Annotated in this window: 26 protein-coding genes (1 of these 26 cut by a window edge); 15 read left to right on the top strand and 11 right to left on the bottom strand. The window is 60.9% G+C overall.

Going from position 1 to position 45,363, the window contains the following annotated elements; all coding sequences use genetic code 11:
* On the top strand, nt 1-826 hold the end of the coding sequence (locus JO015_04285) for an alpha-amylase (protein ID MBV9998315.1). Its footprint begins 1,298 nt before the window's first position; 826 of the gene's 2,124 nt are visible here — the last part of the coding sequence; its start codon lies beyond the left edge, outside the window; the stop codon is at nt 824-826.
* Nucleotides 827-884: 58 nt separating this feature from the next.
* Here the strand turns inward: JO015_04285 and JO015_04290 are convergent, their stop codons facing one another.
* A complete protein-coding gene (locus JO015_04290; protein MBV9998316.1) occupies nt 885-1,724 on the bottom strand; it encodes an aquaporin in 840 nt (279 codons plus the stop codon).
* A gap of 202 nt (nt 1,725-1,926) precedes the next feature.
* Nucleotides 1,927-2,202 carry a hypothetical protein gene (locus JO015_04295; protein MBV9998317.1) on the bottom strand — a complete coding sequence of 92 codons (276 nt, stop codon included), beginning with the start codon at nt 2,200-2,202 and terminating at the stop codon, nt 1,927-1,929.
* 300 nt (nt 2,203-2,502) lie between these two features.
* Between JO015_04295 and JO015_04300 the strand changes: the two genes are divergently transcribed.
* On the top strand, nt 2,503-6,150 hold the full coding sequence (locus tag JO015_04300; protein MBV9998318.1) for a protein kinase: 3,648 nt from the start codon (nt 2,503-2,505) through the stop codon (nt 6,148-6,150).
* A 247-nt stretch (nt 6,151-6,397) separates the two neighbouring features.
* Here JO015_04300 and JO015_04305 read toward each other — a convergent pair whose 3' ends face one another.
* A complete protein-coding gene (locus JO015_04305) occupies nt 6,398-7,891 on the bottom strand; it encodes a hypothetical protein (GenBank protein ID MBV9998319.1) in 1,494 nt (497 codons plus the stop codon).
* A gap of 271 nt (nt 7,892-8,162) precedes the next feature.
* On the opposite strand from JO015_04305, the gene JO015_04310 reads away from it, so the two are divergent.
* The 4 genes from JO015_04310 to JO015_04325 all read left to right on the top strand — a co-directional run bounded on the left by JO015_04310 (nt 8,163) and on the right by JO015_04325 (nt 14,725).
* The gene (locus JO015_04310; protein ID MBV9998320.1) at nt 8,163-10,127 is read left to right on the top strand and encodes a peroxidase; all 1,965 of its coding nucleotides are present in this window, start codon (nt 8,163-8,165) and stop codon (nt 10,125-10,127) included.
* Between the two features lie 99 nt (nt 10,128-10,226).
* A complete protein-coding gene (locus JO015_04315; protein ID MBV9998321.1) occupies nt 10,227-11,546 on the top strand; it encodes a cytochrome P450 in 1,320 nt (439 codons plus the stop codon).
* Nucleotides 11,547-11,668: 122 nt separating this feature from the next.
* Nucleotides 11,669-13,162, top strand: coding sequence for an NADH:flavin oxidoreductase (locus tag JO015_04320; protein ID MBV9998322.1), 1,494 nt, complete (start codon nt 11,669-11,671; stop codon nt 13,160-13,162).
* Nucleotides 13,163-13,294: 132 nt separating this feature from the next.
* The gene (locus JO015_04325; GenBank protein ID MBV9998323.1) at nt 13,295-14,725 is read left to right on the top strand and encodes a cytochrome c; all 1,431 of its coding nucleotides are present in this window, start codon (nt 13,295-13,297) and stop codon (nt 14,723-14,725) included.
* A 244-nt stretch (nt 14,726-14,969) separates the two neighbouring features.
* Here JO015_04325 and JO015_04330 read toward each other — a convergent pair whose 3' ends face one another.
* Nucleotides 14,970-15,380 (bottom strand): hypothetical protein, encoded by a 411-nt coding sequence (locus tag JO015_04330; GenBank protein MBV9998324.1) that lies wholly within the window; start codon nt 15,378-15,380, stop codon nt 14,970-14,972.
* A gap of 434 nt (nt 15,381-15,814) precedes the next feature.
* Between JO015_04330 and JO015_04335 the strand changes: the two genes are divergently transcribed.
* The 4 genes from JO015_04335 to JO015_04350 all read left to right on the top strand — a co-directional run bounded on the left by JO015_04335 (nt 15,815) and on the right by JO015_04350 (nt 28,335).
* On the top strand, nt 15,815-19,300 hold the full coding sequence (locus JO015_04335) for a protein kinase (GenBank protein ID MBV9998325.1): 3,486 nt from the start codon (nt 15,815-15,817) through the stop codon (nt 19,298-19,300).
* Entirely contained in the window at nt 19,293-20,081 is a 789-nt protein-coding gene (locus JO015_04340; protein ID MBV9998326.1) for an SDR family oxidoreductase, read from the top strand. Before JO015_04335 ends, JO015_04340 begins: the two co-directional genes overlap by 8 nt.
* 211 nt (nt 20,082-20,292) lie before the next feature.
* Entirely contained in the window at nt 20,293-23,517 is a 3,225-nt protein-coding gene (locus JO015_04345) for a hypothetical protein (GenBank protein MBV9998327.1), read from the top strand.
* Between the two features lie 30 nt (nt 23,518-23,547).
* On the top strand, nt 23,548-28,335 hold the full coding sequence (locus JO015_04350) for a GMC family oxidoreductase N-terminal domain-containing protein (protein ID MBV9998328.1): 4,788 nt from the start codon (nt 23,548-23,550) through the stop codon (nt 28,333-28,335).
* Nucleotides 28,336-28,360: 25 nt separating this feature from the next.
* Here JO015_04350 and JO015_04355 read toward each other — a convergent pair whose 3' ends face one another.
* Nucleotides 28,361-29,650 (bottom strand): MFS transporter, encoded by a 1,290-nt coding sequence (locus tag JO015_04355; protein ID MBV9998329.1) that lies wholly within the window; start codon nt 29,648-29,650, stop codon nt 28,361-28,363.
* The gene (locus JO015_04360; protein ID MBV9998330.1) at nt 29,647-31,326 is read right to left on the bottom strand and encodes an AMP-binding protein; all 1,680 of its coding nucleotides are present in this window, start codon (nt 31,324-31,326) and stop codon (nt 29,647-29,649) included. The genes JO015_04355 and JO015_04360 overlap by 4 nt, the downstream gene beginning before the upstream one ends.
* Before the next feature lie 197 nt (nt 31,327-31,523).
* Here JO015_04360 and JO015_04365 point away from each other — a divergent pair, with 197 nt between their 5' ends.
* Nucleotides 31,524-32,822, top strand: coding sequence for an MFS transporter (locus JO015_04365; GenBank protein ID MBV9998331.1), 1,299 nt, complete (start codon nt 31,524-31,526; stop codon nt 32,820-32,822).
* A gap of 2 nt (nt 32,823-32,824) precedes the next feature.
* Here JO015_04365 and JO015_04370 read toward each other — a convergent pair whose 3' ends face one another.
* Nucleotides 32,825-33,583 (bottom strand): carbonic anhydrase, encoded by a 759-nt coding sequence (locus JO015_04370; protein MBV9998332.1) that lies wholly within the window; start codon nt 33,581-33,583, stop codon nt 32,825-32,827.
* A 365-nt stretch (nt 33,584-33,948) separates the two neighbouring features.
* Here JO015_04370 and tkt point away from each other — a divergent pair, with 365 nt between their 5' ends.
* Complete coding sequence (gene tkt, locus JO015_04375; protein ID MBV9998333.1) at nt 33,949-36,000, top strand: transketolase; 2,052 nt, start codon at nt 33,949-33,951, stop codon at nt 35,998-36,000.
* 102 nt (nt 36,001-36,102) lie between these two features.
* On the opposite strand, the gene JO015_04380 is transcribed toward tkt, so the two are convergent.
* The 3 genes from JO015_04380 to JO015_04390 all read right to left on the bottom strand — a co-directional run bounded on the left by JO015_04380 (nt 36,103) and on the right by JO015_04390 (nt 41,619).
* Nucleotides 36,103-37,086, bottom strand: a complete 984-nt coding sequence (locus JO015_04380; protein ID MBV9998334.1) for a replication initiation protein — start codon at nt 37,084-37,086, stop codon at nt 36,103-36,105.
* 1,089 nt (nt 37,087-38,175) lie between these two features.
* Entirely contained in the window at nt 38,176-39,255 is a 1,080-nt protein-coding gene (locus tag JO015_04385) for a beta-propeller fold lactonase family protein (protein MBV9998335.1), read from the bottom strand.
* Nucleotides 39,256-39,363: 108 nt separating this feature from the next.
* Entirely contained in the window at nt 39,364-41,619 is a 2,256-nt protein-coding gene (locus tag JO015_04390; GenBank protein MBV9998336.1) for a hypothetical protein, read from the bottom strand.
* 201 nt (nt 41,620-41,820) lie between these two features.
* On the opposite strand from JO015_04390, the gene JO015_04395 reads away from it, so the two are divergent.
* The 3 genes from JO015_04395 (at nt 41,821) to JO015_04405 (ending at nt 44,483) form a co-directional block, all read left to right on the top strand.
* Nucleotides 41,821-42,279 carry a hypothetical protein gene (locus tag JO015_04395; GenBank protein MBV9998337.1) on the top strand — a complete coding sequence of 153 codons (459 nt, stop codon included), beginning with the start codon at nt 41,821-41,823 and terminating at the stop codon, nt 42,277-42,279.
* Between the two features lie 212 nt (nt 42,280-42,491).
* On the top strand, nt 42,492-44,270 hold the full coding sequence (locus JO015_04400; GenBank protein ID MBV9998338.1) for an ABC transporter ATP-binding protein/permease: 1,779 nt from the start codon (nt 42,492-42,494) through the stop codon (nt 44,268-44,270).
* Nucleotides 44,271-44,273: 3 nt separating this feature from the next.
* Nucleotides 44,274-44,483, top strand: coding sequence for a hypothetical protein (locus JO015_04405; GenBank protein MBV9998339.1), 210 nt, complete (start codon nt 44,274-44,276; stop codon nt 44,481-44,483).
* A gap of 57 nt (nt 44,484-44,540) precedes the next feature.
* Here JO015_04405 and JO015_04410 read toward each other — a convergent pair whose 3' ends face one another.
* Nucleotides 44,541-44,978, bottom strand: a complete 438-nt coding sequence (locus tag JO015_04410) for a DUF5069 domain-containing protein (GenBank protein ID MBV9998340.1) — start codon at nt 44,976-44,978, stop codon at nt 44,541-44,543.
* Nucleotides 44,979-45,363 lie beyond the last annotated feature (385 nt).

Consider the following 45,363-nt stretch of genomic DNA (forward strand, 5'->3'; position numbering starts at 1 on the left):
TACCCGGGGCATCCCCTGCCTTTACTACGGTGACGAGCAGGGATTTACCGGCCGCGGGGGTGATGCGCTCGCTCGAGAGGATATGTTCGGGTCAAAAGTGCCGGACTTTGCGGGAGAAAAGAGGATCGGGGGCGGTGACGGGGCCGCACCGGCGTTCAACGAGGATCACCCGCTCTTTCGCGCCATCCGGGAAATGATTTCCGTCCGGCGAAAGCATCCGGCCTTGGAAAGCGGCATCCAGATCGTGCGGTGCGCGGACGATCGTCCGGGCATCTTCGCCGTTTCCCGGATTGACCGGGGTCAGCGCAAGGAGGTGGTAGCAGCTTTCAACAACTCAGGGGAGACGCACAAAACGGTTATCAAAACATCCTCTCCATCCGGAGGCTGGGAACGCGTTTACGCCGGTGCGCCGGCAGGAACCAACTTCGCCGCTCGTCCCGACAACCAACTTTACATCGAACTGGGGCCGTGGTCAGTCCTGGTGTTAGGAAACGCCGAAACGATTGACACCGGGCCGAAACAACCCGGCGAATTGCATTTGGAAGCAACTCGAAACGGCGACCTCGAAGACCATTGGGAGATCAAAGCTGAATTCGTTCCGGACCAGATCGCCTCGGTTGCATTTGGCGTCCGGGCAAAAGGCGAAGCGGATTACAAGTTCCTTGGCACGGCCGATACGGCCCCGTACCGGGTGTTTCCGGCGTGGGACGTCATTCCCAATACGCCTGAACTCGAGTTCAAGGCCATTGCGCACGACCTGTCCGGGAACGAGTTAACGGCAGAGTTTGAATGGCGTCGCCGTGTCCCCCGGGGTTCCGGCCGGTGATGCCATTGCTCGGGCAAGGAGGCAGGTTCCTTGGGTCCGGGCCCGGCCTGAAGCGGAATCATCTGCTCGGTCCGGTCGCGCCGTGATGGCCGAAATGGCATAACCGCGCCTCATTCGGGCGATGGCCGTCGAGCGCGCCTAACCGTAAAAACAAGACTGCAAAGGCGGCACCCAGGCCAGGGCCGATCCAGTATACCCACCAGCCCTGCCACAGCCAGGCGGCCAGTTCCGGCCCGAAAGATCGTGCGGGGTTGGCACTGGCGCCGGACAGGGGCGCCTCAAGCCAGGTGAGTACGGCGAAGAGCGGGGGATTGACCAACGGCGTGAAAGGCTGGGTCGCCTTGTGCGCCGCGCAGATAAAAATCAGGAACACCAGCAGGAACGTGCAGACGGCCTCGCCGCCAACGGGGAGCCACTCCGGTACACCGTTCGCCGGCAGGGAGGCGCCCCAGTTGGCGCTGGCCCCCGAGGCCTTCCAGACAACGACGAGTGCCGCCGCGCCAATCGCCCCGCCGAACAACTGCGCCAGCACGTAGCAGACCGCATCCCGCCATTGGATTTTGCCTTCGAGCCAGAAAGCAAAGGTCATGGCCGGGTTGATGTGTGCGCCGCTCATTCTTCCGATCTTCGAAAAGGCAATGGCTGCACCGACGCTGCCGAACAGGAGTCCATTGAGAAAACGGCGCGGGCCGGGTTGGATCGGCAACCCGGCCAGGGGCGCGCCATGTCCCCAAAGCGCGATGACGAGAGAGAGCCCCACAAACACCAACAACGCAGTGCCAACCAGTTCCGCCGCGTACATTCGGGGATGCAGTTTGTCGTGCGGAAATGGCTTACCACGGAGCGGCCGATCCTGTCTGACCTCGCCCGGCTGGGAAGCCGTACTGACCTTATCCATATGAATCGGAATCGCTTGACCTTACCTAATGGGTTTACCTGATTCCGATGCCGATGCCTGCCGGACTTCACGGCGTTGTTCGCCGCCGGCACCCACGCATCCTCCCGGCGCAAAAACCACCCGGAAGGGCACGGGCTAAAAACCACGCCGTCCCTCGGCCGCAGCTGCCAGGCACGAGCGGGGCGTCTGCCGCCGGCTTTCCTCAACTCAAAACCAGCATTGTCGAGGGGTTATGGGGATGGCCGTCGATGATGGCCACCGGCGTCGGACGGTCGTCGGCCGGCCTGCTGACTTTAGCCGAAACGCCGTTGCCTTCGCTTTGTGAGAAGCAACTGCGGATCCCGCAACCAGAAAAGACCCCGTCCGCGTCGCCTGCCTCACGATGGGCCTTCACCACCGCAAGGTAAGACCTAGATGACTGGGTGTAGAAAGAGCGGCTCGCCGATGCTTGCGCTTCGATCGGATCCCTTACGCTCACGGACGCTGCACTTAAGAGGAGCGCAACTGCGGCAAGGAAACGGGCGTTCTGTGAGTGGTGGATGGGTCGCATCAAGGATTACAAAGCGATCCGGCCGCCAAAGTTTCGAAGTTGCTGGTGCGTTTTGCTTTCTTTTACTTTTCGTTAGCCTTATTGAAAGTCCTTGGGTAGTCGTTGCGTTTCGGCCGCTTCAAGCGCGCTACGCAAGAGTGTCGTACCGCAGAAGCGGCCCGGAGCTGCGCTAGAGGCAGAAGTTTGCAGCGTAGCCGACTTGCAGCGAAGCAAACCTGGAGGCATCCCATGCAATCCGACGCACCCGCTAAAATCACTATGGGCGAAGGACCGCGCGATTGTCCGACTTGCGGTACGCCTTATCCCGAGGGAAGCGCTGATACCGGCTGTCCCGTGTGCCTGTTTCGGCGAACCCTTGATCTCGAGTCCGAAACGAAGATCAACGCACCAGGGGATGGATTGTCGCCGGACGATGGTGACGGTTTCGACCATTACGAACTCGCGCGACGCGAGGACGGCAGCCTGGATGAACTGGGCCGGGGCGCCATGGGCATCACTTACAGGGCCTTCGATACCGTTTTAGGCCACGCCGTCGCCCTGAAGGTCCTGGATGCCCACATCGCTGCCGACCCTGCCGCCCAGGCCCGTTTCCTCCGGGAAGCCCGTGCCGCTGCGCGCCTGCGGCACCCAAACATCGCCTCCGTCTTTTACTACGGGGTACGCCCGAGCGATGGCCAATGTTTCTATGCCATGGAACTTATCGAGGGCGAAACGCTGCAGGCCCGCCTCCGCCGCGAAGGGCCGTTACCGCTGCCCGTTGCCCTGGAAATCACTCGCCAGGTCACGCGGGCGCTGGCCGCGGCCGATGCTCAGGGCCTGGTACACCGCGACCTGAAGCCCTCAAATCTGATGCTGGCCAAAGGGCCGGAGTTTAGCGTCAGGATTATCGATTTTGGTTTGGCCAAAGCGGTGGCCGCTGCTGAGGAGTCCGACCTGACTCATGGGGGTTTCGTGGGGACGCCTGTCTTCGCCAGCCCGGAGCAATTCACGAGCGGCGGCGTAGACGTCCGTGCGGACCTTTATTCGTTGGGCGTTACCCTTTGGGAGATGCTGACCGGCGAGGCACCGTTCCAGGGATCCCGGGCGGCTTTGATGCAACAGCATTTGCGCGCGCCCTTACCCCTCGACCAACTCAAAGGCGTCCCGCAGCCGGTGTGTCTTTTGCTGCAAACGCTCCTGGAGAAAGACCCGGCGCGGCGGCTCCAGACTCCGGACGACCTCCTGCAGGCATTGCCGAAGATCACGGGCGCGATTGAAGCCGGGCGCAGCCTGGCGCGCCACGATTTGCACAGGGCGCCCTCGGCCGATCGCGCAGCCGTCGCAGCCGTTACCCGCCGGCCGCCGCCACGGCGCGGTCCAAAAAAGATTTCGATCGCCCGGTTGCCGGTTACGGGAAGGGAGATGTTTGGCCGCGAAGAAGATCTCGCGTTCCTGGAGGCGGCCTGGGCGGACCCTCATGTAAATGCCGTGACGGTCGTGGCCTGGGCGGGCGTCGGCAAATCCACGCTGGTTAACCATTGGCTCCGGCGAATGGCGGCCGAACGCTACCGTTCTGCCGAAGTTGTCTTCGGCTGGTCCTTTTACCGCCAGGGGACCAGCGGAGACGCTTCGTCTGCGGATGAATTTGTGGACGCGGCCCTGGCGTGGTTTGGTGACCGCGACCCCCGGCTCGGCTCCGCGTGGGAAAAAGGTGAACGCCTCGCCGGCCTGATTGCGCAACGCCGCACTTTACTGGTGCTGGACGGTCTCGAACCGCTCCAGAATCCGCCCGGTTCGCAGGAAGGGCGCCTGCGTGATCCCGCGCTCCAGGCGCTTCTGCGCGACCTTGCTGCGTTCAACCGGGGCCTGTGCGTGATTACCACGCGGCTGCCGGTTGCTGATATCGCCGATCACGAGGGCATCTCCGCTTTACGCCGTAACCTGGACTACCTTTCCGACGAGGCCGGGGCGCAGCTGCTGCGGGCGGTGGGCGTCAAAGGGCCAGAGGCCGAGCTGCGACAGGCCAGTGACGAATTCCGCGGCCATTGCCTGGCGCTCACCCTTCTGGGCAGCTACCTGACCGACGCTTATAATGGAGAGATTCGTTGCCGCGACGAGGTCTCCAACCGCCTGGCGCACGATGTGCGCCAGGGCGCCCATGCCCGGAAGGTGATGGCCTCCTATCAAGGCTGGTTCGGCGAGGGTGCGGAGCTGTCGGTGCTGCGTCTGCTCGGCCTGTTCGACCGGCCCGCAGACGCAAAAGCGCTCGAGGCCGTGCAGAAACCGCCGGCCATGCCGGGACTGACCGAAGGCTTGAGCGACCTGAGTCCGACCGAGTGGCGAACGATCCTGGCCAAGTTAAGAAGGGCACGGTTGCTGGCTGAGGAAGACCCGCACCGGCCCGGGCACCTGGACACCCATCCCCTGGTTCGTGAGTACTTTGGTGACCAGCTGCGGACCCAGCACATCGAGGCCTGGCGGGAAGGCAATCGGCGGCTCTATCTCCACTATCAGACGCTGGCGCCGCCACTGCCGGACACTTTCCGGGATATGGAGCCATTGTTCCTGGCCGTCACCTGCGGTTGCCAGGCCGGGTTGATGCGCGACGCCCTGCACCAGATCTACCTGCCGCGGATCCAACGGGGAGCCACCGCCTTCGCGGCAAATGTCCTCGGAGCCAGGGGCGCATCGCTCTCGGTTTTAGCCCAATTTTTTGAACAGGGCCATTGGGGTTCACCGGTGGCGACGGGCGTCGAAGGGCAAAGCCTAACCGCAGAAGACGAACTTTTCATCCTCATGCAGGCAGGCCTCCTTCTGACGGCCACACGCGGGTTGCAAGCACCGGAGGCACGCATCTGCTACGAGCGCGCGGAGTCCTTGTGTCATTCGCTCCATCGTCCCATGCAGCTCAATTCCGCGCTGCTGGGTCAGTGGCTATCTTCGCTTATCACCGACAAGCTGACGGAGACGATGCAGATCGCCAAACGCGTTTACGCCCTCGCGCAGAAGCAGAATGACCCTGTGTTAATGCTTGGAGCCCAACGCGCCTTGGCCGGCACATTTTACTACATGGGCGACTTTGAGGCCGCACGAGAACATGCGATGCATGCCATCCAGATCTGGCGCTCCGGAGCCGTGGCCTCTCCGGTCGAGGAGCTTCACTCACCCGCGGTTGTCAGTATGGTGTATAAGGCCCTCTGCGACTGGTGCTTTGGAGAGACCGCTTCTTGCCGGGCAACCATGGCCCAAGCGATCGACCTGGCGAGAGAATTGAAGAACACGACCGCGCTCGCCGCAGGCCTCTATTTCGCCGCGGCTCTGGGCCATCTTGAGCGCGATCCGGCTGAAGTGGAGCGCTTTGCATCGGATTTGATGGAACTGACCGCACATAACCGTCTTGGATTCTGGCCGGCTGGAGGGATGATTCTACGTGGTTGGGCGCGCAGCGCTTCCGGTGACATCGCGGAAGGCATCGCCTGGATCGAGGAGGGCATACGGGCCTACCGGGCAACCGGTGTGAAGCTGACCATGCCCTACCTGCTAACATTAAAGGCGGAAGCGTTGCACCTCGCCGGTCATAGCGCCGGAGCGCTCGAGGCAATAGAGGAGGCCGACGTAGCGGTCGATGCGTTTGAGGAGCGCTGGTGGTGCGCTGAATTGCATCGGCTTCGCGGGCTTTTTCTTGCCACCCTGGGTGCAGACGAGGCCCGGATTACGGCTTCGTTCTGCAATGCCGTGCAGATCGCAAAACGGCAAAGGTCGATCCCGCTGATGAATCGTGCCGAAGCGACTTACGCTGAATACCGTAGCCGAAAAGGGAGGAAGCATCCGGTTTTCACCCCGTCTGACGTCTTAACCTGCCATTTGCCGCGGCGTTCTCCGGGCGGGGAATGGTGAATCATCAAGCCGGACTGCGTCCGCGCTATCCGGAGAGGGCCGGCAGTCTGGACTCGAGGCCCTGGGCCTGATGGTTGACGTGATCGTCCTGTGGAAGCCCATCTACGTGGAGGCGGCCGGCCCTGAGGACCGGTCTACGTTCCGGCCGCCCCTCCGGGGCAAAGGCGCTCAACCATCCTGAGAAGAGGTGTAGGCTGTGCAGGACGTCAGCCACGCCCGCGTTCCAACTCCGAGGCAAACGGTCCCGTCAAGGCGTGCGCTGCCTTCCAAGGTTGGGACGAGCCGGCAGCACGTACGGCTTGGCAGCCGACGGAACGGTTTCCTTCAGCACTCTATGGCCGGATACGGTCACCGGCGTCATCACGAGCGGGCGATGGAGACGAAAAATTGTCGCCATCAGGGCCATGTTGTTATCGCTCCAGATGCCGCCGTGGTCATTGATGATATGGGAGGGCACCCGCACGATCCAAAACGGAACCCGGACGTTCCCGCCGTAACGATCGGGATTAACATCCCCGGCGTACCTGATCTGCCAGGACCTCCAGTCAGCAGCCGGGACGGCCGACTCGGGACCTCCTCGCCTCATGGCCTGAGCGCCGGCTTCCGAATCTCGTGGGGCACTCGTATAAAACACGCGATCCTTGGGATTATGGAGTAAATCATAATCGAACGCGTCACGGCCCTCCCCGGGTTTTGGGGCGTCAATAGGGGTGATGGCGTAATTTACCAAGTAGCGGTTATTCCCGGGCGTCGTCAGGGAGAACTGACGCTCAGAGATGACGGCTCGTGGGGTTCCGTCCGCGTTCCGGCCGGGAATCGGCACTTGGTCCCACGCCCAATGGCCGCCAATCATACTGCCCAGCTTACTGCCCAGGGGAAACGTAAGCCCGGTTGCCCGATCATTGTCCGCCTGCAGTTCGACAACCGTAGGCTGGTTTTCGTTCAGAGGGGTGCCTCGGCCGTCCCTGGGTACATATTTGCGCGAGTGCGCATCGTACCAGTAGAGTGAGTCCAGGCTCGCGACCAGTTGCCGGGCCAGCACCGCGTCCGAGGCAGGGTTGAGAATCAGCGCCAGGTCCCACGGCGGCTTGACGTTTTGGCCCTGGAGCGTGCGCACCGTATGCGCGACGGTCCGCTCAACGATCAGCCCTCCGAAAGAGTGACCGATCAAGACGGTATAGCTTTGAGGACGCAACCGGGCCGCGCGGGAAAGTTGAAGGATGGCGTCCAGGCAGTCGCCATTGCTGGCGATACGCTCGGCGGTGCGCTTACGACCCCAGAAAGTGAAGGTATTGATAATCGGGACGCGAAGGCTTTCCCCCGGCCATCCGAAGTAGATGCCGACCACGTTGAGACGATTATGAATCACTTGGCGCGTTTTGGCCAACCGGGTCAGGAAGCCGTCGAATCGACCGACGTCGGCTGAGGTCACGTCATTATGCCAGCCGTGAATATAGATCACCAGGAGGGGTCGCTCGGTGCGCTTGACCAAGTTAATGGCGTTCGACACCTCGTCGAGGGTAGGATCAGTGTACGAGCCGAATTCACCGAATTCGAGCACCGCGAGTTTGTGGTTAGCGTCATCGCGGAGGATGCTCCTCAAACCAGGGCCACCATAGCGTGCGGGGGGACGCGTTGCACACCCGGAGAGAACCAGGGCGACCATCACCGCTGCGATCGTGAAGACGCCACCGTTCGGGGACCGCCACCGGGTTACCCATTGCGTTATCGGCGTGCTCATGGGCGGATGTATACCAGGTTTTTGGGGGTAGGGGAATGGTTTCGACACCCGCTTGCCCCCGGTTTTTACCCGTCTCCCGCCAAACCGGGGATGCAATACGCATATCTACGTATTCTCAAGGTGTGGGGCATCCGGTATACCTCCGCTTCGAAGTTAGAGATCGCCCTGCGCGTTTGCACGGAGAAATACCGGTTTGCGCAAAACGGGCGTGCCTGCCATTCTGGAGCTTGATCGGAACGGAGCGACGGCTTGGTCAACAGGAACCGACAAAATGACATGCAACAATAAAAGAAGAAGAGGAAGCAGTTGGATCGTGATCCCGGGCGTCTTGTTTGCGGGAGCAGTCGTGGCCACTTCGATTTGTCGGCGCCTTGCGGGTCAGTCCGGAAAAGCAGGGCAGCGGTCGGCCATATCGCGCCTGCTGGAACCACTATTCGCGGTCATTAATCGATCCTGCCCCTGGCACAAACTACCGCCGTGGTTGGGCGCATTAAACCTCATCTCGTTTCGCGAGGTTCTGCAACACGAGAATCTGTACGATACTTCTGCGCCGGGTGCGTCGGACGCACGGGTGACCTGTGATCCGCGGTCGGTGTACGCACGCCGCTCTGAAGGGACCTGTAACAATTTGCAACATCCCGAGATGGGTGCCGCTTGCCAGCGGTTTGGCCGAAACGTTCCGCGGCAATTCACGTATCCCGAGGCCGCGCCGGCGATCATGTCGCCAAGCCCGCGCGTGGTCAGCCAGCGCCTGCTGGCGCGCGAAAGTTTCCGGCCGGCAGAATCATTGAACCTGTTGGCCGCGGCCTGGATTCAATTCCAGACGCACGACTGGTTTTCCCATGAGCGCGGAAAACCGTCGTCGAATGACTTCGAAATTCCAGTCGACGGTAATGATCAGTGGAAGGGAGGCTCGCCGATGCGCATACCGCGGACGCCCCCTGATCCGACGCGCAAACCCGAAGAGTCCGAACTGCCGCCGACTTACCGCAATCGCGAGTCCCACTGGTGGGACGCCTCGCAAATCTACGGCAACAGCGAGGAAGAAACCGACAAGCTTAAGAACACGCAAGATCCCGGCAAGTTAGAAGTCGATGAAAAGTCACACCTGTTGCCGCTTGATCCAACCACCGGCGAGCTCCGAACAGGTTTCAGCGATAACTGGTGGGTGGGACTGGCGCTCTTGCACACCCTTTTTGCCAGAGAACACAACGCCATCTTCGACCATTTACGCCGGCAGTACCCGTACTGGAACGAAGATCAGCTTTTCGACACCGCCCGATTGATCAACGCCACGCTGATGGCGAAGATTCATACGGTCGAGTGGACGCCTGCCATTCTTGCGCATCCCACGTTGAAGATCGCGATGAACGCCAATTGGTGGGGACTGGCAGGCGAAGGACTTCGCAAGCTGGTCGGCAGAATCAGCAACAGCGTGCTTATCAGCGGCATTCCGGGGTCGGCCACCGAACTGCATGGGGTCCCGTTCGCGCTCACCGAGGAGTTTGTGTCGGTGTACCGCCTGCACGCGCTCATCCCCGACCAGCTGAGATTCTACCACGTCTCGGACGGCAGACACCTCAAGGATCTGGAGTTTCGCAACGTCGCTTTCGAGAACGCGGCGAGCCTGCTGGATGACGGCACGACGATGGGAGACATCTTCTACTCGTTCGGGATTTCACATCCCGGGGCCATTACCCTGCATAACTACCCGCGATTCCTTCGGGAACTCGAAATGAGGGATGATAAGCAAAATAAGCTGATCAAGGACGCGCAGGGCAAGCCGGTCTACCTTGATCTGGCTGCGGTGGACATTATGCGGGACCGTGAACGCGGCGTGCCGCGCTACAACGAATTTCGCCGGCTGCTGCACAAGCCGCCAGTGACAACGTTCGAGGAAATCACCTCGAACCGGACCTGGGCGCAGGAGCTGAAAGAGGTTTACGGTGACGTGAACCGGGTGGATCTGATGGTGGGCATGTTCGCCGAGGATCTGCCGGAGGGGTTCGGATTCAGCGATACGGCCTTTCGTATTTTCATCCTGATGGCATCGCGGCGGCTCGAGTCTGATCGCTTCTTTACCGACGATTTCCGTCCCGAAATTTATACGCCGGAGGGCATAGAGTGGATTGACAACAATGACATGAAAAGTGTCCTGTTGCGGCATTACCCCGAGCTGCGCCCGGCGTTGCGGGAAGTCAATAACGCCTTTGCACCCTGGCGCGTCGTTGCGTAGCCTGTAACCCGGCGCGCCGTGATGCCTGCGCCCACCGGCGGCGCTCACCTCAAATTCAACACGCGCGAAACGTGCGATCCCGGCAGGAGGACGTCACCCATGCAACCAATTCCCAATGCCTCTCTGTTAGATAACGTGGCGTTCAATCTGCTCCACACCGTTCCGTATTTCCTGCGGGGTATTTTTACGAAAAGCCATTTCTGGAGCTGGTGCTTCAATGCCTTGCACACGGATGCTCTGGTGGTCCGGCTCTGCCAGCGCCTTCGCGCCAAATACGGAAGCGACTTCATCTACCTTTACCTGCTTCAGAACAAGGCCCTATGCGTATTTGACTATGACGGCATCAAACATGTCCTGGACAATTCACCGTTCATCTACGCTGACCCGGACCTGAAGCGCCGGGGCATGTCGCACTTTCAGCCGAACGCTTTGACCATTTCAAGAGGGGAAGAATGGAAGGATCGCCGGCGTTTCAATGAGGCAGTCCTGAATTCCGACCGCGCCGTGCACGAGCACGGCGATCTGTTCCTCGAGATTATCCGGTCCGAAGTCAACGCTCTGCTGGAAGACACAGCTGGCTACCTTGGCTGGAAGGATTTCGACCAGCTTTTCAAACGCATCACGCTGCAGCTGATTTTCGGTACGTCGGCGCGCGAGGAATCGGAACTGACCGATCGGCTGGAAAGGATGATGCAGGAAAGCAACCGGGTTTTTCTGTTGAAGAAGTCGAAGGACTTCGACCCGTTTTACGAGCGGATCCGGGCGCACCTGGCTGAGCCGGCGCCGGGCAGCCTAAGCGCGCTCTGCCCGCACGCGCCGTCCGGTCCGCTGACGCGCCAGGAAAACCAGGTGCCGCACTGGATGTTTGCCGCGATGGAAACGCTGGCCACAAATGCGCTTCGGACGCTGGCAACGATCGTCGCCCACCCTAAGGTCGAAGAGCGCATCCGGCTGCAACTCGCCGGAAAGCCTTTCAGTTCCGCAGCCGAGGTTGTCTCGCTGAAGTACCTTCGGGGCTGCCTGCAGGAGGCCATGCGTCTCTGGCCGACCACGCCGATGCTCGGTCGCCTCACGGTATCGGACGACCAGTTGGGCGGACGTCCGGTTCCGGCAAACACCCAGGTGATCATCCTGAACACCTTCCTTCATCGCGATTCCGAGAGGCACTACTTCGCCAACCGTTTTTCACCGGATCTCTGGCTGGAGAGCGAAGAAAATTACTATTTTAATCACTTGAGCAATGGGCGCCAGGCCTGTGCCGGAAAGAACCTGGTGCTGTTCGTCGGAACGGCCGTTCTGATTGAATTCCTTCGCGGCGGCCGGTACAGGCTGCGCCGCCCGGCCCTGCGTCCCGCCAAACCGCTTCCCCACACCTTCAATGAATTTCGAATCAAGCTTGAGCGTATTCCCCTCTACTAACAAGGGGCGGCCGAACCGGCGCGCGCTCGAGGCTCCGCGGCAATGTACCTCCCGCATGCAAAGGCAACACCCCCCCACCATCCTCATCTGCATACCACGTAAGTTAAACCGCGATTGAGTTTATGGCCGGAGATATCATTTTCGAACCGTTAAAAATCGGGAAAAACTTTGAAACGAAGAACCGGATTTTTCGTTCCAGCATTTCCGGTCGCTTCGACAACTACGACGGGTCGGGTACGGAGGCCCGGATCAACTGGGAAGAGAAATTCGCCCGCGGCGGCGTCGGCTCGATCATCACCTCCTTCGTGCCTGTCAGCATCCGGGGACGAATCCTACCGAACTACGCCACAATTGATACCGATGACCGGATCGATTTCTGGAGGGCCGTCGTGGAGCGGGTGCATCAGCACGATTGCCGCTTCATCATTCAAATAAGCCATTCCGGCCGCCAACGCGATAACGGTGGGGTTGAAAATGTCCATAACAAAGCCCTGAGCTCGACGAGCCAGTACGAGCCGCTCCATGGATTTCCCTGCCAGGCCATGACCCTGGAAGAGGTTCAGGAAACCGTTGAGCTCTTCGGTAAGGCGGCGCACCGGGTCCAGGCTGCCGGGGCGGACGGGGTTGAGACCCACAGCGCAAACGGTTACCTATTCACCCAGTTTCTCAGTTCAGGAGTCAACGATCGGCATGACAAATACGGCGGTTCGCTGCCGAACCGGGCCAGGTTCCTCATGGAAGTGATCAGGGAAGTCCGTCGGCAGGTTGGAGACGATTTCCATTTTCAGATCAAGATCAGCGCCGTCGAACGGAACAACGCCGTTCTTCCCTGGGAAAAACCGGGCAACGGCCTGTCGGAATCAATTCAGATCTGTCGCTGGGCGCATCACCCCGTCGAATGGGCCCGGGCCGCCGGCGAGGACGAGGCGGTCTGGAGTAAAGTGAAGGGTCCGGTCGCGTTTCATGTGTCGACGGGAAGCAGCTTCCCGCATCCGCTGAATCCTCCGGGCGATTTTCCGACCGAAGTGCTGGCACGGACGTACGAAACGGTTATCTCCAGCGGCACGCATACGTTCCGCAACTTCATCCTGTTCCGCCATGCATTGGGCGCCTGGCTGTTTCGAACCCTTTGGTTGCGGGTGCAGAAAGGGGTCAAAGGCCACCGGCTCAACGTTCCCAAGGTGAAGCAGCCCTTGATCACGCGCGGCTTGACGCCTGCCGGCATGCAGCGACTGCTCGACGCCTACCAGGGCGTGAGCCTCGGTGATGCGCAGCGGATCAGGCAGGCCCTGGCCAACCAGGCCAGGGCGCTCGGGATGAATCCACCGCCGGTCATCTGCACCGGGGGATTTCAGCAGGCGTCGTACATCCGGAGAGCAATTCAGGATGGCTACTGTGACGCAGTTTCAATGGCCCGGCCGCTCATCGCAAACAACGATCTGCCCAAAATCTTTCAGAGCGGTGCGGATTTTCCCAAAAATCCGTGCACGTACTGCAACAAATGCCTGGTCCATGACATCGAAGATCCGTTGGGATGCTACAACGAAGACCGGTATGCGAATTACGACGACTTGCTGCAGTCCGTGATGTCCGTGTTTGAACCGGCCGCGCGGTAACCGGCGGAAAATCTGCCAGCGTTCCTGCAACCTAATGAAAATCGAGCGATGCCGGCTTTCAGGCTCGGCGCCGGGTGCACGGGTCGATTTTGAACTGAGCCGGTTAAATTCAGTGATGAAGCTGCCTTGACCATGAGAAAACTGATTATAGCGGGTGTCATCGTGCTGGTCGTTGTCGTAATCGGCTACTTTTGGGTTCAGCGTGAGATCAATGGCGTGCCCGTGGATTATTCTACCGACCCCGGGAGCCGGGAGTTCAACGAGGAGTTCAAGTACGGTTCAATCGGGAGCGATGCGAAGGGTATTCCTTACAAGCTGTGGAAAATTCTCCCGGCGGTCTTCAAGGACCACCTCCCTGCACCGGCGAACGGGTACGAAGCGTTAGGGTTTATTCAGGAAGAGGGAAAATCCACGCCGATCGGCATTTCGGTAAGGAAGGGGTTTATCGATACGGTAGGGCTTAACTGCGCCTCCTGCCACACCGGGGAGGTTCGCGAACGCCCGGGAGCGCCGCGAAAAATTTACACGGCGATGCCGGCCCAACAGCTCGATCTGGGTAAATACTTTAACTTCCTGTTTGCGTGCGCGCAGGATCCCAAATTCAACCGAGACGACCTGATGAAGGCGCTCGAGGAACATGAAGGGCTCGGGTCCCTGGAAAAGCTGTTTTACCCATCCGCAATCGACCAGACAAAGCAAGCGTTGCTGGAGCAGGCCAAGGCACTCAGCTACATGGCGAGCCGGCCGGAAATGGGTCCCGGACGCGTAGATACCTTCAACCCCTACAAGGTCTTGTTTTTTCATGTGGACATGGCGAACGATCATACGATCGGCACCGTCGACTTCCCTGCGATCTGGGACCAGGATATCAAACGGAATCTGTGGATGCATTGGGACGGGAACAACAATTCCATCGATGAACGCAACATCAGCGCGGCTTTAGGCGCCGGGGCAAATCCCAAGACCGTGGATCTGACCCGGATAAATCGGATCCGTGACTGGCTGATGCCGCTTCCGAAGCCGGACTACCCATTCGGTACAGATCAAAAGCTGGTCAGCGCTGGCGAACCGATTTATCGACAGCAATGCGCGCGGTGCCACGAACCCGGCGAGAGCCTTTTCGGCGCCGTGACCCCGGTCAAAGAGTTGGGGACTGATCCTCACCGGGTGGATGCTTTCGACGAGCAGATGGCCAAACGCATGAACACGTTGGGTGAGGACTACCCATGGCAGTTCAGACACTTCCGCACAACAGACGGGTATGCCAACCGGCCGCTCGACGGAGCATGGGCGCGGGGGCCTTTTCTCCACAACGGGTCTATCCCGACTTTGAACGATCTTTTAGAGGTGCCCGCAAATCGTCCGGCAAAGTTCTACCGTGGCAATGACGTCTACGATACAGATCATCTCGGTTTCGTCTCATCGGTCGCGGAGCAGGATGGACGCGCCTTGTTTCTTTACGACACCACATTGCCAGGCAATTCTAACGCGGGACACCTTTACGGGACTAATCTCAGCGCCGCCGATAAGCGTGCCCTGCTTGAATACCTGAAAACCAAGTGACCGGATAAATGAACAGGTCGGCGGTTCGGTTCCGCCGAGCCGCCTCGTTCGGTATCCTCGGGAATTGGATTTTCGCCATTGTCGCTTTGATTGCGCCTCCCCGACTTCGTTCGTCACTACCCGCGCGCCAGGCAAGTTGAAACGACGGTATGGCCCATCAACCACTCCGTGCGGCTGGCACACTGAGTTGTGAGTTGTTTCCATATTCCATACCCCGGCGCTACAACAGTCGCTACCGCTCTCCTCATTCCAAAGACCTCGGAGCCTCGTCCTTGAGCGCCAGCCAAAGCAGAATCCCGTTAAAGACCGCATAGGTGCAGTCGAGGATTCCGAACGTCAGGAATGCGCGGGTTCGCCCCTCGATGAAGACCAGCCATAACCAATAAAGGCCGATCGCCATTCGGACCAGCACCCCAAATATCGCGTTCCACCGGTAGCGCTGCGGATCGTTGCCTCCCGGGATATACAAGATCGAGATGAAGAACAGGAGAAGGCCCGCTTGACGCATCCAGACCACCGAACCCCCGCCGCCGGGCAATCCAAACCAATCGAGATACCACTGCGGCGCGAAAACGAACGGCAGCGCCATCCCCAAAATGTTGATCAGGACGCCAACGAAGACAACGCGGCTGAGCCACTTGATGTGTTTATTCATGAAGGAGCGACTTGAATTCCTGGACTAACAGGATATTCCAACAAAGATACGTAAAACGCCACGAGATTATCGCCGCTGGCACAGTCCCGTTCACACGAGCAGGGTGAAGCGTTAGACACTTAACATCGTCCATGGCATTCACGACGCCGGAGCAAGAGGGGAGCCGCGGGGCGCGCACTCGGTGCCGCCCTGGACCGCACCTCCCAAACGGTGCGCAATACCATCCATGCCTTCGAGCAGCAGGGGCGACACTACACGCCTTTCACGGACCCAGCCAGTCGACGAAGGGCCGATGCGAGTATAGCTTAAACAGCATAGAGCAGATCTGAAGGCATCGCATGGCACCCAACTCATTCATCACGGAGGAAAGGCCGCAACGTTGCCCGGCATGTGGCACGCCTTACCCAGGGCGCGATGCCGCACCAGGCTGCCCCGTGTGCCTGATTCGGCACGCCCTTGATGCCGAGCCTGGAGAGGAGCTCGGCGCGGAGGCCGGCTCCATGCTTAAAGGCGAGGGCCGGTTTGACCACTACGAGTTGCTGCGACGCGGCAACGGTACTTTCGACGAACTGGGCCGAGGCGCTATGGGCATCACTTACCGCGCCCGCGACACCGTCCTGGGCCACGCGGTGGCCTTGAAGGTGCTTGATGCCCGCATCGCGTCCCGCCCGCAAGCTCGGGAGCGCTTCTTGCGGGAAGCTCGCGCCGCCGCGCGGCTGCGGCACCCGAACGTAGCCGCAGTCTTTTATTACGGGGTGCGCCAAAGCGATGGCCAATGCTTCTACACCATGGAGCTGGTCGAAGGCGAAAGCGTTGAAGCGCGCGTGCGCCGCACCGGGCTGCTCGAGACAGCGACGGCCTTGAAAGTTGTGGCGCAGGTGGCCCGCGCCCTGGTGGCCGCTGAACGTCAGGGGGTGGTGCACCGAGACTTAAAGCCCTCCAACCTGATGCTGGTAAATGGGCCGGAGCTGACGGTGAAAGTCATCGATTTCGGCTTGGCCAAAGCGCCGGCAGCCGATGAGACGAACCTCACCCAAGGAGGCTTCGTCGGCACGCCTGCCTTTGCCAGCCCCGAGCAATTTGCGGGAGGGTACGTGGACGTCCGGTCGGACCTCTACTCGCTGGGCGTTACGCTTTGGGAGATGCTGAGCGGCCAAGCGCCTTTCCGCGGCTCCCGGGCGGAGGTGATGGGCCAACACCTGCACGCACCCTTGCCACTCGAACAACTCAAGGGACAGCCCCAACCTGCCGTAGCATTGGTTCAGAAGCTTTTGGAGAAAGATCCGGCGCGGCGGTTCCAAAGCCCGACCCAGCTTCTCAAAATGATACCGATGGTCACCGCCGCGATTAATCCGCAGCGCACCCTTACGGGTCAGGGCTCACCCAAAAAGCTGCCTGCTGCCTCTTCCAGGGTAAGCCGTAAGCCGCCAACCCGACCGGGACCGAAGAAAATTTCCGTGGCCAGACTGCCCGTGACCGGAGGCAATCTCTTTGGCCGAGAGGAGGAGCTCACGTTTCTCGATGATGCATGGGCCAACCCGCAGACCAACGCCGTAACCATCGTGGCCTGGGCGGGGGTGGGCAAGTCCACGCTCGTCAACCATTGGCTCCGGCGGATGGCGATCAAACGTTACCGGTCTGCTGAGCTCGTGTTCGGCTGGTCGTTCTACCGGCAGGGCACCCGCGGGGACGTTTTGTCGGCTGATGAATTCCTGGATGCGGCATTAGCTTGGTTTGGCGATCCGGACCCACGGGTCGGCACGGCGTGGGAAAAGGGCGAACGGCTGGCGCGGCTCATCGCCTACCGCCGCACCTTACTGGTGTTGGACGGCCTCGAGCCGCTGCAGAATCCGCCGGGGCCGCAGGAAGGACGGCTACGCGAGCCCTCGCTTCAGGCGCTGCTGCGCGAGTTGGCTTCCTTCAACCGAGGCCTTTGCGTGATCACCACGCGGCTGCCGGTGACCGACTTCGCCGAGCACGAGGGCGGCTCCGCCGTTCACCGGGACCTCGACCACCTCTCAGCGAAAGCGGGGGCGCAGTTGCTGCGGGCCCTGGGCGTTAAGGGGTCGGAAGAGGAGCTGTGCAACGCAAGCGAGGAGTTCGGCGGCCATAGCCTTGCGCTGACTCTTTTAGGCAGCTACCTGGCCGATGCTTATGACGGGGATATTCGGCACCGTGAAGGGGTGTCACGCCGTCTGGCGGACGACGTGCGCCAAGGCGTCCACGCGCGACGGGTAATGATCTCGTACCAAAGCTGGTTTGGCGAGGGCGCAGAGTTATCGGTGCTGCGCTTGCTGGGCCTGTTTGATAGACCGGCTGATGAAAAGGCGCTTCGTGCCTTGCTGAATCCACCCGCGATCCGAGGCCTAACCGAGCCGCTGAGCGGTTTGAGCCCGACTGAGTGGCGATCGGTCCTGGCTCGGTTAAGGAGGGCGAGGCTCCTGGCGGAGGAGGATCCGCAGCAGCCGGGGCAGTCAGACGCTCACCCGCTCGTTCGCGAATACTTTGGCGAGCAGTTGCGTAGCGAACAGACCCCGGCCTGGCAGGAAGCCAACCGGCGACTCTACGAATATTACCGCGCGCTGGCGCCGCCGCGGCCCGACAGTTTCAGGGATATGGAGCCCCTCTTTTTGGCCGTCATTTTCGCCTGCCGGGCCGGTTTACTCCGCGACGCGCTGCACGAGGTGTACCTTCCCCGCATCCAGCGAGGCAATGCCTCCTTCGCTGCCAAAGCCCTTGGGGTCCGCGGGGCGCTGGTCTCGGCCTTGGCCCATTTTTTTGAAAACGGCCGCTGGGGAGCACTCAGGCAAACGGGCGTCGAAGGGCAAAGCCTCACGGCCGAAGACCAGCTCTTTATCTTTATCCAGGCGGCACTCTATCTATCGGCTACGCGAGGATTGGGAGCACCGGAGTCACGCATTTGCTACGAGCGCGCAGAGGCGTTGTCCCATGTTCTTAACCGTCCCCTGACTTCGTTCTCGGCATTGATCGGTCAGTGGCGTTATTCTCTCATGACGGACAAGCTGACCGCAACGATGCAGATCGCCCGTCGCGTTCACGCGCTCGCGCAGGAGCTGAATGACCCCGTCTTCATGATAGGGGCCTATCAATCCCTGGCCGCTACACTTTACTACATGGGCGACTTTGAGTTCGCGCGAAACCACGCGCGGCGCGGCATCGAGCTCTGGTCCCGGGGAGGCATCTCGTCCCCGGTCGAAGAAGTCGACTTACCCGCGGTTAACTGCCTGTGCCTTGAGGCGCTATCCGACTGGCACCTCGGCGAGATGGCCGCGTGCCAAACGACTATGGCGGAAGCGATCTCGTTAGCGAAGTCGCTGAAGGATACGCATGCGCTGGCTGCGGCGTTGTTTCATGCCGGGTGCCTCGGCCAGTTTGAGCATAACCCTGCTGCGGTGGAAGGTGTGGCCTCGGATTTGATTGAATTGTCCACGCATCAAAGTTTCGCGATCTGGTTAACTGGAGGGCAGGTGCTCCGCGGCTGGGCGCGGGTTGCTTCCGGCCGCATTGGAGACGGCCTCGCCTGCATTGAGCAGGCAATGCAGGACCTCCTGGCGACCGGCACGATGCTGAACAAGTCATATGCACTAGCCGTAAAGGCTGAGGCTTTGCATTTGGCGGATCGTACCCCCCAAGCCCTCGAAGCAATCAAGGAAGCACAAGCCGTGACCGAAATGTCGGAAGAGCGTTGGTGGTGTGCCGAACTGCACAGGCTCCGCGGGGTATTCCTGGCGGCAACGCGCGCTGACGAGGTCCAAATCGAAGCTGCGTTCTCCGAAGCCATCCGTACGGCCAAGCGGCAGAAGTCGACTTCATTGGTCAACCGTGCGGAGGCAGCCTACGCAGAATATTGCTGCCAACGGCCCGGAGGCAGTCCGGATAGAGAAGGTTATGATGAATGATGGACTCAAGGGGCGCACGGCACTGATTACCGGTGCGTCGAGCGGCATGGGGATCGATTACGCGCGTGAACTCGCACGGCGCGGCGCGGACCTGATCTTGGTGGCACGCCGGGCGGATGCACTGGAACGGGTAGCCAAAGAAGTGCGCCAAAATCATGGAAGCCAGGTTCGCGTCACGCCGGCTGATCTCGCCGAAGCGCCCGCTCGGGAACGCCTGTACCAGGAACTTGAGGCGGAGGGCAGGCGGATTGACCTGCTGATAAATAATGCAGGATTCGGCTTGTTTGGCAACTTTGTTGGATCCGATTGGGAGCGTGTGAACCAGATGTTACAGCTTGACGTTGTAGCGCTCAGCCACCTGACCCGACTATTCACGCCGGGCATGGTCGAGCGCCGCTGGGGTCGCATCTTGCTCATTGCTTCCACGGCGGCGTACCAGCCTGTGCCGACTTACGCCGCGTATGGAGCGGCCAAAGGTTACGTCTTATCGTTCGGCGTGGCCCTCAATTACGAACTACGGGGTACGGGCGTAAGCTGCACAGTGGCCTGCCCGGGAGTCACCTCTACGGAATTCTTCCAAGTTGCCGGTCAACGCCAAACCCTGTATCAGCGGATGACGGTCATGCCAAGCCGCACGGCAGCTGAGTTGGCTCTCAAAGCGCTCTTCGCTCAGCGTCCGTCCATTGTGATCGGCGGAGTGAACGCCTTTATGGCCCGGACCGTGCGTTTTATGCCCCGCACCTGGGCTGCAACTCTGGCTCACCTGCTCATGAAGAACTGACCCGCCTCTCTTCCCGGCCGTCCACGTGCGGTGGTTTTGCCGATCTGCGTCATACGGGTGTGTTATGCAATCCCGCTCTCACCGAGGCTTTCTCTCAACAGTACGCATTTCTGCGTATTGGCAGTGAGGGGTGGGGACTCCACCATCCGCTGAAAAGCTTGATGCCTTTCCTGCATGCAGTGCGCGATGAACGGATTTTTTGGAAGTCTCTATGCAAGCTTCAGATGCGTTTTCTCACCTCCCAAGCTCAAAGGATGTCAAACGGGCGGCAGCCGGAAGTCATTCCTTCACGACGAATTGCAAACGCATTTTGCCGCGATGGCTTTTGACGTTCGTTCTGGAGGTCGTGGGCCTGGGTTGCTGGCTTGCCGGCTTCGCGGCGGCGCAGACCCCGGATTCGCTCAAGTACCCTGGAGCGGCTCATGTCCCGGCTTCGAAACCCGGTTGGGAGCGGTTTCTGACCAAGCCCGACCCGAACGCACCGGAGGACGAGGCGCAGAGTGGGCACACCGCGCTCGGGACGCCGGTGGCCAAACGGGTCGAGGAATGCTTCCCGGCTGAACCTCGGAATCTGTTCTGGGAGGTAGACCAGGTGGCGAGCGGGCCCGGCGGGAAACTGGAACCGCTTCAGTACCATGCAGATCCGACTGGAAGCAAGGTCGACGATCCGGGGCGCAATGCGATCCGCGGCCAGAATACCTGGATGCTGTGGGGCGAAGGCAACGAGGCTTTCTGGGGTTGGCTGCAGGAGCGTGGTTATGGGCTGGTGGATTTTCTGATCCTCCTGGACTCACGCAAACGCGAGCATCGATTCCATGAAGACGGGCTGATCAACCAGCCCGGAATGAAATCGCAAACCGACCCGGCAAAACGGATTCTCGGCCTGTACCTGGATGAGGCGGACGGGGAGGCTATCCGCCTCAAGCCACCCGATGAAAAGCTGGATGCCAAAGGGGAACCGCTGATCCGCCCTCCTGAACCGCCCCCGGGGCACCGGCGCCTGGCCCTGTTCGAACCGGGTGATCCCAAGGGGTACGAGGAGGTCGTGCAGGCGCTGCCAAAGGATGGGGTGGACTACAACGTGTACGGCTACCCGAGCGGCGTCGTCGGATTACGCCTGTTTCCCAATCCCGACTTTTTCGGCAGCACGCCCGCCGCGGAAAGGGCACGCGGTTATTGGGAGCAGCGCGTCACGAAATCGAACCGACCAGACGCCTACTATACCGACCCGAACGTTTATTCCGATCCCAAGCTGGTACGCCCGTTCCGCCCGAGCATGAGCTGCGCCTTTTGCCACATCGGGCCGCATCCGCTTAACCCGCCTCAGGATCCGGAAAAGCCGGAATGGAAGAATCTATCTTCGATCATCGGCAACCAGTATTGGAGGCCCACGAAGGCATTCGCGAACCTCACGCAGGAAGACAATTTTCTCTACCATTTCATCGCGAGCCAGCAGCCGGGCACCATTGATACCTCTCTGGTCAGCACCGACCACATCAACAACGCAAATACGATCAATGCGATTTTCCAAGTCCCGGCCCGTCTGGAGCGAGCCCGGAAGAATCCTCCGGAGCAACAATCTACCACCAATTTGCTTGAACCGGGCGCTGAAGACGGGTTTCCGCTTACCGACCCGCGGCACACGCCGCGGGTGCTCCTGGACGGTGCTGACAGCATCGGCGTGTTCGGAGCGCTCTGCCGCGTCTACCTGAACATCGGTACATTCTACGAAGAATGGAGCCGGTGCCATAACCCGATCATCGGCTTTAAGCCCCAGAAGCCTTTCGGGATTGCTACCTGCCGTGCGAACTCGGTGTATTGGCGAACGTCGGAACGATACCGTATTCCATACCTGACGGCATTTTTCACGCTGAGGAACGACCGAGCCGGCGACCCGCCTGCGGTGGAAAACGCGACCACGGCCCCGATGCACCTCGCAAACGTAAATGACGACGCCCCAGGGGTCAAAGAGATCAAAGCCACGCTGGATCAGGAAAAGGCTGCTGCCGCACAAGGCCGCACGGTGTTCCTGAACAATTGTGCGATTTGTCACTCCAGCAAGCAACCGGATGGATTCCAGCTTGAATTCTCCCGCCGTTGGGCGAGTGCCGCGCCGCCGCAGGCGGGCCAACCCGCCCGCTTCACCCTTCCGATGGGTTTTGCGGAATGGGAGGCGTTCAAAAGAAGCCCGGCGTACGAGGAATACGTTCGGCGTATTTCCGCCTTGGCCGGGCAACCGGCGCTTGGAAAAGACGCGTTCCTCGAAGATAACTTCTTGTCGACTGATATCCGGGTACCGGTCACCCTCGTAGGCACCAATTCGGGGCGGGCCATGGCCACAAACGGCATGCGTGGTCAGGTCTGGGACAACTTCTCGTCCGAAGACTACAAAAATCTGCCGGCAGTGGGACCGGTACGCTTCTACAACCCCTACTCCGGCGTACAGCCGGACAGCCTGGGTTTTAACGATGTCTATTACCCGCCCGGCGGTGGCGTCGGCTATTATCGACCGGCCTCACTGGTGAGCCTCTGGGCAACGGCGCCGTACCTGCATAACAACGCGCTGGGGCTTTACAACCAAAAGCCGTCGGTCGAGGGCCGCCTCGCAGCCTTTGACGACGGCATCAGGAAACTTCTCTGGAATTCCAGACGGGTCCCGGATGCGAATCATGCACCGGGAGACCTGCGCTGGGGACAGCCGGAGCTCACTTCAGGCGATCCGGGCTTCATCTATCGCACGCCCCAGGTCACCTGGATCAACATTCCCGGGCCGTTTATCAGGGAGTTGATCGAAGGCCTCACCGGCCCGTTCTGGACGCCGTTTCTTACCCTTTACCTGTGGCTGCTGGTGGCGGTGTTGCTCGCCCTGCTGGCCTGGTGGGGGCGGCCCCGTCACGTGGCGCTGGTGCTGACCCTGGTCGCGCTGATTACCGCGGCCGGCATCGTCGTGAGCCGTCTTGACCGGGTATACTGGGTTGTGTGGCTTGTACCGGCAGTCGCGCTCGCCTTTGCATTCTGGCTCTGGTTCGGCACGCCGTCCCGGCTGGCAGGGCGCATCGTCCTCGGGGTTCTCATTCTGCTGAGTCTCGGGATCGGTTACGCCGCCGATCGCTTTGTCAACGGTGGATTCGGTGATTTGAAGTTTGGACCGATCCCGGAAGGTACGCCGGTAAATTTGCTGATGAACATTAATCCCGAGGCTCCGCCCGAGGTAACACTCAACGCCGGAACCGCGCTGGTGCGGGGCATCCTTCTGGTCCGGAAACACCATCTGAAAGGCAAACCCGCGCTGCATGCCTTTGAAAAGGAAGCCGGGTTGCCCCTGCTGAAAGCAAGCAAGTGCCCGGACTTTGTGCTCGACCGCGGCCATTGGTTCGGCGAGGCCCTGTTGGACGACGAGAAAAATCAGTTGATTGCCTTTCTGAAAACACTGTAGCGCCCGCACCTTACCTAACCCTAACAGGACATGGATGCGCAAACTGCACCTACACCATCCCGCCAGGAGCTTCTCGACCGGGCTACGACTCACGAAACAACCCCGTTCGATTATATAATCGTCGGTTCCGGCGCGGGCGGAGGGCCACTCGCTGCGCGTCTGGCGCGCGCCGGCAGGCGCGTTCTGGTTCTCGAAGCCGGCGGGGATCCCGCGCTGCCGGACGCAAGCATGGGCGACCCGCCGTACCCGACGGTGATTGACCCGAAGAATTTTCGCAAGGTTCACCAGGTGCCCGGCTGCCACGCCGCAGCCACCGAAGATCCCGAGATGAGCTGGGCCTTCTCGGTCCGGCATTATGCGAACGACAAACGGCAGGAACAAGACAGCAAGTACAACGAGAAGTACGATCCATCCAGAAACGGCGGCACCGGCAAGGGAGGGATCTGCTACCCCAGATGCGCGGCTCTGGGCGGTTGCACCGCCCACCATGCCATGATCATCATCGCTCCTAACGATCGGGACTGGGACGAGATCGCGGAGCTTACCGGCGATGATTCCTGGGGGGCGGAACAGATGCAGGGATACTTTACCCGCCTTGAAAAGTGCCTCTATCGATCGGCCTATCAGAAATATTTCCAGCGCATCCTCGTCTGGATTTACGGAGCCTTGCGCTGGCTCGTAAGATTGATTAACCCCCACGCCGTTCAGGACACCGGTGGCCACGGGTTCGACGGCTGGCAGCCGACGAGCTTTATCAATCCGGACCTGGTAGCCAAAATCGGGGAGGGAGACCGCACCTTCCGGCAGGTTCTCCTCGAAGCTGCCGCGTCTTTTCTGGGCCGAAAGCGCACCGTTCCGCTGCTGAAACGCGCCCTGGCTCAATTGCGACTGTTGGAGTTCCTCGATCCCAATGACCGGAACAATCGCCGGGAAAAACCCGAAGGTATTGCTTTCATTCCGATCGGAACCGATGGCACCAGGCGCGTCGGCGTGCGTGAACGACTGCTGGAGACGTGCGACCTGCTTCCCGACCGCCTGGTCATCAGGACCGGCGTCCACGCAACCAGAATTCTCTTCGAAAACGGGGGCGGTGAGGTTCCGCGCGCGATCGGGGTAGAGATAGCTGAAGGCCGGCACCTTTATGACGCAAGCGAGAAGGCGAGGGTAGACGCCACGAGCGTGCCTCGCCGGCGTTACTTCGCAAGTCAGGAGGTAATCGTCTGCGGCGGCGCCTTTAATACACCGCAATTATTGATGCTTAGCGGAATTGGTGAGGTTTCCCATCTGGACAAATACCAGATCACCAAGCTCCGCGGCGAGGATGGGACGACGGAGATCGCGCCCGCCATCAACCTTCCGGGCGTAGGTCTGAATCTCCAGGACCGCTATGAAGTCAGCGTGGTCAGCACGCTGGGCGAGGAGTTCTCCACGCTGAAGGGCGTGTCCTTTGACCCCGATGATGCCCAGGACCCGGCACTCCAGGAGTGGTTGAGGACGGGCACCGGCCTGTACACGACGAACGGCGGTACGCTGGCAATTATGAACCGCTCCGGAGCCGAACCGCATCCGGAACCTGATCTCTTCATCTTCGGCGCTTCTGCCGCCTTCCGCGGCTACTATTGGGGATGGTCAAAAGAGTTGCTATATCGCACGGCAGGTGCGGGAGTGACGCAGACTGACCTGTGGAGCTGGATCATCCTTAAGGCGTACACCCATAACAACGGCGGAACGGTTCGTTTGCGATCAGACTCACCGTTTGACCAGCCGGAGATTATTTTTGCCTCGTTCAGGGAAGGTCCGGCCGGATGGGAGAAGGATGTCCAAGCGCTCGCTCATGCCGTCAAGTTGGTGCGCAAAATCAACGGACATCCCAAGACACCGTTCAAGGATGAAGTCCAGCCGGGAAAAGATAAGGCGGATGACAGCAATCCTTTGAAGGACTGGATTCAGAATGAAGCCTGGGGACATCATGCCTGCGGCACGTGCCGCATGGGTTCAGACGCCTGGCAAGAGGACACGAGCCGGCTTTGCGATAAAAACGCGGTGCTCGACAGCAGGTTTAGGGTTCACGGGGTTCGAGGGCTGCGGGTGGTGGATGCCTCTGTATTCCCAAAAATTCCCGGCTACTTCATTGTCACACCCGTCTTCATGATCAGCGAAAAGGCGGCGGACGTCATCCTCGCCGATTCACAAGCGTATCCCGGCGCGTTGGCGAGCAAGGAAGCTGCCGCCATTCATGAGCGGAGAGAGAAAGCCAGGGTTGTTGCCAGCATTCCGGTCCCGAAGCGCACCGCGGCGCAAGAGCCTGGTACCGCTCCGGCAGGGGTTGCAGGGCCGGTGCCCGGTGCGCAAAGGCGCTTACCCGCCGACACGGTGGGATTGGCCTTTTCCGGCGGCGGCATCCGGAGCGCGACGTTTTGCCTCGGGGTGCTGCAGGCTCTGGCACGCAAAGACAGACTCCGTCACGTCGACCTCCTCTCCACGGTTTCGGGGGGCGGTTATACCGGCGGGTTCCTCGGCAGGCTCTACACCAGGCTCACAGGCGATATTAAAGACAAGGCCGGGCGCGTCCAGGACATCTTGAAAGACCCGAGTTCGGCGGAAATCCAATGGTTGCGGTCGTACGCCAACTACATCGCCGGGGCCGGTCTGACTGATCTGCGACAAAACCTGGCGGAATTCTGGCGGAATTTGTTTGCGGTGCATTTGGTTATCGGCACCCTTTTGCTGGTCGTCTTCGGCGGCCTGCGATGGCTTGCGAATGCCATCGGGGCTCACCCGTTTTCTTATCGCCCGATGCTTGGAAACATTCCCCTCAGCCCGTGGTGGTGGCTGCCTGTCGCGGTATTCGCCTTGGCAATTCTTCCCACCTCGCTTGGCTTCTGGCTGGCTCCTAGGCCGGGAGCAGCCGGTCCGCACCCGTTCTACCCTCTGCTCGCGTGGATGATCCTTCTTGCCGGGGCGATCGCCGCGTTGACCCTGCCCGGCGCACTTCCGTGGGCCGGCAGCGCCATCGCCGTGCTCATTTTGGCGTATCTCTGGCAGGAAGCGGCGCGGTGGAGCCCGCCGGCAGGCACAAAGGCCACCGAGCGGGGCATCGTGATCCGTAACCGGCTGACGCGCTCGATAGGTGAGGTCTTGTTAATCTTTGTCGCAACCGTCCTGTGGGTCATGCTCGATACGCTCGCCCGCAGCGCCGCCGCGAACGGCTTGGCGATGACACTGACAAGCATCGTGATGGTGCTCGGCCCCTTTTTACCCTTGCTAAGAATCATCGCCGTGAAGCTGAGCCATAAATCGAATGCTCATCCGGCGGGAAGCTCCACCAGCTTCGACTGGATGGCCGCGCTCCTGGCCTTTCCCCTGGCGGGTTTCCTTTTGTTTGTGGTCGGTGTTCTGGTGCATACCGCATTCGATGCAGGACACAGGATTGGTGTGTGGATGTTCTTCACAGCCCTCGCCTTTTCCCTTGCCATCGGACGTGCATTCAGCTTTCTAAACTTATCCACGCTTAATGCCCCCTACGCCGCGCGCCTGACGCGGACGTTCCTCGGGGCTTCAAATCCCGACCGGATCTACAGGCCCGGCACGGCGACGCCCTTGGAGGTAGACCTGGCGCATCCGGGGGATGACCTGTTCTACCACCAGTACCATCCCGAGCAACATGGCGGCCCGTTGCACCTGATTAATGTCTGCCTCAACGAAACGACCGATGTAGCGGCGCAGCGCGATATCCGCGAGCGCAAGGGACTCGCAATGTGCATCGGACCACAAGGAATCAGCGTCGGCCGCCGGTTCCATGCGTTGTGGGTTGATGCAAGCAACGCCGGCGCCGGGATTGAGCAGCGTGCGGTGCATCGACTGGAAAAGAACGAGGCTTACCACCCAGGATACAAAACGGCCCTGGAACCGCTCCCGGCCACCGCGGATCCGAGCGGCTTTCATGTATTCGGCCGGAAGGATGGAAAGCCGGCCGCAGTTGAGTCGGTACGGCTCGGGCAGTGGATTGCCATTTCGGGTGCAGCAGTCAGTACCGGGTTGGGCCGTGTCACCAGCCTGCCTATATCCCTCCTTCTAGGCCTCACTAACGTTCGCCTTGGCTATTGGTGGAATAGCGGCATCGCCACGGGCGAACGGCCTGGACGTTATCCCATGCCGCTGTGGCGGCGCATCAAAACGCTGCCGGCCACGCTTTCGCGAACCCAAAGCACGATCCTGGACGAGTGGCGAAGCTATTTTACCGGTCCTTCCCGCCGGCTCTGGTACCTGACGGACGGCGGGCACTTCGAACTTTACGGCGTTTACGAACTGGTTCGCCGCCGGGTCCCGTTTACCATTATGGTGGATGGGGGCGAGGACCCGACCTATCGATTCGACGACCTTGCCTTGCTCACCCGCTTGGTACGTTTAGACTTTTGCGCTGAAATCGTGTGGCTTGACCCTACCGCGGCCCGGCAGGCAGGGAAGGCGGGCTGGCCGGCGCTGGACATTGCCGGGGCGCCGTTCATGATCCCAACCTGGATCAAGGGATGGCTTGACCCGGACGCCCTCGGCCCGCGGCAGACCCTTGCGCGCACCAGTTCGCACCATGCCGCGCTGGCCAGGATCACCTACTCCGACGCGCCCGGCCAACCCGGTTGGCTGCTCCTGGTTAAAGCCGGCCTCACAGGCGATGAACCGGTTGATGTGCTCCAGTATTCGGCGGCAAATCCCGCCTTTCCAAACCAGTCGACAGCCAATCAATTCTTCGACGACGCCCAATGGGAGAGCTACCGGATTCTGGGCGATCACATCGGCACGGAGCTGTTTACCGGCTGAACCCCTGCCGAGCATAATCATGCCCTCAATTCGATGCGTCTTCCGGGTGGGGAATGACCAGGGCGGCGATCAGACCGAGCAGTGCCGCAAATGACATCCACACCGCCGGCATAGCCCGGTTCCCGGTGGTGTGAATAAGATAGGTACAGATCGCCGGAGTAAACCCGCCCAGAAAAGCCGTCGCGAGACTGTAAGCGAGCGAGAATCCGGTGGTGCGGACGTCTGCCGGCATGATCTCCGTCAAGGTTACCACCATGGCGCCGTTGTAGCTTGCATAGACAAACGACAGCCAGAGTTCCACCAGCAATAAGCGCCCGAAGGATGGCTGCGCGGTCAGCCACAGCACGGCCGGGTAGGCGGTTAACAACGCCAGCACCGTGAAAATGATTAAAAGGCGTTTCCTCCCGAATCGATCCGAGACGGAACCCATAACCGGCAGCCAGATGAAATTGGAGAGCCCCACGCACAACGTGACAATCAGGCTGGCCACGGACGTAAGGTGGAGTTCGCTTTGGCCGAAGGTCGGCGTGTACGCGGTAATCAGGTAGAAGGAAACGGTGGTCATGGCCACCAGCATGACGCCCGCCAGCACGATGGTCCAATTGGCGGCCAGGGTGCTGATGATCTGGGACATAGTCGGGTGACGCTTGCGCGCCTGAAAGGCTTCGGTTTCCGCCAGCGATCGCCGCAACAGGAAGAGCAGGGGAATGATCAGGCAGCCGACCAGGAACGGAACGCGCCAACCCCAGCGGTCCATCGTAGGTGGCGGGAGCAACTCGCTCAAAATGACCCCCAGCAGCGCCGTCACCATCACCGCCACCTGCTGGCTCGCTGACTGCCAACTGACGTAGAAGCCTTTGTGGCCGGGCGTCGCGATTTCCGCCAGGTAGACCGAAACACCCCCCAGCTCCACTCCTGCCGAAAACCCTTGCAGCAGCCGGCTCAAGAGAATCAGCAACGGCGCGAACAAACCTATCGTCGCGTACCCGGGCAAGCAGGCGATGGTAAGGGTCCCGATTGACATCAACGCCAGCGTCAGAAGGAGGCCCGCACGCCGGCCATACCGGTCGATGTACGCCCCAAGGACAATCGCGCCGACCGGCCGCATCAAAAACCCGGCCCCGAAAGTCATCAATGACAACATCAGCGAAGCGTACGGGTTCTCGACGGGAAAGAATGTGCGCCCGATCGCTCTGGCGTAGTACCCGAACACAATGAAGTCATACATCTCCAGGAAGTTGCCGCTGGAGACGCGGATAACATTCTTGATCTGCGCGATCCGATCGCTGCCGGACGGACGGTCGATGGTTTTCATTCCGGGAAGTTTTCTTCTCGATATTCGAAGGCCGGCCGTATTCCATCCTGCACATTAGCCGCCTCAAGGTGGCGTAACTCAACGCGGCGGATCTTGCCCGAGATCGTTTTCGGCAGGTCTGAAAATTCGATTCGCCGGATGCGATGGAACGGCGCGAGCGTTTTACGGATATGCTGAAAGATCGAGCGTGCGGTCTCAGGTGAAGGCTCGACGCCCGGCCTGAGCATGACAAAAGCCTTGGGCACGGCCAGCCGGACAGGGTCAGGCGAGGGGACCACCGCGCATTCGACCACGTCGGGGTGTTCGATCAGCGCGCTTTCCAGTTCAAAGGGGCTGATGCGATAGTCGGACGCCTTGAAGAGGTCGTCGGCCCGGCCCACGAACGCAAGGTAACCCTCGGTATCGCGCGACATGACGTCGCCTGTCCGGTGAACCTGCCCGACAAGCGGGGCCAGGGTGCCATCCTCTTTCTGGTACCCGGGCATGAGCCCCACGGGGCGCGGTTCGAGCGCGACGCAGAGTTCACCTTCGTTCGCCTCCCGATCGGAAAAATCCCGCAAAACCAGCTTGAAACCGGGCAGTGGTCTGCCCAGCGATGCCGATTTGGCGGGCTGCGCCGGAGAAGTGCCCGCGACGGCGGTGCTTTCCGTCTGGCCGTAACCCTCACGGATGGTAAGTCCCCAGGCGGCCCGGACCTGGTCGATGATCTCCGGGTTGAGCGGTTCGCCGGCGCTCACCACCTCGCGCAGGTGCGTCTTGTAATCAGTGAGCGGCTGGGTGACCAGCATTCGCCACACGGTGGGCGGAGCGCAGAAGGTCGTCACCTTTGCACGGGCAAGCGCTTCGAGCAGCCCGCGCGCGTTGAAACGCGGCTGGTTGAAAACGAAGATCGTCGCCTCGGCGTTCCAGGGCGCAAAAAGACAGCTCCAGGCGTGTTTTGCCCAGCCGGGGGATGCGATCGTGCAGTGTACGTCGCCGGGACGCACGCCGATCCAATACATGGTTGAAAGGTGGCCTACCGGGTAGGTGACGTGGGTATGCAGCACGAGTTTCGGCTTTGAGGTCGTACCCGAGGTGAAATAAAGCTGCATCGGATCCTCGGCCCGTGTTTCTGCCTCCGGCTCAAAGTCGGCCGGTGCACCGTACCCATCCTCGTGCGCATGCCACGCCGGCGCCGGGCCTCCGACCACCACGCGCGTACAGGATGTCCCGAGGTGTTCAAACCTCGAAACGCAATCTGCGGCACACACGAGGTGGCGCACCCGCCCCCTTTCCAGGCGGTCAACCAGATCGTCCCGGCTGAGCAGGGGTGCGGTCGGCAGAATCACGGCCCCGAGTTTAATCAGGGCTAGAATCGCCTCCCATAAAGGCGGAACGTTTCCCAGCATGAGCAGAACACGATCGCCACGCCGAATGCCAAGGCGCCGGTAATGGTTGGCGACCCGGGAAGACCGTTCGGAGAGTTCGCGAAAGGAAAGAATCGTTTCCGTCCCGTCCTCGAAGGCAACCCAGAGCGCTGGTTGCTCAGCCCTTTCGCCGGCCGCAATGCGATCAAACCAGTCAAGGGCCCAGTTGAAGCGATCCAGCTCGGGCCACTGGAATTCCCGGCAGGCAACCTCATAATTCGTACGATGCGCGAGGAGGAAGTCTCGCGCTGCTTTGAATGCATCCGGCATGAGAGTAGGGGCTCCGTTTCCCTGCCGGCGGGTCTCAGAATGACAGCCTCGTTTCGCGGTCAGGGGGGCTATCTGGTAACATCATCCGATTGTCCAGGAATTTCACAAGCGCGTTTAAGGCGTCACTCGAACGGATCATGGACCGGGTCCGCGATTGTTTGGATTCTCGCCGCACTCAGGATACAGGTAAGGCGAACATGCACGAAGCCGCATCATCCGCTAACCTCCGGACAAAAGTCGCAGATCGGAACCTGGTTCACCTCGGGCTCATCATCACCTTCGGCATTTTTGCCACCACGCTCCCTCAGCCGCAGGTATTGGGCAGGCTCCCTTTGCAATTTCTCCTGAAGAATGATGCCGGCGTCACTCGTGAGCAAATGGCGGCGTTCTTTTTCTGGTGCGGGTTGGCCTGGTACCTGAAGCCGTTTGCCGGTATTCTCACCGATGCGTTCCCGCTTTTCGGGACTCGGCGGCGGTATTACCTGCTGATCAGCTCGGCGCTGGCCTGTGCGAGCTGGATCGGCATGACTTTCCTGCCGCCTAAGTACGACGCCCTGCTCTGGGGCGCCATGATCGTGAATCTTTTCATGGTGATGGCCTCAACGGTGGTCGGTGCATTTCTCGTCGAGGCAGGCCAAAGCATGGGCGCCACCGGCCGCCTGACGGCCCAGCGCGTGTTAGTATCCAACGTTTGCAGTCTCATTCAGGGACCGCTCGGCGGCTTGTTGGCAACCGTAGGATTCATGTGGGCGACCGGCGCAAACGCGGCCGTCGTGTTATCAATCTTTCCAGTCGCGTACATCTTCCTAAGGGAGCAGAGCGTCGCCAAAAGCCGGGGTCACGAGGTTTTTCACAACGCCGGCCAGCAGCTGAGGACCATTTTCCGCTCAAGAAATCTCTGGATGGCATTGCTGTTCATGGCGTGCTTCTACTTTTCACCCGGGTTTTCGACGCCGCTTTTCTACCGGCAAACCGACGAACTGCACTTCTCGAAGCAGGCCATCGGAAATCTCGGCATCTTCAGTGGCGCCTTTGGAATTCTGGCGGCAGTCGTATACGGCCGGCTGATCAAGCGGGTCCCGATCCGCATCATACTGTTCATCGGGGTCGTAACGGCGGCGGTTGGAACGCTTCTTTACCTTTTCTATTCAACGTGGACGCGGGCGATCCTCATCGAATCGCAGAACGGGTTCTTTTTTACCCTCGCCGAACTGGCCTTGCTGGACCTTGCGGCACGGGCAACGCCTGCGGGATGCGAAGGCCTCGGGTACTCCCTGATGCTTTCGATCCGCAATGTCGCCGTCTTCGGCGCCGATATCGTCGGCTCGCACCTGGCGGACCACCAATGGCCGTTCGCCAGCCTCGTCCTCCTTAATGCGGGCACGACGGCGATCGTAGTGGTTCTCCTGCCGTTGCTGCCTGCGGCGTTGATGCGCAGCAAGGATCGGGCCGCAGACGCAGCGGCTGCCGAGGCCGCCCCGGTGCCGGAAGGATAGATTCAGGCCGGTTTGGACCGCGCCGTTTCCCGGCGCCGGTTGCGGGCGGATTTTTTGCCGTTCGTACTGTCTCCAATGGGCTGGTCAGGTTCGCCTTCGGGAGCCGGCGCCTGGCCCCGCTTGGTTTTGCTGTCTTTGCCGGCCGCCGTTTTCAGCGGAACGAACCGGCCCGCAGCCGGGTCGAACATCGCCACCGTCCCGGTACCGATCTCGTAAGTCCAGCCGTGCACGCCGAGCCGGCCTTCAGCCAATCGGGCCGCCACGGAGGGATGAGTCCGCAGATGATCCAACTGAGTGAGGACATTCTGCTCGACCAAGGCTTGCACCAGGGCATCGCCGTCCAGATCAGGGTACCGGACACGCACGACGCTGTGCGCTGCCGCGGCGTGCCGCAGCCACGAACCTACCGTCGGCATGCCGGCCAGGCTTTCCGGGCGGACCAGCGCCTTCATCGCCCCGCAATCCGAATGACCGCAGATCACGATACTTTTAACTTCCAGCGCCACCACCGCGTACTCGATCACTGCCGACACGCCGCCCAGCGCCGCGCCGTATGCCGGCACCACATTACCTACGTTGCGGCAGAGAAAGAGTTCGCCCGGCTCGGTCTGGGTGAACAGTTCAGGCACCACACGCGAATCCGCGCACGTAATTAAAAGCGTTTCAGGCTGTTGAGCCCGCGCAAGCCGCTGGAAGAGCTGGCGGCGTTGCGGAAAAGCCTGCGCGTGGAAGCGGCGCACGCCGTCGAGTAACCGGCCCATGGTGGCATCCCTCTCATCGACCGGTTTGCCAAGACCTTTTCTGTTCACCATAATCCCATTCCTTGTTTCCCTGTTTACGTTCAGATGCCGGCGCTCCAGACCCGGAAGCTGGAGAGGCTTGTACGAACCGGTTAAGCCATCAGCAGCCAAATCCAGGAACTCGTCGCCGGTTGATTAAGGGTCGCAAACGATAATCGGTCTGCAACCGCTTTGTTGAATGCCACAAATGACGGGCGCCTGCTTTGTCCTGGTCTCCAGTCGCGGTATCATCCATACTACCCCAACGCTTCATCATCGGAGGGCGTACCTCCGGCGGCGTTGGAGAATGCAACCCTAGGACGACGACCGTCCTAAAACTTCGGAATATGCCCGACATAGAATCTCTCTCAATCAACACGATCCGGACACTCTGCATGGATGCCGTCCAGCAGGCGAACTCGGGCCATCCAGGCACCCCGATGGCCATGGCGCCTGTAGCCTATGTGCTGTGGCAGGATTACCTGCGATTCGACCCTGAAGATCCGATCTGGCCTAACCGTGACCGCTTTATTCTCTCGGCGGGCCACGCGTCGACTTTGTTGTATTCCATGTTGCACCTGGCCGGTGTTAAGGCGGTTAACCGAAAATACGAAACCTTAGGCGAACTCTCCGTGACGCTGGAAGACCTCAAGCACTTCAGGCAACTGGAGAGCAAATGCCCGGGCCACCCGGAGTACCGCTGGACTTCCGGGGTGGAGACGACCACAGGGCCCCTGGGCCAGGGGGTGGCTACCAGTGTGGGAATCGCGCTGGCCGGCAAGTGGCTGGCCGAACGGTATAACCGCCCCGACTTTACCCTGTTCGACTACGACGTGTACGCGCTCGCCGGCGACGGGGACATGATGGAAGGTATCAGCAGCGAAGCTGCCTCTCTCGCGGGTCACCTCCGACTGTCTAATCTCTGCTGGATCTACGACAGTAACCGCATCACCATCGAGGGTAACACCAGTTTAGCTTTTTCCGAAGACGTGGCCGGGCGGTTTCTAGCGTATGGCTGGAGCATACAGCGGGTGTCGAACGCCAATGATTTGGACCTGTTGCGGGAAGCCTTCGAGCATTTCAAAAAGACCACCGATCGCCCGACCCTCATCATCGTCGACAGCCACATCGCCTACGGCGCCCCGACCAAGCAGGACACCGCCGCGGCTCACGGCGAACCTCTCGGGGACGCAGAAATCCGGGCGACCAAACGCCGTTACCAATGGCCGGAGGACGCCAAATTTCTGGTGCCCCCGGAAGTGCTGGAGGATTTCAAAGCCAAAGTCGGGCAACGCGGGGCGGCGCTGCGTAACCAGTGGATGGGGCTGTTCAGCGCCTACGAAAAGCAGTACCCGGACCTGGCGGGCGAAACGCTCTCAATCCAACGCCGGGAGCTGCCGAAGGGCTGGGATGCCGACATCCCCACCTTCCCGGCGGACCCGAAGGGGCTGGCCACTCGGGACTCTTCCGGAAAGGTGTTAAACGCCATCACCAAACGGCATCCTTGGCTGATCGGCGGCGCGGCCGACCTGGCGCCCTCGACCAAAACCTATCTTAGCGGTCAGGGCGATATCGGCCGGAATGCCTTCTCAGGCAGAAATCTCCACTTTGGTATCCGCGAACACGCCATGGGGGCCGCCCTGAACGGGTTGGCGCTCGCGAAGCTCCGAGGGTTCGGGGCGGGCTTTCTGATCTTCAGCGACTATAGCCGGCCGGCCTTGCGCCTGGCGGCGATCATGGAACTGCCGGTCATCCACATTTTCACCCACGATTCCATCGGCGTGGGCGAAGACGGGCCCACCCATCAACCGATTGAACACCTACCCTCATTACGGGCGATCCCCGGCCTGATCGTCATCCGGCCCGGCGATGCCAATGAAGTGGCTGAAGCCTGGCGTGTGATCATGGAACAGCAACACGAACCGGTGGCGCTCATTTTAAGCCGCCAAGCCTTGCCTACGCTGGACCGGTCCAAGTTCGGGCCTGCCTCGGGTTTGCGGCGGGGTGCCTATATCCTTTCGGAAGCCTCGAACGGCAAACCTGACGTCCTGCTGCTGACAACCGGCAGCGAGGTACCCCTTTGCGTGGAAGCCCAAGCGGCGCTGAAACAGCAAGGGGTCGAGGCGCGCGTGGTGAGCATGCCGTCGTGGGAATTGTTCGAAAAACAGGACGCAGAATATCGCGAATCCGTAATACCGGCAGCCATCAAAGCACGAGTCTCGGTGGAAAAGGCAGCCCGGTTCGGTTGGGAACGCTACGTCGGCTTGGAAGGCGAACGCATCGGCATGAAGACCTTCGGGGCTTCCGCGCCGTTAAAAGAGCTGCAGAAGAAGTTTGGGTTTACGGTGGACGCCGTTGCGTCGGCAGCTCTGGAGCAGGTGCGTAAAGCAAAAGCATAGGCCCAGGTCAGCCTTCCACCCGTCCGCAACGGACCACGAAGCCGGTCTCACACCACCTCGGCAAGGTAGGTTTCAGCCTACCCTGCCGGCGCCCCAGGAAAGTCACAGCGTCATTATGCCCGGCAGGGAAGGATTTTGATCCCGCTCAAGCAATTCAGCAAGGTTGGAGAGCAGGATCGCTCCGGGCCGGGTCGGATCCGCCGGTAGACGCCATGCCCCGGGGAATTGAGCCAACCACGCCCGGCGCTGCTCATCGTCGGCGTCCTCCCAATGCTTTCGGGCACTCTCCAGACGAGCTGTGGAACTCCGGCTCAGTTTTGCCGCTTGTTCCTGTTCGTACAGTTCTTCCCGGCGTTTGGCGGCCGCAGCACCGGACGGCAGCGTCATTGTAGGCGTGTTCGGAATGGCCCGGAAGGACCAACCGACGACGCGCTTGCCTTCTTTGATCGGGTCGTACCGAAAAGTCACGTCGGCGCGCTCGTTCAGTTCGCGCATCGCGCGTTTAAGAATCACTGCGATGTGTTTCGGTTCATCGTAAGCTGAACCCTTCAGCGCGAGGAAGCTCCGAGCCCGTTCCAGGGTAAACTCCCAGACGGGCAACTGGTTACGAACGTCCCGCGGATTCCAGGAGCGGACGTACATGTACATGCGCATCGCGTAGGAACTCTTGAGCCTGAGGAAGACATCCAGCGGCACCTGCGTGAAGTGTTCCTTCAGCTGGACCAGAAGAGGCCGCATTTCATCGTGGAAACGCAGCTCAATGATGCCCTGGTGATCCCAATACTTTGCGTACGAAAAGATTTGAAATTTGGTTCGGGATCCATCCACCGGGTTGTTGATTTCCACCAACGACCGCATCATTTCATCGGCAGCCCGCTCGAGCGTTTCATACGCGGAACGGCCGGCCAGCCCCAGCCCGGCCATGTAGTCTTTCACGCGCAACCGGTGGGTAACAAGGTCTCCCTCTTGCGTGGCCTTGACCGCCAGCATGATGACCAAACGGTAGCCCAGGGCCGTGAGTTCCGTCCGAGCGCGCGCGAGCTCGTTATGGATCACGGCGACCTGTTTGCGACGTCGTTCGCGCATCCCAAGTATAAGGCTAAACGGCGCCGAAAACTGCAAGCGCTTTTCCCGTTTCCCGTTTCTGTCACCGATCCGCCCCTTCGGCCTGTCAAGTTCCTCGGGAAATCGTCCCGTTCGTGTCACCGATACCGGTCCCGGCCGGGATTAATCGGGTCGCAACTTTTATTTTAAAGGTTAAATTTCATTTTTCCCGGCTTTTCCCGGCGTGGCTTTGCAGGATCGGGGGGGCAGCACGCAAAACCGGCGACATAAACGGGAACTCCGTAAACGGGAACTCCGGCCACCCCGGCTTCACTCGTGCCTCCAAGGCGGCCCGCCCCAGGTCTTGCCATTTTCCCATTCTCATACCGAGCTGCAACGGGATGGGCGACAAGAACGGGACGAACGGGCCGCAGGCCCCAGCGCCCTCGTCGGTGACAAGAATGGGACGCTTTGCCCGGGAGAAAGAGCCTGCCTTCGGTTCCTGATTCGCGCCGACATCATCAGACGAAGGCATCGGTGACACGAACGGGACGGTTTCCCGAGGAGAATGCGCCGCCAAAGACGCGTTCGGTGACACGAACGGGAAGAGGCCTGCAGGGAATGGCCGGCCCTGGCCGCAAAAGGCTTTCCGCACCGGGGATGGGTGACAAAACCGGGACTCGATTCCCTCGAAGCGCGGATCCCGGAGGCGCACTTCCCCCGGGGGACGGGCGCCCGAGTCCGGGCCTTTCCCGGATTTGTCGCCGGAGACGCCCCGGCGTGTGCCGGTCAGGCGTTTTTGATCTGCCCGGATTTGACGCTTGAGCCCGGCGCCGCATCCGTTCCCGTTCTTGTCACCCTGGCCGAGGTGTCTCTGGTCAGGTGCTGCCCAGCCTGTTTCCCGTCGTTGTCGCCTTCTTCCCGTTTTCATCGCCGACGAGGGCTGGGATGGCCTGTTTTTGTCGCCCTTTATCCCATTCCTGTCACCGGAGCAGCCACATATATGAAGGAAAGGGGGAAACCGAAAATACTTGGGGTGGCTTGCGATGGAGGCTTGCGATGGAGGAAGGAGACAAGTGCAGCCATTGGAAGTTCCGTCAGGATGGCTTACCCGCAAAATACGCAGCCACCTTACTCCCCGCCGTGTCCGCCCTTGCCGGCGACGACGCAACAAGGTTGGGCGCCTGCAGCGAAGGGTGAACCGCCAAAGGGTATCAAGGTTCCTTCAGGCTCGATTCGGTAGGCCGATACGTTCCCGCCAAATTTGTTGGCCACGTAAGCGAAGTTCGACTTGGCGCTGACGGCGACAGAAAAGGGACTAAGACCTGCGCTAAAAGGGGATCCGGGCAACGGTTCCAAAGCCCCGTCGGTAAGGATGCGGTAGGCCGAAAGGTTATCGCTGAGTTCGTTTACCACGTAGGCGAACCTGCCGGATGGGTCTACGGCGATATCGTGGGGATCGCTCCGGGTTGCAAATGGTGAACCCGGAACGGGCAGCAAGGCTCCATTATCACCGACGCGGTACGCCGAGACGTCGTTCTCGCCTTCATTCACCACGTAAACATACTTACCCGCAGGCTCGACGACGACGGCGAATGGTCCGATTCCCACCGCGAACGGTGAACCGGGAGCGGGCGTCAACGCCCCATCGGAAGCGATCTGGTAAACCGAGACGTCGTCACTAACTTCGTTGGCGACGTAGACAAACCTACCTGTAGGATCTACGGCGACGGAACGGGGAAAATGCCCTGCTGTGAACGGCGAGCCCGCAACAGGCGTCAGCCCCCCATCGGGGCCTATCCGGTAGACGGAGACGTCGTTGCTGGCGGCGTTTGCTACGTAAGCGAACTTGCCCATGGGGTCCACCGCCATCCTGTGCGGATTGTCGCCCGTTGCGAAGGGCGAGCCGGGGACGGGCGTCAGGGCTCCGTCAGTACCGATGCGGTAGGCGGAGACGTCGTTGCTACTCTCGTTGACCACGTAGGCGAACTCGTCCGCTCCACCTATCACCATGGAAGAGGGTAGATTGCCCGCCGCGAAGGGTGAGCCGGGAATGGACGTCAGGGCCCCGGCGGCATCGATCAGGTAGGCCGAGACGTTGTTGCCGCCGCCCCCGTTCACTACGTAGACAAACTCGGCTTTTGCGGGGGATCTCAGCGACACAAAACCGATTGCGAGCGCTGCCCATGCAGATATGCTAGCGCGACTCATAACAGCATTATGCCACCTCATTCGCGGCCGGTACACCGGTTCCGCAGCGCCCGAACGGATTTCAGGTTGCGTTAACGGCGATACCTGCCGGCCCGGAAACCGGGCGTGCTAAAATGGCTGCTCAATACCCGGCTGGTGCAACACCGAACCTTTGAATGTTTTGATCAGCTCGGGAAGGGCATCCGGCTGCATACGCGAGCGACCACGATTGTGGCCTGACCCCAAACCGTGGCGGCGGTTGAAGTCATCGATCTGTTCGCGGCGGGCGGCGACGAAGCGCTTTACCGCAGGCCGAAAGCAGCCTGTGAGGTCAGCCAGCAGGGACTCGCTGACGAACCATTTTTGGCCCCGTGCTTCGGCGGCTTCGTCGATGTCGGTCAGGTAACGGAGCGCTTTGGCGAGCTTCTCGCCGGCTTGCGACGTGTGGCGGTTGGGGGTTGAGGCTGCGGCCGGAGACGGCGAAGGGGTTTCGCTGCCGGACCGTTCGGTTGCTTCAGCGGGAGCGGGCGTCAGGACTTGAGGCGGTGGTTTGGGTTCGATCTCCGGCGCAGGCGTTCGCCGGGTGGCAACCGGGCCGGGCGCCGCGGCCGGTTCGGCGGGTGAGACGGGCGGCGCGGTTTCGCGTGGCCGCAAGGCCGGGTCGACTTGGGGCAAGGCTGCTGAAGCGCCGGGGGGGGCAAACGTGGCCGAAGAAGGGCCCGCAGCCTGGGCGATGGCGTCCATCGCGAGCCGCATGAGGGCTTCTTGAAGCTGGGGCGGAGCCAGGGTGGCTGCTCGCGAGGATAAGTCTAACAGTTGTTGCGCGATTGGCAGCAACTCGATGCGCGGACCGGTGTCGGCCGCGGCCTCTTTCAGCTGGCGTTGCAGGCCGACGAGACGAGCTGAGAGCGCGTCGCGTTCGGCCGCGAGCTCCTCGACCTGGCACTGCAGCTTGCGCTCCTTCTGCTGGTCGGTCTCTCTTTGGGTGCGCTGCTGATTTTCGAGGGATTGCAGACGCGCGGCGGCCTTTTGCGCTTGGTCGCCGAGAGCCCGGAAGTTCTCGGAGAAGGCGTTCAAAAGCGTTGCCGGGTCCATTTGCTCCGTGGTGAAATCCAGGTGGCGCGCCAGGTCGCGTGCGGCGTGAGCGAAGGCGAGGACGCGATCCAGCACCCGAGGTTGAGGCTCATCGGCGCTGCCTTTCCAGTCTCGGGAGAGCGCCGTGTAGGCGGGAACCGACACCCGCCAGTGTTGGGTCTTGGGTGCGGGCGAGCGTTTGAGCGATTTACCTTGCCTGGTGCGCCTGGCGGGCGTGGCGTTCGGGGCGGTGCGGGTGGGCTTGGGTGAGGGCATGGGCGTGCTTCTGGCGGGTTGCTTGTCGGCGGCGGAACTGACCGGGGCGCGAAAGACCTCGAGAATCTGCACGCCGGGCTGTCCCAGCCTGAGTCCCTGGCGGCCGTCCCGGTTACCTTGGGCGTCGGCGATGGCGTAATCGTCGTAATGCCGGGAAGCAGCATAGGAACGCCGTTCTTTAGGGTCGTCGGCATCAACGATCATGCGGTGACCCTGGATCTCGGCCTTGTAGAGCGTGGGATTGATTCTCGGCGGGCAGTAGTAATGGACGGCCAAGGTGGCGTAGATGGCCCGGAACAGGTGCATGTACAGATCGTTCTCGCCTTCGCGGGTGGGGATGAGGCCGGCGAAGTGGCGACCGGCGGCTTCACGGCACTGGCGGCCAAACCGCTGGTTAAGGTCTCGGGGGCTGAGGGCTTCGGGACCCAGCCTGAGGCGAAGCCCTTTCCATGCGTCGATCACCACCGATGCGGGCACCAGCGTCGGGATCTCGAAAGTGAAGGGCTTGCCGGAGCCGTCCTGGCGGCGTTTTAACTGGCCGGTAAACCGGACCGAGTAATCGGTTTTAAGCTCGAGTTTCGTCGCGGCGCCGAGCAGTTCGCTGATTCGCCGCCCGGTCGCCACGGCCAGGCCGGTCGCCAGGTCAGCCCAGTTGGAATGTTTATCGGAAAGCAGCGCTTGGGCGCGGGCCACAATCGCGTCGGGGTTCCGGAGGAACCGGGTGTTCAGGTTGCGCGTTTCCACCCGGTCATGGGCCGGTGCGTTGATTTTCAGCCAGGTCGCCTCATCGAAGCGCACCACCTCCAGCGCAGGGTGGTGCTCACCGAGCGCGCGGCGGATGGCATTCCGGACCTGCGACAAATAATTTTTCTGCTGCCGCGAGGTCTTGAGCCGGCGGCTTTCGAAATAAGCGACCAACGCTTTAAACCAGCGCTCGGCTTTGGTGCGCCCTTCCGGGGTTGCCGTGACGTCTTCTAACTCCGCCAGATGAGCGGAGAGATAAGCGTTGAGCCATTCGTAAGGGGCATGGCGCATAAGGTGTATGGGCAGCGCGGCCTGTAGGGTACATAAAATTGGACCGGATGCGCAACGCCAAATCTGCGTAGAACCGAAATGCATGCACTTTCACCGTGGTGCCGTGCTGAAAAGCCGGGCCGGCGCCGGCTTCTCCTCCCTCGCAGCCCGGCGGAATCGGGGTTAGTCTAATCCGTGCGTGACTGGCTTTGGCATCTCACGATGAACACGGGCGAGGTGAGGAAATGTGAGCGCTGCCATTTTACCGACTGGCATTGGGCGGAATTTGAACACGCCCGGCTCCTGCCTGGTCCCGTCCAAATGGCGTACGACAGCAATTACTGGCTTTATACCACCCTCAAGCCGGACGAAAAATGGGCCTCGTTCGAATTCCGGCGGAACCGGGTGGGGCTGGGCCAGGTCCGCCTGAGCTGGGCGTGCGTCTGCCTCGAGCAGGTAGCCGAAGCCTTTACGTGGGCGCAGGCCGTGGAACGATTCAGCCTCGACTGTCCGGATGCGTTCGCCGCGAGGCCGGCAATGGACCTTCCTGGCGACTGCCCCTGGGTAGCGGCCGTCGAGATCACCCGGCTGGCCGGCCACGAGCGGGGCTGGATGTGGGAGTTTCATGCGCTCTATGGCTGGTATTTGGCCGGTAAATTATCCGAGGAAGTCTGGGCCTGACTGACCTGGACGAAGCGGGGCCTTTCGGCAGGCGGCTGCACAGCCGTTTTCTCCAACTCAACAACTCACGATTCCGGCGGCCAACCGGTCCAACCCTGACGCGGAGAAACCAGGCCGTCCGCAAGGCAAACCTGTCGCGTTTGTAACGTTCGAGTAAGGGACGCGTCACCAGAGCCGCCGTAATTCGTAATGGGTAGCGAATCAGGTTTGAGATGGAGACAAGACTTAAGCAAAGGGTGGTTGTCGAGGCCTGGCAGCTCGCCAAGCCATACTGGACCTCGGAAGAGAAATGGTCAGCCTGGGGGCTGCTGCTGGCCGTCATCGCGCTGAACCTCGGCAACGTGTACATCAGTGTGCGCATCAATGAGTGGAGCAGCGCGTTTTACAACGCGCTCCAGGCTTTCGACCGGCCCGAATTTTTCCACCAACTCGGCATATTTTGCATCCTGGCGGCCGCTTACATCGCCATGGCCGTCTACGCCCTGTACCTCAACCAGATGCTCCAGATCCGCTGGCGGCGCTGGCTGACCCGACGGTACCTCCAGGCCTGGCTTGCCGGCCGCGCTTACTATCAATTGCAACTGGGCACCATGACCGGTCGTAGCTCTCAGCAGGGTGATAATCAGCAGCCCGATAACCCCGACCAGCGCATCGCTGAGGACCTCAACCAATTCACCAGGTACGTCCTGAGCTTGTCGCTTGGCTTGCTTTCGTCAGTGGTTTCCCTCGCTTCGTTTCTCGTTATCCTCTGGGGACTCTCGGGCGCGGCCGACCTCTCCCTGGGGCCTTTGGGAACCTTCCGGCTGCCTGGTTACCTGGTCTGGGCCGCCCTGCTTTACGCGGGCGCCGGCACGTGGCTGACCATTAAAATCGGACGGCCGCTGGTGCCCTTGAACTTTGCCCAGCAACGGTTCGAAGCCGATTTTCGTTACAGCCTGGTGCGGCTGCGGGAAAACGCCGAGAGCGTCGCCTTTTACGGCGGTGAGTCGGTCGAGATGGGCGTTTTTGAAGAACGCTTCAGCCGCGTGGTCGCGAATTTCTGGCAGCTTATGAAACGCCAGAAGCGCCTGACCTGGTTGACCTCAGGTTATGCGCAAGTCGCGGTCATCTTCCCGGTGGTGGTCGTGGCGCCCCGGTATTTTGCCCGGCAGATCCTTCTGGGTGGGCTGATGCAGGTTATCAATGCCTTCTCGTCGGTGCAGAACGCGCTTTCATTCATCGTTACCTCCTACACCGACATTGCCGCCTGGCAGGCGGTGACTGAACGGCTAAACGGTTTTGAGCGCCGCCTGAAGGCGATCCGGCAAGCCGGCGATATACCTCAGCCATTCGTCGTGCGCCGTGACGGGGAGGGCGTAGCGGTGCAAGGGACAGACCTCGACCTGCCCGACGGAAGGCCGCTGTTGCGCGACGTCGGCTTCACTTTGGGTCAAGGTCAAACGCTGTTGATCACGGGGCCGAGCGGTGCGGGCAAGAGCACCCTCCTGCGTGCCTTGGCCGGAATCTGGCCGTTTGGACGCGGCGAGATCCGGCTGTGCGCAGGGCGCGTGTTCTTTGTGCCGCAACGGCCTTACCTGCCGCTGGGTACTCTGGCTGGAGCGTTGCTCTACCCGGACAGGGATGGACCCCAAAGCAGCGTCCCGCGGGCGCGGCTCACGGCGGTACTCAAGGCGGTAGGACTGGGCGCGCTGGCCGGCGAGCTCGATACCGTTGAGAACTGGTCCCAACGCCTCTCGCTCGGTGAACAACAACGGCTTGCCTTCGCCCGCGTTCTTCTGGCCCAACCGGCGCTCCTGTTTTTGGACGAGGCGACGTCGGCGCTCGACGAACCGGCGGAGGCTCACCTTTATGGGGCGTTGCAACAGGCGTCCTCGCGGCCCACGGTAGTGAGCGTCGGCCATCGAAGCACGCTCCGGCGCTTTCACGACCGGATCCTGGAACTCGCAGCCTCCTCGGAGCAGGCCCCCGCAGCCGGGGTTTTCACCGGTTAACCTATGAATGCGAACCTCCAAAGGTTCACCGGCTTTGCCGACACCTATGACCGATACCGCCCGGCATTACCGGTCGTCATTCGCGAGATCCTTGCACAGTTGGCGGGCGACGCGCATCCCTTTCGAGTGATTGGGATCCTGGCTGACCGCGTCGTGCCGTGGTGGTGGAGCTATCGAATACGGGTCGGGATTAAAATGCCGGTTGTGAAATAGATGCCGGTGCACAACGGCCGTCTTCGGCCTGCGCTCGTCGTTAACAACCCAGTTGATTTAACGCGCGTAGCTGACCCGGTCGTCGGCTTCCAGCCAGTCAAACAGCGTCGTTCCGGACGGATCGAGACCGAGCTTGGCGCACTCGCCGGCAAACCATTCCTTGCGCTCGGGATCCTCATACGGCCGGGCTCCTTCGACCTTGCCTGCCCATTCACGGACTTCTTCGCGACTCTTTGGGGTGCCGTGCGCGTCCAGCCAGGCGAGCACGTCCTCGTCGGAGGCGCCGCCCTCCAGCAGCTTTTTCACTTCGTCTCCGGTCACGCCTTTGAAGCCGAAAAGTATGTTGTCGAGAGGACAATCATAGTGGTACTCGCCGATGCTTCCGGCAAGCAGGGCACGCCCTTTGTCCAGCGTACGGCCAAGGATCACGTATGTGCCGAGCCGCTCACGCGGGCTGCGAGGCGGTTCTTTGGTAAGATCTTTTGCTGAGCTCATAGAGGGTCCACAGGTTTGTTGATGGCTCAAAATGCCAGTCTCGCCAGTGAAGGCAACGAATCATTTCTCTGCGGCGCTTCGGGAAAAAGAAAGAACGCCACGTACAGGCCAACGCCGAAGACGCCGCCCGGTCGAGACGAGCGTGTGCAGAACGGAATATACCCGCCTCGAGTGGGACCACCCGGATGCGGGCAGGTATTCACCACCGTTTGAACCCCCGGCAAAATTTTCCGGGTCCGGAAGGGCGGGGGCAGGGCCTTTTTGCCTAGCGGGGGCCGGCCGGGCCCGCCCGGCCCGGGCCCGCCCCTCTGGTAAAACCCCTTTTTTATGGTTCTTTTAGGCCTTGGCACGCCCGCTGCTCTGCGCTGCGCCAGCTTTTGCACCC

Source organism: Verrucomicrobiota bacterium (genome assembly GCA_019247695.1).
GTDB lineage: Bacteria > Verrucomicrobiota > Verrucomicrobiia > Chthoniobacterales > JAFAMB01 > JAFBAP01.

Excerpts from the sequence above, each read along its gene's own strand:
- JO015_04325 (MBV9998323.1), top strand. The coding sequence starts at position 13,295 with ATGAGAAAACTGATTATAGCGGGTGTCATCGTGCTGGTCGTTGTCGTA.
- JO015_04310 (MBV9998320.1), top strand. The coding sequence starts at position 8,163 with ATGACATGCAACAATAAAAGAAGAAGAGGAAGCAGTTGGATCGTGATC.
- JO015_04395 (MBV9998337.1), top strand. The coding sequence starts at position 41,821 with ATGAACACGGGCGAGGTGAGGAAATGTGAGCGCTGCCATTTTACCGAC.
- JO015_04315 (MBV9998321.1), top strand. The coding sequence starts at position 10,227 with ATGCAACCAATTCCCAATGCCTCTCTGTTAGATAACGTGGCGTTCAAT.
- JO015_04350 (MBV9998328.1), top strand. The coding sequence starts at position 23,548 with ATGGATGCGCAAACTGCACCTACACCATCCCGCCAGGAGCTTCTCGAC.
- JO015_04330 (MBV9998324.1), bottom strand. The coding sequence starts at position 15,380 with ATGAATAAACACATCAAGTGGCTCAGCCGCGTTGTCTTCGTTGGCGTC.
- JO015_04405 (MBV9998339.1), top strand. The coding sequence starts at position 44,274 with ATGAATGCGAACCTCCAAAGGTTCACCGGCTTTGCCGACACCTATGAC.
- JO015_04320 (MBV9998322.1), top strand. The coding sequence starts at position 11,669 with ATGGCCGGAGATATCATTTTCGAACCGTTAAAAATCGGGAAAAACTTT.
- JO015_04370 (MBV9998332.1), bottom strand. The coding sequence starts at position 33,583 with ATGGGCCGGTTACTCGACGGCGTGCGCCGCTTCCACGCGCAGGCTTTT.
- JO015_04355 (MBV9998329.1), bottom strand. The coding sequence starts at position 29,650 with ATGAAAACCATCGACCGTCCGTCCGGCAGCGATCGGATCGCGCAGATC.
- JO015_04390 (MBV9998336.1), bottom strand. The coding sequence starts at position 41,619 with ATGCGCCATGCCCCTTACGAATGGCTCAACGCTTATCTCTCCGCTCAT.
- JO015_04290 (MBV9998316.1), bottom strand. The coding sequence starts at position 1,724 with ATGGATAAGGTCAGTACGGCTTCCCAGCCGGGCGAGGTCAGACAGGAT.
- JO015_04385 (MBV9998335.1), bottom strand. The coding sequence starts at position 39,255 with ATGAGTCGCGCTAGCATATCTGCATGGGCAGCGCTCGCAATCGGTTTT.
- JO015_04365 (MBV9998331.1), top strand. The coding sequence starts at position 31,524 with ATGCACGAAGCCGCATCATCCGCTAACCTCCGGACAAAAGTCGCAGAT.
- JO015_04380 (MBV9998334.1), bottom strand. The coding sequence starts at position 37,086 with ATGCGCGAACGACGTCGCAAACAGGTCGCCGTGATCCATAACGAGCTC.
- JO015_04410 (MBV9998340.1), bottom strand. The coding sequence starts at position 44,978 with ATGAGCTCAGCAAAAGATCTTACCAAAGAACCGCCTCGCAGCCCGCGT.
- JO015_04345 (MBV9998327.1), top strand. The coding sequence starts at position 20,293 with ATGCAAGCTTCAGATGCGTTTTCTCACCTCCCAAGCTCAAAGGATGTC.
- JO015_04360 (MBV9998330.1), bottom strand. The coding sequence starts at position 31,326 with ATGCCGGATGCATTCAAAGCAGCGCGAGACTTCCTCCTCGCGCATCGT.
- JO015_04340 (MBV9998326.1), top strand. The coding sequence starts at position 19,293 with ATGAATGATGGACTCAAGGGGCGCACGGCACTGATTACCGGTGCGTCG.
- tkt (MBV9998333.1), top strand. The coding sequence starts at position 33,949 with ATGCCCGACATAGAATCTCTCTCAATCAACACGATCCGGACACTCTGC.
- JO015_04300 (MBV9998318.1), top strand. The coding sequence starts at position 2,503 with ATGCAATCCGACGCACCCGCTAAAATCACTATGGGCGAAGGACCGCGC.
- JO015_04400 (MBV9998338.1), top strand. The coding sequence starts at position 42,492 with ATGGAGACAAGACTTAAGCAAAGGGTGGTTGTCGAGGCCTGGCAGCTC.
- JO015_04305 (MBV9998319.1), bottom strand. The coding sequence starts at position 7,891 with ATGAGCACGCCGATAACGCAATGGGTAACCCGGTGGCGGTCCCCGAAC.